This is a genomic window from Paracidovorax anthurii (genome assembly GCF_003269065.1).
Taxonomy (GTDB): domain Bacteria; phylum Pseudomonadota; class Gammaproteobacteria; order Burkholderiales; family Burkholderiaceae_C; genus Paracidovorax; species Paracidovorax anthurii.
The window spans coordinates 1-52,203 of the sequence record NZ_QLTA01000039.1; the positions used below are offsets into that span (position 1 = coordinate 1).

Below are 52,203 nucleotides of genomic sequence, written 5' to 3' on the forward strand. Positions count from 1 at the left end.
CCACACCGGGCACGCTGCCCCAACGGCTGGATCAGTTGCTGCAACAGGCCCACTACTTCGTCCTACCGCCACGGCGACCTGAGCGAACCTACCCGCGCGAGGTCAAAAACAGAGCGCACAAGTTCCCAACGAAAAAATGCCAGTCAGCTGTTAACTGACTGGCATTGCCCCGAGGGGCCCGTGCGGGAGGTGGCCGCGGGCGCGGCTCAGGTGGAGGCGACCGAGCGCACCATGCCCATCTCGGCGCTGCTCAGCAGCGACTCGATGTCCATCACGATCAGCATGCGCTCACCCACGGTGGCGATGCCGGTGACGAAGGCCGAGTCCACCTGGCCCTGGAACTGCGGCGCGGGGCGGATCGCGTCGGCCGAGAGCTCCACCACGTCGGCCACCGCATCCACGACCGCGCCGAGTACCGTGCCGCCCACGTTCAGGATGATGACGACGGTGAAGTCGGTGTATTCCGCCTTGGCGCAATGGAGCTTCAGGCGCAGGTCCACGATGGGGACGATCACGCCGCGCAGGTCGATCACGCCCTTGATGAACTCCGGCGCGTGGGCCATGCGCGTGGGCTGCTCGTAGGAGCGGATCTCCTGCACGCGCAGGATGTCGATGCCGTATTCCTCCTGGCCCAGCCGGAACGTGAGGTACTCGGCGGGCGGGAGGGCGGCGGCGCCACCGGAGCGGTGTTGGGCAGAGCTGGGAGTTGACAGCATGGCGGAGTCCTTCATGAAGCGGTACGGATGCGGCGTCACCCAAGGTGCTGCGGCGCGACCCACGGATTGTCGGGCCAGCATAGCAGTCCACCTGTTACTCGTGGTGACATTTACGTGTTTCCCCCAGGGGGAATTCCGCGAACCGGAGCGGCCGGGCCGGTCGATGTTTCACAAAACCGACATGCCCGGGCCGCGTCCATGTCACTGCGGCAGCAGGGTCACGCCGGTCTTGGCCTGCAGGGCCTCGAAGCTCACGCCCGGCGCCAGCTCGACCACCTGGAGCCCGCGCGGCGTCACGTCCAGCACGGCCAGGTCGGTGATGATGCGGTCCACCACGGCCACGCCGGTCAGCGGCAGCGTGCATTCGGGCAGGATCTTCAGGTCCTCGGTGCCGTCCTTCTTGCGGGCCACGTGCTCCATGAGCACGATCACGCGCTTGACGCCGGCCACGAGGTCCATGGCGCCGCCCATGCCCTTGACCATCTTGCCGGGGATCATCCAGTTGGCGAGGTCGCCCCGCTCGCTGACCTGCATGGCGCCCAGGATGGAGAGGTTGATCTTGCCGCCGCGGATCATCGCGAACGACTGGTCGCTGCCGAAGATGGACGAGCCCGGGATCGTCGTCACGGTCTGCTTGCCGGCGTTGATGAGGTCGGCATCCACCGCGTCCTCGGTCGGGAACGCGCCGATGCCCAGCATGCCGTTCTCGGACTGCAGCCACACTTCCTTGGCGCCCGTGTGGTTGGCCACCAGCGTGGGGATGCCGATGCCGAGGTTCACGTAGAAGCCGTCTTCCAGCTCCTGCGCCGCGCGCGCGGCCATCTGGTCTTGGGTCCAGGGCATGTCAGGCTCCTTCTTTCTTGTTGGCGGGCACGGTGGGCACCGGCACTTCGCTGCTGGCGGCGGCCTGCGCGATGACGGCCTGGGCCACCACCTTGGCGGCCACGGGGTCCACCGGCGCGGCGGCGCTCACGGTGCGCTTCTCGATGCGCTTTTCGGGGTTCGGGTTGTGCACGATGCGGTGCACGTAGATGCCGGGCAGGTGCACGTCGTCGGGGGCGATCTCGCCGGTCTCGACGACCTCCTCGACCTCCACGATGCAGATCTTGCCGGCCGTGGCCGCGGCGGGGTTGAAGTTGCGCGCCGTGAGGCGGAACTGCAGGTTGCCGGACTTGTCGGCGCGGTGCGCCTTGACGAGCGACACGTCGGGCACCAGCGAGCGCTCCATCACGTAGGTCTCGCCGTCGAACTCGCGCAGCTCCTTGCCCTCGGCCACGATGGTGCCCACGCCGGTCTTGGTGAAGAAGGCCGGGATGCCGGCGCCGCCCGCGCGCAGCTTCTCGGCCAGCGTGCCCTGCGGCGTGAACTCCAGCTCCAGCTCGCCCGCGAGGTACTGGCGCTCGAACTCCTTGTTCTCGCCCACGTAGGAGGAGATCATTTTCCGGATCTGCCGCGTCTCCAGCAGCTTGCCGAGGCCGAAGCCGTCCACCCCGGCGTTGTTGGAGATGACGGTGAGCTGCTTCGCGCCCGAATCGCGCAGCGCATCGATGAGCGCCTCGGGGATGCCGCACAGCCCGAAGCCGCCCACGGCCAGCAGTTGGCCATCGGCCACCACCCCTTGCAGGGCGGCGTCCGCGGAAGGAAATAACTTGTTCACACCGGTCTCCTCAGTTGGAAAAGTGCATGGGTCCATGAAGGGCGCGCGGCGCGCCGGCGGCCGCGGAGCCCGCCCCGCGCCGGCGATGCGCCGGTGCGCGGGACTCGGGCTACGATACTACGTAGTTTCATAGGTAGTTTTTCGTAAAGAGTAGCACCGAGCATGGAGATCGATTACCGCCTCGCCTTCGACATGGCCCCGGTGGGGCTCGTGCTGTCGCGCAACCGCGCCATGGTGGACTGCAACCGCCACGTCTGCGAGATGTTCCGCGCCTCGCGCGAGGTGCTGATCGGGCAGTCGTTCCAGATCCTCTACCCCAGCGCCAACGAGTACGAGCGCCAGGGCGCGCGCATGGCGCCGATCCTGAACGCGCGCGGCTTCTATGCCGACGACCGCATCATGAAGCGCACCGATGGCGAGGTGTTCTGGTGCCACGTCTCGGGCCGCACGCTCGACCGCGCGGCGCCGCACGCGTCGGGCATCTGGAGCTTCGAGGACCTGAGCGCGCGGCGCCCCGTGAAGGCCGAGCTGACGGGCCGCGAGCGCGAGGTGGCGGCGCGGCTGCTGGAGGGCATGACCTCCAAGGAGATCGGCCGCACGCTCGGCATCAGCCACCGCACGGTGGAGATCTACCGCGCGCGGCTGATGCGCAAGTACGGCGCCAGGGCGGCGGCGGACCTGGTGCACAAGCTCGTCGCGGGCTGACGCCGCGCGGCCCGGCACCGTCAGTGCAGCTTGAGGCGGCCCGACACGCGCTGCTGCAGCAGCCGCGCCAGCGCCAGCACCGCCGTCTTGCCCATGCCCAGGATCGCGCGGTGGTGGTTGAGGTGCAGCGAGATGTACATCCACTTGGCGATGAGCCCCTCCACGAAGAAGTTGCGGCCCATCAGCCCGCCCATGAGGTTGCCCACGCCCTTGTTGTCGCCCAGCGAGACCAGCGAGCCGAAGTCGCGGTACGCGAAGGGCTCGGTGATCTCGTGTTCGCGCAGCATGGCCGCGAGCACGCGGGCCAGGTAGTCGGCCTGCTGGTGCGCCGCCTGGGCACGCGCGGGCACGGTCTTGCCGTCCACCCACGGGCAGGCCGCGCAGTCGCCGAACGCATAGATGCCCGGCTCGGACGTGCGCAGGCGATCGTCCACCACGAACTGGTTGAGGCCGTTCACCGCGAGCCCCATGCGCGCATTGGAATCCGCCGCCTTGATGCCCGCAGCCCACACGATCATCTCGGCGGGGATGGCGCCCGCCGGCGTGACCAGCTCGCCCCGCCGGATCTCGGTCACGCGGGTGCCCGTGCGGATCTGGACCTGCTTGCGCTGCAGCGCCAGGCTCGCCTGCGCGGAGATCTTCTCGGGCAGCCCGCCGAGGATGCGCGGCCCGCCCTCGACCAGCGTGATGTCGAGCCGGAACCGCTGGCCCGTGCCCAGGCTCTCCTGGATCTCGGCATGGGCCTCCAGCAGCTCGGCCGACAGCTCCACGCCGGTGGCCCCTCCGCCCACGATGGCCACGCCCAGCGAGCGGTTCTCGGAGAACGCCGCGCGCGCGCAGGCGGCGAGCCAGTCGGCATGGAAGTGCTGCGCATCGCGCACGTTCTCCAGCAGGTAGGCGTGCCCGATGCCGGGGGTGCCGAACGCGTTGGAGCCGCTGCCGATCGCCAGCACCAGCCGCGTGAAGCTCACCACGCGCTGCGGCACGATGACCTCGCCCTCGGTATCGAGGATCTCCGACAGGGTGAGGGCCTTGCGCGCGGCGTCCAGCGCCGAGAGCTCGCCCATCGCGAAGCTGAAATGGTTGCGGCGCGCCAGCACCGTGTAGGAGAGGCCCTCCTGGTGGGCATCGAGCGTGCCCGCCGCGACCTCGTGCAGCGTGGGCTTCCAGATGTGGAAGGGACTGCGGTCCACCAGCAGGACCCGCTCGCGGCCCAGGCGCTGCCCGAGGCTGCGGCCCAGGCGCGCGGCCAGTTCCAGCCCGCCCGCGCCCCCCCCGACGATCACGATATCGAAGTGCATGCGTCAGTCACCTTTTTGTTGCGTTGCATCAAGTGTATGCACGCACAGGGCCGGCGAACGCTCAGAGACCCCTGGCTTCACTGGGACGGTGCAGCGGCAGGCCCGCAGTGTCCACCACGGCGCGCAGGATCTGCCCGTGCGTGGAATCGGTCACGTACAGCGTGCGCCGCTCCGGCCCGCCGAACGCCAGGTTGGTGATGGAGCTGCCGGGCGCGCCGCGCAGCACCTCCACCGGCTCGGCCCGGCCGTTGAGCACCCAGACCCAGCCCAGGCCCGGGTTGGCGACGCACAGCCGGCCCCCGGCGTCCACGGCCAGGCCGTCCGGGCCGCTGGGGCCGTAGGAGGTGAAGAAACGGCCCACCTTGGCCACGCTGCCGTCGGGCAGCAGCGGCACCCGCCACACGCCGTTGTCCCGGGTGACGGCCAGGTAGAGCACCCGCTCGTCGGGCGACAGCGCCACGCCGTTGGGGCTGGGCACGTTGGCCAGCAGCAGGTCGAGCCGCCCGTCCGGGCGCAGGCGGTACAGGCGCCCGCTCGGGTCGTGCAGGCCGCTCTGGCCCTGGTCGGTGAAATAGAGGTTGCCGGCGCTGTCGAACACCAGATCGTTCACGCCCTTGAAGCGCTCACTGTTGCGGCGCTCCAGGAAGGGCGTGACGCGGCCGCTCGCCACGTCCAGCCGCATGAGGCCGTTCTTGTAGTCGGCGATCAGCAGCGTGCCCGCATCGAGGAACTTCATGCCGTTGGGCTCGCCGTCGTATTCGGCCACCAGCGCCCAGGCGCCCTCGGGGTCGATGCGGAAGATGCGCCCCCAGGGGATGTCGGCCACATAGAGGTTGCCGTCGCCGTCGAACACCGGCCCTTCGAGGAACGAGTCGGTGACGGCGCCGCCGCGGTTGGCGTCGGCCCAGGCGCTGCGCTCGCGGCGGCGCCAGTGCTCGGGCAGGGACGTGAAGGGCTCCAGTGCGCGGACGCACGGCGGTTGCAGCAGAAACATGGGGGGTGTCTTTCCTGGCTTGGTTGCGTTCAGGCGGAATTCAGGGGCCGAAGCCATAGAGCCGCGCCGGGTTGTCCACGAGGATGCCGTCCATCGCGGCGTCCGAGCCGGCCCAGGCGCGCAGCAGGTCAACCAGGGCGGCATCGTCCACGGTGCCCGGCGCCTCGGTGGTGTGGGGCCAGTCGCTGCCCCACACCAGCCGCTCGGGCGCGGCCCGCACCAGCGCGCGGCCCAGGGGCAGCGTGTCGGCATACGTGGGGCCCTGCACGGCGGAGCGCATGTAAGCGCCCGAGAGCTTGACCCAGGTGTTGCCGCCATCCAGCAGCCGGCGCAGCACGCCGAAGGCCTCGGCGGAGGGCCCCTCGGCCGGATCGATGCGGCCCAGGTGGTCGATCACGAGCGGCACCGGCAGGGCCTGCAGCACGGGCGCCAGCGCGACGATCTGTTCCGGGTGCGCGAACACCTGGATATGCCACCCCAGCCGCGCCACCTTGCGCGCCAGCGTGGCCAGCATTCGCGGCGTGGTCTCGCCCCAGGACTGCGGCGAGACGAAGTTCACGCGCAGCCCGCACACGCGGCGCGCGGCCAGGCGGTCCAGCTCCGCATCGTCCACGTCCTCGCCCACCACGGCCACGCCGCGCGCGGCGTCGCCCAGCTGGTCCAGCGCATCGAGCGTGCAGGCGTTGCCGGTGCCGTAGGTGGACGGCGTGACCACCACCGCGCGCGACGTGCCCAGGCGCTGCTGCAGTTGCCGGTAGGCGGCCACGGGGGCCTCGGGCGGCGTGCGCGTCCAGTGCGGCGAGGGCGCGAAGCGCGCATCGAAGATGTGCATGTGGCTGTCGCAGGCCAGCGGCGGCAGCGCCCGCGACGGCAGCGCCACGCCCGCCGAATGCGGCACGGGCGCGGACAGGGGAGGCCGGTTCATGCGCGCTCAGTCCAGCTGGATGTGGCACTGGCGCACCACGGCGCCCCACTTGGCCTCTTCCTTCTTGAGGAAGGTGGCGAACTCCGCCGGCGTGGAGCCGATGGGTTTGGCGCCCAGGTCGCCCAGGCGCTGCTTTACCTCGTCTTCATTCAGCACCTCCACCAGCGCCTTGTGCAGTTGCGCCGCCACGGGGGCGGGCGTGCCGGCCGGCAGCAGCACGCCGTTCCACTCGTAGGCCTCGTAGCCGGGGATGGCCGCTTCCGCCACGGTGGGCACGTCGGGCAGGCGCGGCGAGCGCTCAGGGGCCGAGATCGCCAGCGCCCGCAGCTTGCCGCCCGCCACCAGCGGGTACGACGCCGCGATGGTGCCGAACATGAAGTCCACCTGCCCGCCCATCACGTCGGCGATCGCCGGGCCGCCGCTCTTGTAGGGCACGTGCACCATGTCCAGCTGGAGCTTCTGGCGGAACAGCTCCGAGGCCAGCCGCTGCACCGTGCCGCTGCCGCCCGAGGCGAAGTTGATCTTGCCGGGCTGGGCCCTGGACTTGGCGACGAGATCACCCACGCTCTTGAACGGCGAGTCGGCCTTGACGATCAGCACGTTGGGCGCCAGCAGCACCAGCGACAGCGGCTGCAGCGCGTTGGCGGCATAGGGCATTTTGGCGAACAGGTGCGGGTTGATGGAATACGGCGTGGCGTCGTAGAGCATGGTGTAGCCGTCCGCCGGTGCCTTGGCCACGAAAGCCGCGCCGATGGTGCCGCTCGCGCCGGGCTTGTTGTCCACGATCACCGACGTGCCCAGCTTCGCGCCCATGCGGCTGGCGAGCACGCGCGCCACGGCGTCGGCCGCGCCGCCCGGCGCATAGGGCACGACCATGGTGATGGTGCGTTCGGGAAAGGCGGCGTGCGCCGTGGCGCCGGCCAGGGCGCAGGCGGCCAGCAGGCCGCGGGCGAAGGTCTTGAGGATCTTGTGCATGGGAATGTCTCCAGGGATTGAAATGGGTTCAGGGGGCGCCCGCGGGCATCAATCGGCCTGCAGGCCGAGCTCGCTGGCGACGCGCGTGTAGGCATCGGCCTCCTGCCGCACCTGCCGGGCGAAGGGCTCGCCGCAGCGCAGCGACGCCTCCATCCCCAGGCCGCGCAGCTTTTCGGCCGTCGCATCGCTGCGCGCGAAGGCCGTGGCCACGCGCTCCAGCACCTGCACCACGGCCGGCGGCGTGCCCGCGGGGGCCAGCACGCCGTACCAGGCGTCCGCGGAAAACGCCTTGCCGCCCGCCTGCTCGAACGTGGGCACCTGGGGCAGCAGCGAGGAGCGCTGCGGCGACGCCACGGCCAGCGCCGCCAGCTTGCCGCCCTGCACCTGCGCGAGCACCGAGCCCAGCGTGGCGAAGGAGCTGTCCAGCTGCCCGCCCAGCAGGTCGGTCACCAGCGGCGCAGCCCCCTTGTAGGGCACATGGTTGAACCGCAGCCCGTTGGCGCGCGCGAACATCTCGGTGGCGAAATGGCCCGAACTGCCCACACCGGGCGAGCCGGCCGTGACGCGCCCCGGGGCCTCGCGCACCTTCTGCAGGAAGTCGGCCAGCGAGCGCACGGGCAGCGAGGGGCCCGCCACCAGGACCGTCGGGCTGGTGGCCACCGTGCACACGGGCAGGAAGGACTTCACCGCGTCGAACTTCACCCGCGTGCTGTAGAGCGCGGGGATCATCGTGTGGTTGGTGGCGCCGAAAAGCAGCGTGTAGCCGTCGGCGGGCGCGCCGGCCACGGCCTGGGCGGCCAGGATGGTGTTGGCGCCCGGCTTGTTGTCCACGACGAAGGGCTGGCCCAGCGCCCGGCCGGCCTGCTCCGCGAAGGCGCGGGCCACCACGTCGGTGGGGCCGCCGGCGGCAAAGCCCACCACGAGCCGCACGGGCTTGGCGGGATAGCCCTCCGCCTGCGCGAAGCCCGTGCCAAACGCTACCAAAAACATAGCAAACAATGCAGATTTCACGGCGACATGGCTGCGATCTGGCTTGAACATTCCGTCTTTCTCCCTTCAGTTCTTCATGGTGCATGCATCACCCGCGGTGCATGAAACCGGCGCTGCGCCACCCGCCAGAAGGCCGCGGAGCAGGCCAGGCCCGCGGACGCCGCGCCAGGGCCGCCCCGCCGCGCTGGCGGCGTCCCCCTCCCGCATCGCATCGCGGGGCGAGAGAGGGGAAGGCGCGAAGCGCCACAGGGGGCTGTGGTTGCCCTTCAGTCGATACGGATGCCGCTCGCGCGGACCACGCGGGTCCACTGGGCCGTTTCGGCTTTCACGAAGGCGCCGAAATCGCGGGCGCTGGAGCCCACGCCCTGCACGCCCATCTCGGCGAAGCGCCGCTGCAGCGCCGGGCTGGCGACGATGGCGCGCGCCTCGGCCTCCAGCCGGTCCACGACGGGCCGGGGCGTGCCGGCCGGCGCGAACAGGCCGTTCCATTCGCTCACCTGGAAACCCGGCAGGCCCGAGGCCGCCAGGGTGGGCACCTGCTGCCAGCCGTCCGCGCGCTGCGCCGACGTGATGGCCAGCGCGCGCAGCTTGCCGCTGCGCACGAAGGGGCCGCTGGCCGAGGTGGCGCTGAACATCAGGTCCACCTGGCCGCCCACCAGATCGGTGAGCGCGGGGGCGCCGCCGCGGTACGGGATGTGCGTCATCGAGACCTGGGCGCCCTGCTTGAACAGCTCGCCCGCCAGATGCTGCGCGCCACCGTTGCCCGCCGACGCGAAGGTGAGCTGGCCGGGCCGGGCGCGCGCGGCCTGCACCACGTCGGCCACTGTGTGGAACGGCGACGTGGCCGGCACCACCATCAGCAAGGGGGCCTGGGTGATCAGCGAGACCGGCACGAAGTCCTGGGCCGCGTCGTACGGCAGCTTGGGGAAGAGGCTCGGGTTCACGGTGAAGGCCGTGGCGTCCAGCAGCAGCGTGTAGCCGTCCGGCGCCGCCTTGGCCACGGCCGCCGCGCCGATGGTGCCGCTGCCGCCGGGGCGGTTGTCCACCACCACCGGCTGGCCCAGCCGCTCGGAGAGCTGCGTGGACAGCAGCCGCGCGGTGGTGTCGGCGTTGCCGCCGGCCGGATACGGCACGACGAGCCGGATGGGCTTGTCCGGCCAGGCCCCGGGGGCCTGGGCCTGGGCGGTCGGGGCGGCCAGTGCGGCCGCCGCCAGGCCCAGGGCGGCGAGCGCCGCGCGCAGGCAGGCCGCGGGCCGCGAAGATTGCAGCGTCTGATGCATGTTCGATGTCTCCTGTCATGGGGGCGGCATGCGTTGCCGCCGGTGGGCTCCACGGCCGGGGCGCAGGGGCCGCCCGGCCGTCCGGGGCGGACACGCTGCGCTGGCGTGCCCTGCCCTCTGTCTTTTCTCGTGCGGGATCAGGCCGTGGCGGCGACCGCGTGGCCGCGCGCCAGCACGGCCAGCAGGTTCTTCGCCGCGCCCACGCCCATGTTCACGTAGGCATCGCTCGTCACGCCGCCGATGTGCGGGCTCAGCACGAAGCGCGGCTCGCCCTGGAACGGGTGGCCGGCCACCATCGGCTCCACGGCGAAGCTGTCGAGCCCCGCCGCCATCACCTGGCCCGAGCGCACGGCGGCCAGCAGCGCGGGCTCGTCGATGAGCCCGCCGCGCGCGGTGTTCACCACGATCACGCCGCGCTTGCATTGCGCCAGCGTGGCGGCGCCCAGCATGCCGCGGTTGTCGTCGGTCAGCGGGCAGTGCAGCGAAATCGCGTCGGACTCGCGCCAGATCGTCTCCAGGTCCACGCCCTGCACATGGGCCGGCAGGTCCTTCGCGAACGGGTCGAAGCCCAGCACGCGCATGCCCAGGGCATCGGCCATCCGGGCGAAGCGCAGGCCGATGGCGCCCAGGCCCACCACGCCCACGGTGCGCCCGCCCAGCTCCAGGCTCTTGTGCGTGGCCTTGTCCCAGTGGCCGGCATGCATGCGCGCATCGAGCGGCACCACCGACTTGGCGCAGGCCAGCAGCAGCGCCAGCGCCTGCTCGGCCACGGCCGCCGCGTTGGCGCCCACGGCCGCCACCACCTCGATGCCGCGCGCCCTGGCGGCCGCCTTGTCGATGGTGTCGGTGCCGCTGCCGTGCTTGGAGATCACCTTGAGGGACGGCGCCGCGTCCATCACGGCCGCGCCCACCTTGCCGTAGCGCACGATGATGGCCACCGGGTCGTGCTGGCGGCACAGGGCCACCAGGTCGTCCTCGGTGGGCGTCTTGCCGGCATAGACGACCTGATAGCCGGCCAGCAGGTCCAGCGCCTGCGGCGCCAGGTCGGCGCCCGTGACGATGATGGCGGCGCTCACAGCGACTCTCCTTCCTTGAGCACGCCGGCGGCGCGCAGCGCGGCGGGCAGCCATTTGGAGGCCGTGTCGCCGCGGGCGATCGCCTCGATGCGCGCGGCCTCGTCGGCCACCTTCTTGTCGGCCAGGGCCAGCAGGGCGGGCGCCTTGAGGCGCTCGATGACGACCACGCCATCGGCATCGCCCACCACCAGGTCGCCCGGGTTCACCACGGCGCCGCCGGCGGAGATGGGGTGGTTGATGCGGCCGGGCACGTACTTGGTCGGGCCGGCGGGGTTGAAGCCGGCGCTGAACACGGGAAAGCCCAGCTCCAGCAGCTCCAGCTTGTCGCGGATCGCGCCGTCCACGATCACGCCGGCCAGGCCGATCTTCCGGCAGGCGCTGAGCATCAGCGTGCCCATCAGCGCGGCGGTCTGGTCGCCCTTGCCGTCGATCACCAGCACGTCGCCGGGCTTCGCCAGCGCGATGGCGGCGTGGATCATGAGGTTGTCGCCCGGGCGCACCTCGACGGTGAAGGCCGGGCCGGCAACCTTCATGCCCTGGTGCACGGGCGCCACGCGGCTGTGCATGGTGCCTCGGCGGCCGGCCACGTCGGCCAGGATGGCGGCCTGGAAGGTGGCGGCCCTGGCGACGACGTCGGCACTCACGCGCTCGATGTCGCGGATCACTTCGGGAAGTTGGCTCATGGTGGTTCAGTCCGGTTGAAAAGCGGAAAAAGAAGAGAGAACGGAAAGCGGTGCGACGGAAGCCGGCCTCACTCGGCCTGGATGTTTCCGTCCTTGATGACCTTGGCCCACTTGGCGGAATCGGCCTTCTGCAGATCGCCCAGCTGCCGGGGCGTGCCGCCCACCAGCGTCACGCCCAGCCTGTCGGCCAGGGCGGTCACGCCCGGGTCTCTCAGCGCGTTGGCGATCTCCTGGTTCAGGCGCTTCACGGTGGCCGCGGGCGTCCGGGCGGGCGCGAACACGGCCTGCCACTGCTCGACCACGAAATCGTCCACGCCGGATTCGCCCATGGTGGGCACGGCGGGCAAGGCCTTCAGGCGCTGCGCGGACGTGACGGCCAGCGCGCGCAGCTTGCCCGCCTGCACGTGCGGCAGCGCCGCGGCGGCGGGAGCGAACATGAACTGCACCTGCTCGGCCAGCGTGTCCTGCAGCGCGGGGGTGTCGCCCTTGTAGGGCACGTGGATGAAGCGCACGCCGCTCTTTTGCTGCAGCAGCTCGCCCTGCATCTGCAGGATCGTGCCGTTGCCACCGGAGGCGAAGGCCAGCTGGCCCGGCCGGGCCCTGGCCGCGGCCAGCAGCTCGGCCACGGTCTTGAAAGGCTGGTTCGCGCCCACGACCAGGATGTGCGGGATGGTGCCGATGGTGATCACCGGCTCGAAGCCCGCGATGGGGTCGTAGGGCAGCTTGCCCATGAGGTGCGGCGCGATGGCCTGCGGGCCGATCGACGTGCCCAGCAGCGTGGTCCCGTCCGGCGCGGCCTTGGCCACGAAGGCCGCGCCGATGGTGCCCGTGGCGCCGGGCCGGTTGTCCACGATGATCGTCGCGCCCAGCGCGGAGGCGACGCGCTGCGCCACGTTGCGGCCCAGCACGTCCGTGCTGCCGCCGGGCGGATACGGCACCACCCAGGTGATCGTGCGGCCCCCGGGCCAGCCGTCCTGCGCCAGCGCGGGCCCCGCGGCCAGCGCTGCGCCCAGGGCCGCCAGCACGCGCCGGCGGGCCGCGCCCTGCGGGGAAAGGGAAGAGGAACCGATGCTCATGGAAGAACGCTCTCTGGATGAATAGGAAAGGAATGGCCGGAACGGAGGCCCTCAGGCCCGACCCTGGAGCGGTGCCGGTGGCGCGCCGGCCCCGGTCTCGAAGCCGTAGAGCGCCGCCGGGTTGTCCACCAGCACGCGCCGCAGCGTCGCCCCCGGCCCTGCGCCCGCCACCCAGTCGGCCAGGCGATCGAGCTGGCGGGCGTCGTCGGGCAGGGGCTGCAGGCCCGCGCTGGCCGTGGCGTGCGGCCAGTCGCTGCCCCACACCACGCGCTGCGGCGCGGCGCGCAGGTAGCTTTCGGCCAGCGGGTCGAGTGCCGGGTCCTCCACGGTGTGGCGCGGGCTCACGATGTAGCCGCCGGAGAGCTTGATCCACGCCCTGCCCGCCCCCAGCAGATCGAGCAGCAGCGCGTGGGCCGGGTGGCTGCCGGCCTGCGCCGGCGCGATGCGCCCGAAGTGGTCGAACACCAGCGGCACGGGCAGGCGCCGGAGCACGGGCGCGAGCGTGGCGAGCCGATCGGGCGCCATCAGCAGTTGCAGGTGCCAGCCCAGCGGCGCGATGCGCGCCGCCAGCGGCTCCAGCCGGTCCGCCGAACCCACGACGCCCAGGGACCAATTGAGCCGCACGCCGCGCACGCCGCGTGCATGCATCGCCTGCAGCGCGGCATCGCTCTCGCTCCCGTCGATCACGGCCACGCCGCGCGCGGCCTGCGGGCCCAGGGCCTCCAGGCCGGCCAGCATGCAGCGGTTGTCCGTGCCGTAGGTGGACGGCGTGACCAGCACCGCGCGCTGCGTGCCCAGCCGCTGCTGGAGCCGGCGGTAATCGTCCGCGCTGGCATCGGGCGGCAGCAGCCGCGCGCCGGGCGCCGCCGGAAAGCGCGCGTCGTACACGTGCAGGTGGCAATCGCATGCGCCCGCGGGCACGTCGGTGCGCGGGGCGCCGAGCCCGGCCGAGAACGGCACGGGCGCTGCAAGGCGGTCGGAGGACATGGGTCGGATCGGCCGAAAAGCGCGGGACGCAGCGGTGTCAGTCCAGGCTGGCGCCCGAATCCTTCACGATCTTTCCCCAGCGCGGCACTTCGGCCCGCAGGAACTGCGCGAACTTCTGCGGCGTGCCGCCCATCACCTCGCCCCCCTCGGAGCGCAGTTTTTCGGCCACGTCGGGCTGGGCCAGCGCCTGGTTGATGGCCTGGTTGAGCTGCTGCACGACGGGCGCGGGCGTGCCGGCCGGCGCGAGCACGCCGTACCACGACACGGCCTCGAAATCCTTGTAGCCCGATTCGGCGAGCGTGGGCGTGTCCGGCAATTGCGCCGAGCGCTTGGGCGAGGTGATGGCGATGGCGCGCAGCTTGCCGTTGCGCACCTGGCCCAGCAGCGTGGGCACCGCCGACATGTACAGGTCGATCTGCCCGCCCACGAGGTCCGTCATGGCCTGGGAGGCGCCCTTGTAGGGCACGTGGCGCAGCTTCACGCCCGCGGCTTTCTGGGCCAGCTCGCCCGCCAGATGCGCCACGGTGCCGTTGCCCGAATAGCCCAGCGTCACCGCGTCGGGGCGGCCCCGGGAGGCCGCCACCACGTCCGCGAAGGTCTTGTAGGGCGATTGGACGGGCGCGGCCATCACGATGGGCGCGGACGACACGAGCGCCACCGGCACCAGGTCCTTGAGCGGGTCGTAGGGCAGCTTGGCGTACAGCCAGGGGTTGATGGCGAGGTTGCTGGTCTGGCCCATCACCAGCGTGTAGCCGTCGGGCGCCGACTTGGCCGCCGCGTCCACGCCGAGATTGCCGCCCGCGCCGGGGCGGTTGTCCACCACCACGTTCCAGCGGTTCTGGTCGGCCAGCTTCTGGGCCACGGTGCGCGCGATCATGTCGGTGCCGCCTCCGGGCGGGAACGGCACGATCAGGCGGATGGGCTTGGCGGGCCAGGCGGTCTGGGCGCCCGCGGGGGCGGCGGCCGCCAGGGCCGCGGCGGCCGCGAGGCCGAGCAGCGCGGCGCCCAGGCGCGAAAAGGCACGGCACGGGTGCGTGGTGGATGGCATGTCGGCTTGTCTCCGTTGTAGTGGTGTGGCGGCCGTGGCTTCGAGGCCCGGCATGGCACCGACTTTAGAAAAACGTTTCGCCCCATACAATGATGTTTCATACAACGCAACGCATACCACCATGAGCAACCGCCGCACCCCGCCCGCCGGCCGCACGCCCGCCGCCGCCCCGGCCGCACCTGCGCCGCCCGGCAGCGCCGCCGTCCCCCCCCCAGCGCCCGCGAGCCCGGACGGCGGCGTCATCGCCGTGACCCGCGCGCTGCAGGTGCTGGCCGCCTTCGCGCTGGGCGAGTCGCGGCTGTCGCTGGCCGAGCTGAGCCGCCGGTGCGCGCTGCACAAGACGACGGTGCTGCGGCTCGCCCGCACGCTGGCGCAGTCCGGCTACCTCGTGCAGCGCGAGGACGGCGACTGGCGCCTGGGGCCCGCTGCGGGCTGGCTGGGCGCGCGCTACCAGGCAGGCTTCGACGTGCAGAACGTGCTGGAGCCCGCGCTGCGCGCGCTCACGCAGGCCAGCGGCGAAAGCGCGGCCTTCTACGTGCGCGAGGGCGACGTGCGCACCTGCCTCGTGCGCGTGGAGGGCCCGCAGGCGCTGCGCCACCACGCGCGCATGGGCGAGGGGCTGCCGCTGGACAAGGGCTCGCCGGGCCGCGTGATCCTGGCCTTCTCGGGCGCGCCCGGCGAGGCCTACGAAGAGATCCGCCGACGCGGCTACCACTGGTCCATCGGCGAGCGCGAACAGGGCGTGGCCACCGTGTCGGCCCCGGTGTTCGGCCTGCACTGGCGGCTGCTGGGGTCGGTGTGCATCTCGGGGCCCGCCTCGCGGCTGCCGCCGCCCCGGCTCGAAGCGCTGGCCGGCACGGTGGTGGCGAGCGCGAACCAGCTCTCGTATGCACTCGCGGGCAGCGCCGCCACCCCGGCGGCCACGCGCGCCAGCCAGTGGCATCCGTGATACCGTTTTCCGACGCCGCCCCTGGACGGCGGCGACAGGAGACGAACCCGTGAGCCGCTACCCCTTTCCCGACATCGGCACCCTGCCGGACGACATCCGCGACCGCATCCTCCAGGTGCAGGAAAAAGCCGGCTTCGTGCCCAACGTGTTCCTCGCCTTCGCGCGGCGGCCGGCCGAATGGCGGGCCTTCTTCGCCTACCACGACGCGCTCATGCTCAAGGAGGAAGGCTCGCTCACCAAGGGCGAGCGCGAGATGATCGTGACCGCCACCAGCGCGGCCAACCAGTGCCTCTACTGCGTGGTGGCCCATGGCGCGATCCTGCGCATCCACGAGAAGAACCCCCTGGTGGCCGACCAGGTGGCGGTGAACCACCGCAAGGCCGGCATCGCACCGCGCCAGCGCGCCATGCTCGACTTCGCGATGAAGGTCTGCCAGCGCTCGCACGAGATCGAGGACGCCGACTTCGCCGCCCTGCACGCCCACGGCTTCGACGACGAGGACATCCGGGACATCGCGGCCATCACCGCCTTCTTCGGGCTGTCCAACCGCATGGCAAGCTTCGCGGGCATGCAGCCCAACCCCGAGTTCTACCTGATGGGGCGCGTGCCCCGGCAGCGCTGAGAACGCGTGCATCATCTGAAGCCGTGAACACGCGCCGGGGCGGCGCGGGCGCGCCGCCCCGCTTTGCCGCGCGCCACCATTGACCGGCCGGAACCATCTCGACGATACTGCGCCGCGCGCGGCAGGGTTGCCCAGACGGCCCGCCGCGCAGCAATAACCAAAGCACCCTGTCGAGGGAGGGAATCCATGAAAATCGCACTCCGCCGCGCGCGGACGGCTTTGCCGTCGCTCGCCATCGCCGCCACCGCCATCACCACCGCCGCGCTGCCCGCGCGGGCCCAGGTGGATGCACCCCGGCAAGTCACCAATCCGCCGCTGCTCGAACTCCGGCGCAAGGAGCCCGAGCCGCTGCTCCTGCAGGAGTCCGCGACCGAGCAGGCCGGCAAGGGGCCGCAGACCCTGCGCCTGAAGCAGTTCTCGAACGTCCTCGGTGCGGCCACGCTCTCGCCGTCGCACGAGGCATCGCTGGACCTCAACGTCGTCTACACCAACGGCACCCTCTGGAACCCGTCCACGCAGCGCTACGACAAGGTGCGGCTGCGCAGCTACCAGGGCAGCCGCGTGGACCCCAGGGCGCCCTTCGTGTCGCCCATGCTCGAAGTGCGGCCCGGCGACACCATCCGGATGCGGCTGAACAACCAGCTGCCGCCCGACCCGGGCTGCCTCGACGCCCCCGCCGGCGTGAACACGCCGCACTGCTTCAACGGCACCAACCTGCACACCCACGGCCTGTGGGTCAACCCGGCCGGCAACGGCGACAACGTGCTCATCTCCATCAACCCGGGCGTGAGCTTCGAGTACGAGTACAACATCCCCTCCGACCACCCCGCCGGCACCTTCTGGTACCACACGCACCGGCACGGATCGACGGCGCTGCAGGTGGCCAGCGGCATGGCCGGCGCGCTCGTCATCCGCGGCAACCGCCCTCCGTCGAAGGGCAGGAACGGCGACGTGGACACCCTGCTGCGCCCCACGCAGCGCCAGTCCTTCAAGGAGCGGGTGCTGGTGTTCCAGCAGATCCAGTACGCCTGCCGCGACGCGAGCAACCGCATCAAGCTCAACCCCGACGGCACCTACCGCTGCGACGAGGGCGACGTGGGCGGCATCGAGCACTACGCCGCCGTGGACTCGAAGGACCAGCCCCAGTTCGGCCCGGGCACCTGGGAGAAATCCGGCCGCTACACCAGCATCAACGGCGAGGTGCTGCCCACCTTCGAGGGCGCCCGCGCCGGGCAGATCGAGCGCTGGCGCGCCATCCACGGCGGGGTGCGCGACACCATCAACCTGCAGTTCCGCAAGATGCGCGAGGGCGCGCGCAGCGCCCAGGGCCTGAAGCCCAGCGAGCAGGATGCCTACATCGCCGAGAACTGCACCGGCGCCCCCCTGCCCCAGCACCTGATCGCCGCCGACGGCCTGACCACCGCCGCCGCCATGCCGTCGAACCAGACCGTCTACCAGCCCGGCTACCGCTGGGACGCGCTGATGGTCTTCCCCGAGGCCGGCAACTACTGCGTCATCAACGCCGCCGCGCCGCCCTCGGCCAACGTGGGACAGCGCACGCCCTCGCGCCAGTTGCTGGCGATCGTGAACAAGGTGGCTCCCGGCGGCCCGGTGCCCAAGGACATTTCCGCCTACATCGCCCAGGAGCTCACGGCCGCCGCCGCGACCAACATGCCGGCCGACGTGCGCGCCAAGGTCGCCGCCGACCTCAAGGACGGCCTGAAGCTCACGAGCTTCGTGCCCCATCCCACCATCGAGGACGGCGAGGTCACCGGCACCCAGGTGCTGGCCTTCAACATCGACCTGAGCCAGCAGCCGATCCAGTTCCAGGTGAACGGCCGGCCCTTCGACCCGAGCCGCGTGGACCGCGTGCTGACCCTGGGCGGCGTGGACGAATGGACCCTGCAGTCGGACTTCGTGAGCCACCCCTTCCACATCCACGTGAATCCGTTCCAGGTCGTGCGCATCCTCGACCCCGATGGCAAGGACGTGTCGCTGCCCGATGCCGTCGATCTCGACCCCTCGACCAACACCGTCGATCCGCAGTACCGCGGCCTCAAGGGCGTCTGGAAGGACACGCTCTGGGTCAAGAACAGCAAGAACGACAAGAACCTGGACGGCAAGTACACGCTCATCGTGCGCACGCGCTACCAGCGCTACATCGGCGACTACGTACTGCACTGCCACATCCTGGACCATGAGGACCAGGGAATGATGCAGATCGTGCGCGTGGCCCTGCCCGACGGCGCGGGCGGCGTGAGCAAGGGCCACCACCACTAAAAGCAGCCAAAAGAGAAAAAGAGAGAGGGATTCACCATGATCAACAAAAGAAACATGCTGAAGGCGGCCGTGGCCGCCGGCGCCGTCACCACGTTCTCGGGCCTGGTGCCCGGCCTGCAGCAGGTCCTGGCCGCGCCCAAGCTGCGCGTGCGCCGCTGCGTGAACACCATGGCGCTGGACGATCCGGACCTGGCCACCTACCGCGACTTCGTGGGCATCCTGCAGTCGCGGCCGCAGACCCAGCGCGTGAGCTGGATCGGCTTCGCCAACCAGCATGGCGACGCGCACAGCTTCAAGTACTGCCCGCACGGCGACTGGTACTTCCTGCCATGGCACCGGGGCTTCGTCGACATGTACGAACGCGCGGCGGCCGCACTGACCGGCAACCCGCAATTCGCCATGCCGTACTGGGACTGGACCCTGCTGCGCCAGCTGCCCGCGGCCTTCACCGACCCGACCTACCAGGGCAAGCCCAATCCGCTGTATGTATCCACCCGCCGCGCGCTGACGGGCCGCTACGCCCTCACGGATGAACTCGTGGGGCCGGAGGTGATCAAGAAGATCTATGCGGAAACCAGCTACGAGGCCTTCGGCACGACCCGCAACCCGAAGCAGAACGACCTCAATCCCCAGTGGGTGCCCAAGGGCGGCGGCGCGCAAGGCATCCTGGAGAGCACGCCGCACAACAACGTGCACAACAACATCGGCGGCTTCATGCCCCAGTCGAACTCGCCGCGCGACCCCATCTTCATGATGCACCACGGCAACATCGACCGCATCTGGGCCGCCTGGAACGCCCTGGGGCGCAAGAACTCGGCCGACCCGCTGTGGCTCAACATGCCATTCACCAACAACTACATCGCGTCGAACGGCAGCTTCTACTCCAGGAAGGTGAGCGACCTGCTGAGCACGGCCGCGCTGGGCTACACCTACGACAACCTGCCCGCATCCGACAGCCGCCCCATCGATCCACGGCGCCTCGCCAACCTCTCGGCGCTCTTCAACCCGAAGGCGGCGCAGAACCAGTTGCTGCGGCTCAAGAAGACGGACATGGCGGCGGCCCTGGCGGCCACCTCGGTCGGCGTGCCGTTCCAGCTGAAAGCCCAGGACCTGGCCCCGCTGCGGGCCCCGGCCCAGGGCCTGGAGACGGCGGCCACGCCCCGCGAGGTCGTGGCGCTCATCAGGGACATCCGCATCGCCAACAACGTCCGCGCGATCCGGGTCTTCGTCAACCGCCCGATCGTGGGGCCCGACGTCCCCGTGACCGACCCGCATTTCGTGACCACGCTGAGCTTCCTGCGGCACGATCACGGGCATGGCGACGGCGGCGGGCCGCTGCCCTCGTCCATCGTCAACCTCACCGAGACCCTGCAAAAGCTCTCGCAGCTGCCCCAGGGCCTGCAGGACAACACGGTGACCGTGCAGCTCGTGGCCCTGCCGGAGGAGGGCATCGCCCCGTCGGAGGTGGGCACCGTGGTGCCGGCCTCGGTCGAGATCGCGTTCATCTGACGCGCCCCCGACCGGCGACACCCCCATGGCCGCGCCCCGAGGAACCACCGCCCTGCTGGCCCTGGCGGGCATGCTGGCCGCCTGCGCGGCCGCCACGGGCGCGCCACCGGCACCGGCGCCGGCGGCGACCTCGGCGCGGCAGTGCATCACCCCGGCGCCCGCCGATCTGCAAGCCCTGCGGGAAGATCGGCAGCGCCTGGTGGTGGTGGTCAAGGCCTTCGACCCCGGCGAGCCGGCACATGGCGGGCTCGTGGTGTCGCTGATCGCGGGCGATCCGCCGGCACCGCACGAACTCACCCGCGTCGCCATCCACCCCCTGCAGCCGTTCAAGGCCTCGCAGCCGCAGCGCAGCCAGCGCTTCCTCGTCTCCGTCGCGGGCTTCGCGCACCTGCTCCCGGAAGGCCGGCCCGTGTGCCTGGAGGTCCGCTCCGATGCCGGCCCATCGGCCGGGCAGACAAGAGCCAGCCGGACCGACATCGCCATCGAGCGGGCTCCGATCACCCGCCCGTGACGCGCACGGGCTTCCGATCGCTCCGCGCAGCGATCGCAGCCCCCCCCGCCACCGCTCTCCACCCACCGCGCGCAGCGCGCCCCATCTCACAGGCAGCACCGACATGACCACCGACACGCTCTTCCCGCGCACCCAGCGCATCGGCATCCTGGTATTTCCGGACTTCGAGCCGCTCGACGTCTGGGGCTTCATCGAGGCGTTCTCCATCGCCCGCTTCATCGGCACGTCCTACGCCCAGCCGCCGGCCTGCCCCTTCGAGATCGTGCTGATCTCCAATGAATGCCGGCCGCCGGCCTGGGGCCCGTCCTCCGGGCCGGCACCGGCGCCCGTGCGCAGCTTCAACGGCCCGCGCGTGGCGCCCGACCTGTTCCGCGACGAGGCCCTGGAGCAGCCGTTCTACCTGCTGATGGTGCCCGGCGGCCAGGGCGTGGCGAGCCTGCTGCTGGGCGAGGGCCAGGACGCGCTCGGCGCCCTGCTGGACTGGCTGCGCGCCATGGACGGCCGCGTGGGGCTGCTCACCTCGGTGTGCACCGGCGCGGCCCTGCTGGCGAAGACCGGCCTGCTGGACGGCCGGCCCGCCGCCACCAACCACCAGGCCTTCGGCTGGGTGGCGGGCTTCGGCCCGAAGGTGCTGTGGGACAACACGTCGCGCTGGGTCGATGCGGGCCGCTACGTCACCTCGGCCGGCGTCTCCGCGGGCACCGACATGGCGTGGCACCTGGTCTCCCGCCTGGCCGGCCGCGCGGTGGCCGAGGCGGCCGCCCTGGCCGCCGAATACGACTGGCACCGCGACCCCGGCCAGCCGATCTTCTATCCGCAGCAAGCCGCCGTACCGTCAGGCCCAGGCTGATACGGCTTCGTGTTCCGCGCCAATAAAAGCGTGGATACCCTCCCCCCGGAAAATCGAAGAACTTCCGAGTGGCGATGCGCTGCAAAGTCGTAGACAAATCGCCTTTGCTCACCTCATGCCCCGTGATGGAGCAACAAAGTCGTGGACAACCCAAGATGCTTACGAAAGGGCTACAGCGTGCCTACTCTGACCAAACTTCGGCTGTTTTGCGCCCGTTGCTGTCGCTCAGCGCCCGCGTGCAGCAGTCGGCTTTGCAGCGGTTGCCGTCATCTGCGACTAGAAGTTGACTTCACGGTTCGGACTGGAAAGCCGTCATCGGTTCACCCGGCGATTTGCGAGCGGCGATGACCGCTGTTAAGGGTGAAGAAACCATCCAAGCGGTTAGGCTGCCGTTCACGGCATCGACCCACGATGAATGTCTGCTGCTCGCAGGGGCAGACTAGCGCTTTCGACCCTCAAGAGACGTTCACCGGCAGGCAGTCTGGGCGGCAGGTTTCTGATTACTGCCGACGTTTAGAGCGTTGGTCGCATGCGAACTACCCCGACCAAAGCTGCCGTCGGCGTGCCACCCTAGCAATGTCGGCCATGTATCTGATTGCATACTGAGGCGGCATAGACACTTGGAATTCATAAGCGCCCGCAATTGACTTGGCATTCTTGTACTCACATCATGTGTTCAAAACATTTTGCACACATGATATGAGTACGACTAACGATGCTAGGGCGACCGACTTTGGCCATCGCCTCCAACAATTCCGAATCCAAGCGGGAATTGAGACGCAAAGAGAATTGGCCATAGCGATGGGCGTCCGGCAGCAAACAGTTAGCCGATGGGAGGCCGGCACATCTCGCCCCAGGGCGAAGGACATGCTTCGGCTCGCGCACGTGCTATCCGTAAGCCCCGAGGATCTAGAGAACGTGAGCGAGCGTGGGCTAGATCCGCAAACGACGACGGTCAGTTTCGACCAACCGTTTCCAATCGACTCCCTGAGCGCGGAAGGTTTCGAACGGTTTTGCGACTTCTTCATCTCCGCACTCAACCCGACCGCCGACGTGCACCGGTTCGGCGGGACCGGCCACAAGCAGGACGGCCTGGATATCGAGGCCGTTTTGCAAGATGGGACGATACGCACCTATCAATGCAAGAGGCATAAGGAGTTCGGCGCAGCGAAGGTCGAAGCGGCCGTCAAAGCACACGTCCGTCACGCCGACAAGAAAGTCCTGCTGCTCACGAGAATCGCCAGCCCGCAGGCGAGGGACGCGATTGCCGTCCATCCCGATTGGGAACTGTGGGACAAAGAGGACGTCGCAAAACGGATTCGCCAGATCTCGAAGTCGGAGCAAATTCGCTTGGTGGACATCTTTTTCCCCGGGCAGCGACTCGCGTTGCTCGGCGAAGTCGAGGCCGGCCCTTGGATGTCCGTCGAGGACTTCTTCTCCGCGTTCCTGCGCAAGGAGCGCGCATTCAACCACCTGTGGCAACTGGTGGGACGGAGCGAGGAACTCGCAAACCTATTCGACAGCATCCGCGACAAGGATCGACTCGTCACCCTGCTGACCGGCTCCGGTGGGTCAGGGAAATCCCGTTTACTGTACCAAGCCCTCGCCGATTACCAAGACGCGAAGCCGGGAATACTAGTTAAAGTCCTTTCCGCTACGGAGGAGCTTTCTACGAAGCATCTAGAGAGTCTCGGGCAAGCCGAAAAACTCTTGGTCGTCGACGACGCTCACGACCGAGACGATCTCCCCATGCTTTTCGCCTACGTCGCTAATCCTAAGAATTCGGCGCGAGCGGTCCTTTCCCTCCGGACGTACGGCCTCGAGCGGATCAGGTTGCAGGCGGCCGCCGTCCTTCTCCAGCCTCCCTACACTTTCCAAATCAGCCTCGAACCGCTGTCTCAGAAGCAGTCGGTCGAACTCGCGGCCCAAGTTCTGAAGGAGTACGGCGGCCCAGAATCGGCGGCCGAAGCGGTGAGCCGCTACACCCTCGACTGCCCGTTGGCCACGGTCGTCGCGGCCCAGATCGTGGCGAAGGAGAAGTTGCATCCGGAACTCCTGAGCACCGAAGGCGCGTTCCGAACGACCCTTCTGGCCCGCTTCCAGCAGGTGATCGCGGGAGACCTAGCCCAAGGCAAGGACAGGGAGGCCATCCTCTCCATCCTGAGAGTCCTGGCATTGGTCCAACCGTTCAGCCCGGACGACGCCGGGCTCCTGAAACTGCTGGAGGATGCCGAAGGAATCTCCGTCGCGGACAGCAATCGCCTCGTCAAGACCCTGGTAACGGGCGGCGTAGCGTTCAAGCGGGGCCTGACGTACAGGCTCGCTCCGGATCTCCTCGCCGACTACATCATTGAGCAGAACTGTGTAACCGAGAACGGCGCGTCGTCCGGCTATGCAGAAAAGATCTTCGCCGCGTCGCCGCAATCACTCGTGGAGCACGTTCTGCTAAACCTCGGGAAGCTAGATTGGCGGCTGTCGAGTGGAAACACCGCCAGCAGCCGATTGCTCGATGGGCTGTGGCAGCAATTGCGGCCCACGGGGGAATACGGCGACAAGCATTTCAAGGCAATGACGTCCGTCGCGTACTACCAGCCCACGAGGGCGCTTCAGTTTGCCGAACAAAGCATCGCCGAAGGCAGGATTCCCAAGGACCTGCCGGAACTCGTCAAGTACGCCGCCTACAATTTCGAGCACTTGCAACGAGCCTGCGGTTGCCTGTGGGAATTGGGGAAATCGGACGAAAGGCAGTTGCACCAACACCCCAGCCACGCCATCCGCATACTGAAGGAACTCTGCGCGGTGGAGCCCAATAAGTCGGTCGAGTACAACGCCGAGGTCGTCGGATTCGGACTGTCGCTCTTGGATTACCCCGACTCGTGGAACGGTGCGTACACGCCATATGACTTCCTGAGCGGAATCCTCCAAACCGAAGGCCACACCACGTCTTCGAATGGCCGTGCGTTTTCGTTCAGCCCGTACTTCGTGAGGCAGGAAGCCGTTGCTTCGCTGCGAAAAGATGTGATTTCCGCTGCAATCGCCCGACTCGAATCCGAGCGGTTGGACGTCGCGATCCTATCCGCGAGGGCGCTTTCCGATGCGCTCAGGTATCCGATGGGTCTATTCGGGGCTGCCGTTCCGGAGACGGACCGCGAGCGTTGGACCGACGAATTCGTTGGCACTTTGGAATCAATTAAGGGTAAGGTGCTGTCGTCGATACTGGATCCGTTCGTCTGGTTCGAACTGCTTACTTCGATCTCTTGGCACGCGAAATTCGCCAGCGGCAGGACAAGCTACGTAGCAAACGAGATATTCGCCCTTACCCCGGACAGCCTCGAATTCCGGACGATACGCGCGTTCGTCGACGGGTATGGGCACCTGGTCGAAGATTCGAATTTCGAAACCAGGCAAGAGGAATGGGAGGCGACCATCCGGCACACCGCAGCAGAGATAGCCGACACCTTCCAGAACCCGGAGGCGATTGTGCACTTCGTAGCGTCGACCCTGGCGAGGGTCGAAGAAATAAAACTGAATAGGAATGCTTCGCCCCACGTCCTGCTCCACGAACTGCTCGCCGGCACAAACTCCTTGGCGCAATACGTCATGGAGTACGCGCTTGGAAAGCCGAAATCCGCCATCGCCCGATACGTCCCCATGGCCTTGCCGAGGATCTATTCGGAAGACGTCGCAAGTGGAAGGGCGTTTACGTCCAGAATCTTAGCTTCCGGGAGTCCGGAACTGAGAGCATCGCTGGCCCGCTGTCTCGGCAAAGTCCTTGGGAACTCATCCCTGGGCGAATACGAATTCGACACCCTGAAGGGATTTCTCTCTTCAGACGACGAATACGAAGTTGCGACTGCGGCGGGCGAGTTACGCCATGTCGGGGCGTTGGACGCCGCGAAAGCGTTGGAGCTCATAGGAGCCACGAATTTCTGTGGTTCCGAGCATGTTGCCGACGAGGTCCTCTCCCTCTTTGAATCCCCTGGACCGATTCCGCCCGACCTGCTCGATTCCCGCTCGGTAAGCGTCCTACTGGACAAACTGTTCCCCATACCGGTTCTGGAAAAGTATTGGATCCAGAAATTTCTCGCGTCCACTTCGGTGAGGTACCCGGTGGAAACGCTGGATTTCTTCAAGAAGCGCGTCGCGCACGCGGCTTCGATGGAGGATTACGCGTTCCGTCCCTGCAACTTCGGCCCGTACGGGCACGAGCCTTTGCGGTTCGCCGAGTCGGCGGCATTGGAAGACTTGTGCAAGGACGTATGGTCTTGGATGAGAGGTGGCGATGGCAGCGACCACAAGTTCCAATACTTCGCCTCGCACCTTTTCGGCGCTGTATTTTCCGCAACGGACGACAGGACGCTGTCTTTCATGCGGAATAAGTGCTCCGGCGACAGCCTCGATATCTCACTCATTGGGAAAATCCTCCGCGAGGCCGACCACGCATTCTCTTTGGACAATCCGACCTTCGTCGTCGGCTATCTCACGGCGGCCAAGTCGCACGGCAGTAAGTGCCTCGAATCCGCCACCAGTGCACTGTATTCTGCGGCCGTGAGCGGAGGAAAACAGGGGACGCCGGGCGAACCGTTTCCCCGTGACGTGGAGGCCTTGGAAAAAGCGAAGTCCATTCTCGATTCGCTCCCTCGTTTCTCCCCCGCTTATAGGCTCTACGACCTCATCAAGCAGGACGCGGAGAAGAACATCGCCGAATCGCTAAAGGAGCGGGATTTGTTCGAGGAGTAATAAGGCCATGCTTGTGTGCGCTGTGCTGGTTTCGGTCACATAGCAGACCCATCACACCGAGCATCTCACTGGCAGCACTGGCCGAACAGCACGTATAGGCCGTCCGTCAGGTTTCGGATTCGAGCAGTCCCCTGTGTGGCCGCTTTCTAGAAACCTGCAACGGCAGCAGATGGCCGATAGTACGCACTGGACAGCAAAACGCTAACGACTTCAATGCGCTGCAAAGCGACCGCCGATGAGTCGGGACAAAAAGAAACCAAAAAGCTGAGCAGCCTATTTGCATCAATAGTGCCAACTTGCTGCGTGGGGCTATGCGCGGGCCCTCTCAGGTGAGAGTCGGCTGTATCCGTGAGCACACCCATCGCAAAGTTTGAAGTGTCCACAACTATATTGGCGTGTTCACGACTTTATTGGCGAGGAACACTTCGCCATCAAAAAGATAACGGCGTTGCTTCGCCTGGCCGTGCTGCAGCACTGTCTGCGGCTTCGCGCCTTGTTCTCTCTTGGATTGCAAACCCGTATAAGGCCTTCACGCCGGCGGCGCGGTGGAGCCGCGCTCGATCAGCCGGAAGCCCAGGTCCAGGATGGTGCGCTCGGGCTGCAGGCCCTGGCGGCGGTCGAGGATCATGCGGGCGGCCATCCGGCCGATCTCCGGGCCATCGACGTGCACCGTGGTGATCGAGGGCTCCATGTAGGCGCTGAACTCGGCGTTGCCGAAGCCGAACACGGCCAGGTCGCCCGGCACGCGCAGGCCCCGCGCCCGCGCCTCCACCAGCACGCCGTGCGCCAGCGTGTCCGAGCTGCAGGCCACGGCCTGCAGGCCCGGCTGCTTGTCCAGCAGCTCCGCCAGCGCCTTGCGGCCCAGCTCCAGGCTGCTGGGCGCCGGCACCACCGCCGTGGGGATCTCGCGCCCCATCGCCGCCACGAAGCCCTCGCGCCGCTGCAGGGCCCGGTGGTCGCTGCCGGTGGCGATGCCGATGCGCTGCCAGCCCCGGGCGAGGAAATAGCCCGCCACGGCACTGCCCACCTTCAGGTGCGAGAAGCCGATCACCGTGTCCACCGGGCGGTCGCTCAGGTCCCAGGTCTCGATGACGGGAATGCCCGAGCGGCGCAGGCGCTCGCGGGCCTTCTCGGACTGCACCAGGCCCATCATCACGATGCCGTCGGGCTGGCGGCTGATCATGGTGTTCAGCACGGCCTCCTCGCGCGCGGCGTCGTAGGCGGTCTGGCCCAGGATCAGCTGGTAGCCGCTCGCGGCCAGCTCCGTGGTCAGCGACTGCACCGTCGGCAGGAATTGCGACACCGACAGCGCCGGCACGATGCCCGCCACCATCAGGCTGCGCTTGGACTTGAGGCCGCCCGCCAGCAGGTTGGGGATGTAGCCCGTCGCCTCCACCGCCGCCTGCACGCGCGCCTTGGTCTTCTCCGACACGATGCCGGGATTGCTCAATGCGCGCGACGCGGTGATCGGCGACACGCCGGCAGCCCTCGCGACGTCGTGCAGGGTGGCAGGCTTGAAGGAGGATGGGGAAGGAACAGTCATGGAGTCCAGTGATCGCGGTCCGCGGCGCCGGGCGCGGCAGCGGCCCCGCCCTGCCACGGCGTCCGGCGCCGCCACCGGGCGACGGTAGCAGAACCGGCCACGGCCTCCACCCCTGCCCGGGAGCCCCCTGGGGTAATCCCTGACGTTTGACCCGTTGCCTTCAAGAATGACAACGATATCATTCCACAGGCGAGACATGCAGGAACGTTAGTGCCCGGATTTCCGTGAAATCCCGCCCCTGATGCTTTCATCGGCATGTGCATCGCCCAAAAATGACAACGTTATCAATCACAACGACAACGCAATGGAGACAAGCATGAAGAAGATCCTGACCGCGCTTTCCTTCGGCATGGCGGCGCTCGCGGCCTGCGCCCAGGCCTGGCCGGAGAAACCCGTCACCCTGGTGGTGCCCTTCCCGCCGGGCGGCTCCACCGACCAGGTGGCCCGCGCCGTCGGCCCCCGCCTCACGGAAAAGTTCAAGCAGTCCTTCCTCGTGGACAACCGCCCCGGGGCCACCGGAACCATCGGCGCCACCTTCGCGCAGCGCGCCGCCCCGGATGGCGCCACCTTCCTCGTGACCTCGCTCGGCCCGCTGGTGATCGTGCCGCACCTGCTCAAGAGCCTGCCCTACGACCCGCTGAAGGATTTCGACCTCATCACGGTCGCGGTGCAGTCGCCCAACGTGCTGGTGGTGCCGGCCAACTCGCCCCACAAGAGCGTGGCCGACGTCATCGCCCACCAGAAGGCCCACCCCGGCACGATGAGCTTCGCCTCGGCCGGCAACGGCTCCAGCGACCACCTGACGGCCGAGCTGTTCTGGCAGCAGACGGGCACCCGGGGCGTGCACATCCCCTACAAGGGCGGCGCCCCCGCGCACACCGACCTGATCGGCGGGCAGGTGGATGCCTCGTTCCAGAACATCAACGCGGTGATGCAGTACATCAAGGGCGGCAAGATGCGCGCGCTGGCCGTCACCAGCCCCCGCCGATCGCCGGTGCTGCCCGACGTGCCCACGCTGGCCGAGGCCGGGGTGAAGAACGTCGAGGTTGCCTCCTGGCAGGCCATCGTCGCGCCGAAGGGGCTGCCCGCCGCCGTGCGCGAGAAGGCCCATGCCGCATTCATCGAAGCGCTCAACGACCCGAAGGTCCGGGAGCCGTTCGTCTCGATCGGCTTCGAGATCGTGGCCAACACGCCCGAGCAGTTCGCCGCCTTCCAGCGGCAGGAGTACGCCCGCTGGAAGAAGGTGATCGAGACCGGAAAGATCACGATCGACTGACCCCTCCCCCGCGGCAGGCGCCCTGCGCGCGCCGCCGCTTTTCTCCTCCTGCAATAGCCCCCTCCATGACGCCCTCCGCTCCCGCCGCATCCACCGCCCCCGCCACCTCCAGCGACAGCATCGCCTGGGTCCGCCTCTCGTCCTGCTATCTGCCGCTGGCCAATCCCATCAGCGACGCCAAGGTGCTCACCGGCCGCCAGAAGCCCATGACGGAGATCGCCATGCTGTTCGCGGAGATCGAGTCGAAGGACGGGCACCGCGGGCTGGGCTTCAGCTACTCGAAACGGGCGGGCGGCCCCGGCCAGTACGCGCACGTCAAGGAGGTCGCGCCCGCGCTGCTCGGCGAAGACCCGAGCGACATCTCGCGCCTGTGGACCAAGCTCTGCTGGGCCGGCGCCTCCGTGGGGCGCAGCGGCATGGCGGTGCAGGCGATCGGCGCCTTCGACGTCGCGCTCTACGACCTCAAGGCACGCCGCGCGGGCCTGTCGCTGTCCAAGCTGCTGGGCGCGCAGCGCGATTCGGTGCGCTGCTACAACACCTCGGGCGGCTTCCTGCACACGCCGCTGGACCAGTTGCTGCGCAACGCCAGCGCCTCGATCGGGCGCGGCATCGGCGGCATCAAGCTCAAGGTGGGCCAGCCCGACGGCACGATCGACGTGCAGCGCGTGGAGGCCGTGCGCAAACACCTGGGCGATGCCGCGCCCCTCATGGTCGATGCCAACCAGCAGTGGGACCGCCCCACCGCGCAGCGCATGTGCCGCATCTTCGAGCAATACAACCTCGTCTGGATCGAGGAGCCGCTCGACGCCTACGACTTCGAGGGCCACGCGGCGCTGGCCGCGCAGTTCGACACCCCCATCGCCACCGGCGAGATGCTCACCAGCGCGGCCGAGCACGGCGAGCTGATCCGCCACCGCGCCGCCGACTACCTCATGCCCGACGCGCCGCGCGTGGGCGGCATCACGCCCTTCCTGAAGATCGCCGCGCAGGCCGAGCAGGCGGGCCTCAGCCTGGGCCCGCACTTCGCGATGGAGCTGCACGTGCACCTGGGTGCCGTGTACGCCACCGAGCCCTGGGTGGAGCACTTCGACTGGCTGGAGCCGCTGTTCAACGAGCGCCTCGAAATCCGCGATGGCCGCATGCTGGTGCCCACCCGGCCGGGCCTCGGCCTGAGCCTGAGCGAGCAGGCCCGGGGCTGGACCCGCGAGTCGGTCGAATTCGGGCAGCGCGCCTGACGCCGCGCTGGCGCCCTCCTCCAGAACACACCACGCCCCCCAATACGCCATGTCCTCCGCATTCACCGCCACGGCCTCCGCCATCCCCGATGCCTCGCGCACCCGCGTGCGCTACTGGGTGCTGCTGATGGTCTTCATCGTCACCACCTTCAACTACGCGGACCGCGCCACGCTCTCGATCACCGGCCCCACGATGGGCCGGGAGTTCGGGTTCGACGCCATCCAGATGGGCTACATCTTCTCGGCCTTCAGCTGGGCGTACGTGCTCTCGCAGGTGCCGGGCGGCTGGCTGCTGGACCGCTTCGGCGCGCGCAAGGTCTATGCGGCCAGCATCTTCTTCTGGTCGGCCTTCACGCTGCTGCAGGCCACGGTGGGCATCATGACCTCGGCCGCCACGGCCATGGTGGTCCTGTTCGCGATGCGCTTTTGCGTGGGCATCGCGGAGGCGCCCGCGTTCCCGGCCAACGCGAAGGTGGTGGCGAGCTGGTTCCCCACGCAGGAGCGCGGCACCGCGTCGGCCATCTTCAACTCGGCCCAGTATTTCGCGGCCGTGGTCTTCACGCCGCTGATGGCGGCCATGACGCACTGGTTCGGCTGGCACTGGGTGTACGTGTCGATGGGCGCGGTGGGCATGGCCCTGGCGGCGGCATGGTGGGGCATGGTGCGCAGCCCCGCGCGGCACCCGGCCGTCAACCGCGCCGAGCTGGACCACATCGCGGCCGGCGGCGGCCTGATCCACGAGGGCGAGCAGCCCGCCCGCGCGGCCGGCGCCGCGCCCCGGGGCCGGACGGCCTCGCACATCCGGCAGCTGCTCACCCACCGCATGCTCATGGGCATCTACCTGGGCCAGTTCTCGATCAACGTGCTCACGTATTTCTTCCTCACCTGGTTCCCGGTCTATCTGGTGCAGGAGCGGCACATGTCCATCCTGAAGGCGGGCTTCATGGTGTCGCTGCCGGCCATCTGCGGGTTCGCCGGCGGCGTGCTGGGCGGCCTGTTCTCCGACTGGATGCTGCGGCGCGGCTACTCGCTCACGGCGGCCCGCAAGACGCCCATCGTGATCGGCATGCTGATGTCGGTGAGCATGATCCTGTGCAACTACGTGGACGCGGACTGGATGATCGTCGGCATCATGGCGCTCGCCTTCTTCGGCAAGGGCTTCGGGGCGTTCGGCTGGGCCGTGATGGCCGACGTGGCGCCCAAGGAGGTCATGGGGCTGGCCGGCAGCATCTTCAACACCTTCGGGGCCATTGCCGGTATCGTCACGCCCATCGTCATCGGATACATCCTGGCGGCGACGCATTCCTTCGGCGGCGCCCTGGTCTTCGTGGGCCTGAACGCACTCGTGACCGTGTTCGCGTACCTCGTCATCGTCCAGGACATCCAGCGCATCGAACTGAAGCCATGATGCAACGACAACCCCCTGTGGCGCTTCGCGCCTTCCGCCGTCTCGCGGGTGCCGAACACCATGGACATGAATCACCGACGTGAGATCGTGAACGCGTTCTGAGAATCTGCCCACCGAAAACCGCCCACCATGAACCCGCCCCTCTCCCGCCCCCCGCTCTACATCAAGATCCACGAGGCCGACAACGTAGCCATCGTCGCCAACGACGGCGGCCTGCCGGCCGGCACCGCGTTCGCGGACGGCCTGCGGCTGGTGGACACCGTGCCCCAGGGCCACAAGGTGGCGCTGACCGACCTGGCCGAGGGCGACGCCATCCGCCGCTACGACGTGGTGATCGGCTACGCCCTCAAGGCCCTGCCGCGCGGCAGCTGGGTGCACGAGAAGGTCATGCGCATGCCCACCGCCCCCGAGCTGGACGGCCTGCCCATCGCCACCGTGCGCCCGCCCGCGCCAGCCCCGCTGGAGGGCTATACCTTCGAGGGCTACCGCAACGCCGACGGCTCCGTGGGCACGCGCAACATCCTGGCCATCACCGAGACCGTGCAGTGCGTGGCCGGCGTGACCGAATTCGCCGTGCGGCGCATCAAGGCCGAGCTGCTGCCCAAGTATCCCCACGTCGATGACGTGGTGGCGCTGGCGCACACCTACGGCTGCGGCGTGGCCATCGACGCGCCCGACGCGGTGATCCCCATCCGCACGCTGCGCAATATCAGCCTCAACCCCAACTTCGGCGGCGAGGTGATGGTGGTCAGCCTGGGCTGCGAGAAGCTGCAGCCCGAGCGCCTGCTGCCCCCGGGCTCCATCCCCCTGGTGGACGAGCGCACGCTGCAGGAGGCTCCGCTCGACGTGGTCTGCCTGCAGGACGAGGCGCACGTGGGCTTCATGTCCATGGTGGACTCCGTCATGCGGCAGGCCGAGCAGCACCTGGAGCGGCTGAACCGCCGCCGCCGCGAGACCGTGCCCGCCAGCGAACTGGTGGTGGGCGTGCAGTGCGGCGGCAGCGACGCCTTCAGCGGCGTGACCGCCAACCCGGCCGTGGGCTGGTGCACCGACCTGCTGGTGCGCGCGGGCGCCACGGTGATGTTCTCCGAGGTCACCGAGGTGCGCGACGGCATCGACCAGCTCACCTCGCGCGCCAGCAGCCCCGAAGTGGCCGAGGCCATGATCCGCGAAATGGCCTGGTACGACGCCTACCTGAACCAGGGCCGCGTGGACCGCAGCGCCAACACCACGCCGGGCAACAAGAAGGGCGGCCTGTCCAACATCGTCGAGAAGGCCATGGGCTCGATCGTCAAGAGCGGCAGCGCGCCCATCACCGGCGTGCTCTCGCCGGGCGACAAGCTCACGCGCAAGGGCCTGACCTACGCGGCCACGCCCGCGAGCGACTTCATCTGCGGCACTCTGCAGGTGGCCGCGGGCATGAACCTGCACGTGTTCACCACGGGCCGCGGCACGCCCTACGGGCTGGCGGAAGTGCCGGTGATCAAGGTGGCCACGCGCAGCGACCTCGCCCGCCGCTGGCACGACCTGATGGACGTGAACGCGGGGCGCATCGCCGATGGCGAGGCGAGCATCGAGGACGTGGGCTGGGAGCTGTTCCACCTCATGCTCGACGTGGCCAGCGGCCGCAGGAAGACCTGGGCCGAGCACTGGAAGCTCGCCAACGCCCTCGTGCTGTTCAACCCGGCGCCCGTGACCTGAAGCGCGGGCCCTGCCCCGCGCTTCGCAACGGCGGGCATCAATCGTCGGAGCGCAGCACGCCCCAGAGCATGCGCACCAGTTCGTCCTCGAAGGCCGGCTGGCCCAGCAGGGGCGAGTTCTCCAGCGAGGCGCTGCGGATCGCGCCCATCACCGCGCGCGTGGCGACGAACATCATCGCCGGCGTGGGCGGGCGGATCGACCCGTCGCCCGCCTCCACCAGCCGCGCGAGCGCCATCGCATTGCGCTCCGCGCCCTCGCGCAGCGCGGCGGTGAAGCGGTCGTGCTGGTCGATGCGCCAGCCCAGCCGCACCATGGCCCGGCGCGCGCTCGAATGCCCGCCCGTGCCGAAGGCCGACACCAGCAGCCGCACCACCTCCGCGAGCACCTCGCGCACGGGCCGCTGCCGCGCCACGCCGTCGTCGATCAGCGCATGCAGCGCCTGCTGCACCCGGCCGCGCTCGCGCTCCACCATGGCCAGCAGCACGGCCTCCTTGGACGGGAAGTACTGGTAGAGCGTGCCGATGGAAACCCCCGCCACCTCGGCCATCCGGTTGGTCGTCAGGGCGGGCTCGCCTTCGTTGTCCACAATCCGAGCCGTGGCGCCGAAAATCGCCTCGATGGTCTGGCGCGCGCGCTCCTGCATGGGCTGGCGGCGCATGCCGGCGGGGTTTGCGGGGGGTTTGGTCTTCTTCATGGCGGTGGGCGTGAAACCTGAGCCCAAGGCGAGTAGCGCCCCGGGGCCAAAACTGAATAATGCTCAGAAACACGCCGCCGCGCAAATGCTGCGGCCCACCACCGCCCTGGAAACCCCGCCCATGCCCCGCCCAGACGCCCCCGCCCTCCTGCCCGTGCGCAAGCTCTCCGTCGATCTGGCCTCCGGCTTTCCGCGCCACTGGCACGGCGGCGATGCGTTCCGCACGCAGTTATTCAATGCCCTCTCGATGAGCTTTCCCGTGGGCGAGCAGTTCTTCATCGACTCCGTGCGCAACGCGCTGGAGCGGCTGGACGCGGGCCATCCCCGCCATGCCGAGATGCGCGCCCTGGCGCGCGGCTTCACCGGCCAGGAGGCCACGCACCGCCACATCCACGGGCTCTACAACGCCGAGCTGGAGCGCCAGGGGCTGGACAACCGCTGGCAGCACTGGTCGCGCGCCCGCATCACCTTCCTGCACCGGCGCACCGCCCATCCGCTGCACGCGCTCGCCATCACCTGCGCCTACGAGCACTTCACCGCCCTGCTGGCGGACGGCACGCTGCGCTACCCGCGCTGGCTCGACGGCGCCCACGCGCCCATGCAGACCGTGTGGCGCTGGCACGCCGCCGAGGAAACCGAGCACCGCGCCGTGGCCTTCGACCTCTACCGCGCCCTGGGCGGCAGCAACGCATGGCGGGTGCGCTGGTACCTCTACGTGGGCCTCGTCTTCCTGGTGGACGCGATGCGGCAGACCGCGATCAACCTCCGGCGCGACGGCCACCTGTGGCGCCCCGGCACGTGGCTGAGCGCCCTGCGGTTCTTCTGGGGCCGCGATGGCGTCGCCTGGCGCAGCCTGCCCGCGCTGCTGCGCTACCTGCGCCGCGATTTCCACCCCGACCAGGAACACGCGGTGCCCCCGGCATCCACGCTGGCCAATGAATGGCTGGCCGCGAATGCCGACCGGCTGCGCGTGGTGGGAAGTGGCGGAGCCTGATCCACCGCTCCAGCCACCCATTCACTATATTTTTTATAGCAAACAACCCAGCAAAATCGGCGACATGGCGCCTGAAACGCTCCCAAAGCGTCTTCCCCATGGCCTCAGCACCCCGCCTTTCAGCGCGCCGGCGCGGGGGCGAATTCCCCGCGCTGCAACTGCGTGACGTCGTTGCCGCGCGCGTCCTTGGCGTTCAGGTCGGCGCCCTTGGCGGCCAGCGCCTGCAGCAGCTCGGTGCGCTGGAACAGCGCGGCATACATGGCGGCCGTCTGGCCGGCGTTGTTGCGCTGGTCGGGCGCGCAATCGGCCTGCACGAGGCGCTTGGCGATGACCAACTCGCCCTTGAAGATCGCGCCCATCAGCGCCGTGTTGCCGCGCCGGTCCTGAGCGCACGGGTCGGCGCCGGCCTGCAGCAGTTGCTCCACCACGTCGCGGTGGCCGTGGTAGGCGGCCAGGATGAGCGCGGTATAGCCCTGCGCGTCGCGCGCATTGAGGTCGTAGCGGGCCTGGATGAACTCGGCCAGCATGTCGCGCCGGCCCTGGCGCGCGGCATCGAAGAAATACTGGCGCAATTGCGCCTGGACGCGGGCCGCGTCCGCCGGGGCGGATGCGGCCGCCACTGGCGCGGGCGCGGGGGAAGGGGTCTGTGTCGCGGCGCCCGAGGCGCTGGCCATCAGGCCGGCGGCAATGCACACGAGAAGCAGGTGGGGGCTGCGCATGTGAAGGGTCTCCGGTGATTGCATGGATGCACGCAGGCGTGCATGAAAAAAAGCGCGGCGCACCGGATGGAACCGTCGCGCCGCGCCGCTGCGATCCGCCGTGGGATCAGTCCTTCAGGGCGGCGGCGAGCTGCTTCACCCGGGCGATGTCGCCCTTGGCCACGCGGGTCACGCCCGTGCCGTACTCGGGATCGGCCTTGTAGAGGAACGACAGGATGATGTTCTTGCTCTCGGCATCGGCGCCCGCGAGCGACTCACCGAAGCTCTGGATCAGGTCCTGCTGCTCCTTCTTGCTGTAACCGCGGTACAGGTCGCCGGCCTGCTTGAAGTTCTGCTCCCTGGCGATCTTGGCCTGCTGGGTGGTGCCCGTGAGCGGCAGCTGGCTGTAGCGCGCCGTCGGGTCCTGCGGACGCGGCTCCAGGCGGCTGGGCTCGTAGTTCACGCCGCTGGTCGTGTGGCCGAAGTTCAGCGTGCCGTCCTGGTTGCCGTTGTTCACGGCCACGCGGGGGCGGTTCACGGGCAGGGAGAGGCCGTTGGTGCCCACGCGGTAGAGCTGCGTGTCGGCGTACGAGAACACGCGGCCCTGCAGCAGGCGATCCTCGGAGGGCTCGATGCCGGGCACGATGTTGGCCGGGGCCATCGCCACCTGCTCGGTCTCCTGGAAGAAGTTGTCCACGTTCTTGTTCAGCACCATCTGGCCGATCTTGCGCTCGGGCACGTTGGGCCAGATCTTGGTCGCATCCAGCGGATCGAACTCGAACTTGGCGAGGTCTTCAGGCTTGAGCACCTGGATGTACAGGTCCCACTTGGGGAAATCGCCCTGCTTGATCGCGTTGACCAGGTCGTTGGTCATGTGGCTGTAGTCCTTGCCCTGCACCTGCTCGACCTGCTTGGGGTCGAGGTTCTTGATGCCCTGCAGGCTCTTCCAGCGGAACTTGACGTAGTGGATCTGGCCCTGCGCGTTCACGAACTTGTAGGCGTGCACGCCGTTGCCGTCCATGAAGCGGTAGCCCGCGGGCGTGCCCTCGTTCGAGTAGAGCAGCGTGAGCGTGCGCGTGGCTTCCGGCACGTGCGAGAAGAAGTCGAAGCGGCGCGAGTCGTCGTCGAGGTTGGTGCGCGGATCGGGCTTGAACGCGTGGACCATGTCGGGGAACTTGATCGCGTCGCGGATGAAGAAGGTGGGGAAGTTGTTGCCCACCAGGTCGAAATTGCCCTCGCTCGTGTAGAACTTGGTGGCGAAGCCGCGCGGGTCGCGCAGCGTCTCGGGCGAATGGTTGCCGTGCACCACCGACGAGAAGCGCACGAACACCGGCGTGCGCTCGCCGGGCTGGAACAGCTTGGCCTTGGTCAGCGCCGAGATGTCCTCCTGGGCCGTGAACTCGCCCTTCACGCCCGTGCCGCGCGCGTGCACCACGCGCTCGGGGATGCGCTCGCGGTCGAAGCGCTGCAGCTTCTGGATCAGCTGCACATCCTGCAGCAGGCTCGGGCCGTTGGGGCCGGCCGTCTGCGAGTTCTGGTTGTCGCCGACCGGGGCGCCGTTGTCGCGCGTCAGCACCGACTGCGCGAAGGCCGCCGGCGCCAGGGCGCCGTGCAGCACCACCGCTGCGGCCAATAGGGTTTTCATCTGCATGGGACGACTCCACTCCTGTTGTTGATGGGGAGCGAATCATCCCGGCGGAACGAACCCCGCAGCAAGGGGGCGCAGACTATGGCCGCAATCAACTTTTCCGATGGGCGGAATATGCAACCTTTCCAGAAAACCGATGAGGGTCGCCGTCCCTCATCGGTTTATTGCTTCTATTTCAATAGCAAAAAAATGGAAATGGCAACAATTGCTTTCGATCACCCGCACGTGCTTACGTACACCGCCGGCCTCCCCCGGGAACCTGTTCACGGTCTACCGGTGGGCGTTGATCGAGGCCAGGATGCCCAGCGTGAACAGCGCGCACGCCCCCCACTGCAGCGGGGCCGGCCAGTGGCCGTCCAGCGCGAACGAATACACGATCGCGAACAGCGTCTCGCTCACGATGAGCTGCCCGCACAGGCTCGCGGGCAGCCGCTGGCTGGCCACGTTCCAGAGGATGGTGGCCAGCCAGCTCGATCCGAACCCGATCGCCACGCACACCCCCAGGAAAGCCCCCAGGCCCGGCCGCGCGGCCACGTCCGCCGGCGCGCTGCCGGCCACCAGCCACAGCAGCACGCCGCCCAGGCCCGTGGCCACGCCCAGCCAGTTGGCCCAGTCGGTGGCGCGCACCTCGGGGTGGCGCCGCAGCCAGCGCGCGTTGAGGAGGGCGAAGGCCGTCCAGAACACCAGCGCCACCACCGCGATGCCGATGCCGCGCCAGGAACGCGGCGATGCCGCGCCGCCGCCGCCGTCCGGCGCGCCATGCGGCGCCCAGGCCATCAGCACGATGCCCGCGATGGTCAGCAGCAGCCCCGGCGCCAGCGCCCCCCAGCGCAGGCCGCGCGGCTTGCCCAGCACCATCACCCACACGGGGATCGTGCCGATGATGAGCGCGGGCAGCGGCGCGCCCGCGTCGCGGATCGCCAGCACCAGCAGCAGGTAGTAGCCCGTGAAGCCGAGCACGCTCAGCCACAGCGCCGCGCCCGCCTGCCGCGCCGTGGGCCGGCGCCGCGGCACGCCCGCGCGGCCGCGCAGCGCGCCCCACAGCATCATGCCCACCGCCACCGCGCCATAGGCGATGAAGCGGCCGGAGGTGAGGTCCACCGGCGCGAAGCCGCGCGCCAGTTGCGGCGCCACGAACACCAGCCCCCAGAGCGCGCCCGCGGCGAGCCCGGCGAGGATGCCCGTGGGCATCAGATGGCGAAACCGTCGTCCGCCGCGATCACCGCGCCGTTCACGAAATGGCTCTGGTCGCTCGCCAGCATCACGATGAGCGCATCGAGGTCGCGCGGCTCGCCCACGCGCTTGCGCGGCAGCATGTCCACCAGCTTGCGGCCTTGCTCGGTCTGCCAGTGGTGGTGGTTGATCTCGGTGTCGATGTAGCCCGGGCAGATGGCGTTCACGTTGATGCCGAACCGCCCCCACTCCAGCGCCATGGCGCGCGTCATGTGCACCACCGCCGCCTTGCTCATCGAATAGGCGCCGATCTGCGGCAGCACCTTGAGCCCCGCCATCGACGCGATGTTGACGATGCGCCCGCCCGTGAAGCTGCCCGGCGCGGCCCCGCGCGAGCGCGCCAGCATGCGCTTGCCCACCTCCTGCGCCACGAAGAAGGCGCCGCGCACGTTGGTGTCGAAGACGAAGTCGAAGTCATCGGGCGTCACGTCCTGGATGCGCTGCGTGGTCGACACGCCCGAGTTGTTCACCAGGATGTCGATGGAGCCCATCTCCGTCTCGGCGTGCGCCACGGCGGCCTTGATGGAATCGTGGTCGGTCACGTCCAGCTCCACCACGTGCGCGTCGCCGCCCTCGCCCTCGATGCGCGCGCGCAGCTCCTTGAGCTTCTCCAGGCGCCGGCTGGCCAGCACCACGCCCGCCCCCGCGCGCGCCAGCGTGCGGGCGAACTGCTCGCCCAGGCCGCTGGAGGCTCCGGTCACCAGGGCCACGCGGCCGGACAAGTCGATGGTGTATGCCATGGGGTAATGCCTCCAGAAGGAAAAATAGAACGATCGTTCGATTATCGCGCTGCCGATGCATACAATGGGCCGCGCACCGCGCGCGCAGGCCCCACGCTCCGGCCGCGTGCTTTCGCTCCAATTATCAAATGCCGAGACGAGTCCACCCATGACGAAAGAAGAGATCCTTGCCCAATACGGCCCCCGGGAGGCCATGGAATACGACGTGGTCGTGGTGGGCGGCGGCCCCGCCGGCCTCTCGGCCGCCATCCGCCTCAAGCAACTGGCCGCACAGAACGGGCAGGACGTCTCGGTGGTGGTGCTGGAGAAAGGCTCCGAGCCCGGCGCGCACATCCTCTCGGGCGCCATCATGGACCCGCGCGCGCTCACCGAGCTGATTCCCGACTGGAAGGAGCGCGGCGCCCCGCTGAACCAGCCCGTCACCGAGGACGCCATGGTCTTCCTCGGCGAGAAATCCTCCTGGCGCACGCCCAACTTCGTGCTGCCCGAGTGCTTCCAGAACCACGGCAACTACATCGTCAGCCTCGGCAACGTCGTGCGCTGGCTGGGCGCGCAGGCCGAGGAACTGGGCGTGGAGATCTTCCCGGGCTTCTCCGCCGCCGAGGTGCTCTACAACGAGGACGGCTCCGTCAAGGGCGTGGCCACCGGCAACATGGGCGTGGGCAAGGACGGCGAGCCCACGGGCGACTTCCAGCTCGGCATGGAGCTGCACGCCAAGTACACCTTCTTCGCCGAAGGCGCGCGCGGCCACCTGGGCAAGCAGCTCATCGCGCGCTTCAAGCTCGATGAGGGGCGCGATCCGCAGAGCTACGGCATCGGCGTCAAGGAAGTCTGGGAGATCGACCCGAAGCGCCACCAGCCCGGCTTCGTGCTGCACACCGCCGGCTGGCCCATGCAGTGCGACACCTACGGCGGCGCCTTCCTCTACCACGCCGAGGACAACAAGGTCACGCTCGGCTTCATCACCGGCCTGGACTACGCCAACCCCTACCTGAGCCCCTTCGAGGAATTCCAGCGCTGGAAGACCCACCCCAACATCCGCTACTACCTGGAGGGCGACGAGTCCAAGGGCATCAAGCCCGGCAAGCGCATCGGCTATGGCGCGCGCGCCATCACCGCCGGCGGGCTGCTGTCGCTGCCCAAATTCGTCTTCCCGGGCGGCGCACTGGTGGGCTGCGACGCGGGCTTTTTGAACGTGAGCCGCATCAAGGGCAGCCACGCCGCCATCAAGACCGGCATGCTCGCCGCCGAGGCCGCCTACGAGGCCCTGCGCGCCGGCCGCCAGCACGACGAACTCGCGGCCTATCCCCAGGCCTTCGAGAACAGCTGGCTGCACACCGAGCTGAACAAGGCCCGCAACTTCAAGGCCTGGTTCAAGAAGGGCCTGGCCACCGCCACGCTGATGAACGGCATCGAGCAGCTCGTGCTCCGGGGCAACATCCCCTGGACCCTGCACCGCGACAAGCCCGACCACGCCTACCTGAAACCCGCCGCCGAGTGCGAGCCCATCGTCTACCCCAAGCCCGACGGCAAGCTCACCTTCGACCGGCTCTCCAGCGTGTTCATCAGCAACACCAACCACGCCGAGAACCAGCCCGTGCACCTGACGCTCAAGGACGCGAGCGTGCCGGTGAACGTCAACCTGGCGAAATACGCCGGGCCCGAAGCCCGCTACTGCCCCGCGGGCGTGTATGAATTCGTTCCCGACGAAGCCCGGGGCGCCAACGCGCAGCGGCTGCAGATCAACGCGCAGAACTGCGTGCACTGCAAGACCTGCGACATCAAGGACCCGACCCAGAACATCGTGTGGGTGACACCCGAAGGCGGGGGCGGGCCGAACTATTCGGGAATGTGAGGGGCGCTCGCGCACTGCGCGAGCACCGCATCAGACCGAAATCACCAACGCGCCATTGAACGCCTCGTTCTCGCTTTCGCCCGAGCCGCGCACATAGCCTCGTGGATTCGAGATCACCCGGCATGGCCCGACACGGTAGTCGAAGGAGCGGTGCGTGTGCCCGTGGATCCAGAGCGCGGCCCCTTGGAAACAGGCGTCCGGAAGTTCGTTGACGAACGCCGGGGACACCCAATCCGAGGCGAAGTCTTCGCTCAACGAGCCCCGATGGGGCGCATGGTGGGTGACGACCACCGTGGGCCCTTGAAACGGCATGCGCAGCCTCGACAGTAACCACTGCCGGTCGCGGCGATGGCGGTCGGCTGTGTCTGCGGGCCTCAGCGCCCGGATGAGCGGTGCTTCAGGGCCAGGCGGCTCGCAACGGATGCTCCGGTACTCATTGAGGGTGCGCGCCGCCGCGCCCATGGCGCGTGCGGGGTCTGCCGCCTGCAAGCCAGGCGGTGCATCCGGTTCATCGGATCGGAGGCGGAGACAAAAATCCGTCCAGAGCGTGCATCCCAGAAAACGCACGCCCGCCATTTGCAGCTCGTCGCCGTCGAGCAGATGGACAGGGCCATGCGCTGCCCGCGCACGCATGGCCTCGAGTTCATGTTCGAGAACGGTGCCGTAGTACTCGTGGTTTCCCGGCACGAACACCACGGGGCGACCGCTGGCCGCCGCGCATTGGAGCAGCCAATCGACCGACGCCCTCCCCGGCGAGAGGATGTCACCCGCCACGATGGCCACGTCGAAATCGACGTTGTCTGGCCACCGGAACGCGCTCCGATCGGCGTGCAGATCAGAGAGCACCAGCAGCTTCATCGAACTCGCTTCGCGCCCGTGTCCTGTCCCGCCGATCGTTTCATGGAATGAAGCCGGCGCATTCGTGCACAGCGGCGGGACCGCGCATCAGCCCCGCCTTCCGACGCCGTACTGGAAGAGCGACGGTGTCTCATGGACCTCGACGGTCAGGCCCGCTTTAGCGCACGCGGCGGCGATTTCTTCGCTCGTGTAGTAGTTCTTCACGATCGTGCTGGTCTGGCCATTCACCAGCTTGCGCGTCATGAGTTCACCGCTGAGCCCCAGCACATGGGGCGCCACGGCCTCGGGACGCTGACAGTTGTCCACGAAGAAGAACTTGCCGCCCTGGCGAAGGTGGACAGCCACCGATGACAGGAACTCGTCGAACAGATTTCGCGGCACGTGCGATATCCAGAAGCCGAACGCGACAGCGTCGAAAACCCTGTCCGCCCGCCACTGGAAGATATCCGCCTGAACCAGTGCCACCCGGGGATCGCCGGCAGCGGCATTGAGGGCGAGCATCTGCGGCGAGCCATCCACAATGGTCAGGGTCTTGGCCGTCCGCAAGAGCTTGCGGCTCCATATCCCGGTACCGCCAGCGAATTCGAGCACGTCTCCGCCCAGATCCGCCGCCTGCAGCGCCTCATCGACGATGGCCGCCTCGGAGTGCCAGCGCGCATTGGCCTCCACGCCTTCGTCGAAGGCATTCCGGCGATACCACCAGTCGTCGTACTCCGGTGCGCGATCGTCGTAGTACTTCTGCTGCTCCTCCAGAATGGCACTCAATTGCGTCATGAAGCTCTCCAAAGAATGAACAAATCCATTGCGCCATGCTAGGGCCGCCGTCCCGTCCCTTGCAGTTGGCGAAACCTCTGCTGCCCGCGACGCACCGCCTCGACCACCTGCGCCACCGAGCACATGTCGAGAACCTTCGGGTACTCCAGCACCGCGGGCTCCATCCCGAGATCCCACAGGAACTTGTTCAGGCACAGGTAACCGATGGTCCGGATATTGGCATCCACGAACAGATGGTTGCGATCCAGGCTCTGGCAGCAACGCACCGTTGCGGCGACTCGCATCTCCTCAGCGTCCGGTGCGCCCGCATCGATTCTGTCGAGTTGGCGATAGTAATGGGCCAGGATGTCCGCCGCTTTACACCCACAGTCGAGCGAATGCTTGGCGTTCGCCGTCAGCTGCAGCCCACCACCCTCCTCGCGCTCCCCGATGGTGATCCAGCCCGTGCCGGCATCCGGCGATGCCAGAAACTCTTCCAGGCCCGCCGCAGTGTGGTTGCGGCCCTCGATCAGGGGGAATGACACGGCCCTGGAACGGTATCCTTTCTGGAAGCGCTCCTGCATGGGAGTCGGAACCCTCCTGAATGCGTTGCCGATCGCGACATCGTGAATCTCGAGGAGCGTGTCTGCCGTCAGCGGAGCCCGGCCCAACGACATGAGACGCCGCAGTGCCTGAAAACATCCGGCCATGTACCCCAACTCGTTCTCGAAGTGATACCGCCCCAGTTCGGATGACCATTCGCTTGCATCCATGAACATGTAGCAGGCACGTTCGTCGTGATTCACGAGGCGGCAAGACTCCGGCAAGCAGTCCCGCGTGCGGACAGTTTCCAGGAGGATCGCCAGGGTGTTCCGAATCACCAGCCCGGCGGGCGTGCGTGGAAGCACGACATCCACGTCATCCCGCAGACGCGCCAGCACCGCCTCTTCCGGATGGCCCGGCATTCGCAAAGCCAGGACCTCGAAGAGCAGACAGCACACGCCATTGAGCAGGCGTGTGGCTTGCGATCCGGCCTCGACTCCCCGCACGCTCAACTGCGCAGGCGCGCAATGCGCGAACAGATCGTGCAACGCAACCAGACCATGCACGGGGTCCTGGTGGCGATCGCTTTCCATGGCGCTCAAACCGCAAAGGCGATGCACCGACGCCAACTGCCCGCGGAAATGCGCGACGGCCGGCCCGATCCCGGTCGTCTCCCGCGAATGCAGGTCCTCACGGTACACCAGGACATCGGTGAGCGGGTCAACCGCAAGCCGCCCCGGCAGGCCTTCGCGCGCCGCGACGTCGCAGCAGCGCAGAGCAGAGGAGCGCCAACCGACCACCCCGGCGATGGCCGCGACCAGTTCGGTCGTTCCGTCCGGCCCCTCGACCAGAAGGATGCCCTCGCTCGCCTCGCCGACCCACTGCGCGCGGCGCTGCATCGTGCGCGCAGAAATGGATGAAGCGGATGGAACGGAGGGTGCCGCCGCCATCAACCGAAGACCTTCCACACCGTGATCACCGCGCCCAGGAGCATCACGAGTCCGAACGCCCGCTTCAAACGCTGGGTGGGCAAGCGATGCGAGACGGAAACACCCCAGGGCGCGAGGAACGCTGCCGGTACGGCCACCGCGATGGCGGCGGTCCAGCACACCAGGCCAAGCAGCCCCGGCATCGCTGTGATCTCCGGGGTGGGGCCCAATGCAAAAGCAAATGCGCCCACGAGTGCAATGGAGAGACCCACGGCACTCCCCGCCGCGACGGCATTGCGCATTTCGATGCGGTCACGCTGCGCCAGCAGATAGGGGATCGTCAAGCTTGCCCCGCCCACGCCCGCTGTCGCACTGAACATGCCGATCATCCCGCCGATGGCACGCGGCGAAATGCGCTGTATCAGCTGCGGGGACGCGGACGCATCCACGGCAGCACGAGAGGCGCCAGCGCCCCGCAGCATGCGCAGACCGAAGTACGCGGCGTAGAGGCTGAATACCAGGGCCACCCACACACCGTGTACCAGGCCGGCAGCCACGGCACCCACGGCAGCGCCCATCGCCGCGGACGGCGCAAGGCGCTTCACCCAGGCGATGGGCAATGCGCCGCGCTTGTATTGGGCATAGACGGCGCTGGCCGTCGCCGGCACGGTGGCGGCCAGCGCCGTGGCAACCGCCACTTGCGGAAGCGTTGCCATCTCCAGGGGAAACTGCAAGGGAAGCAGAACGATGAACACGGGCACCATCAGAAACCCACCGCCAACGCCGAGCAGGCCGGACAGAAAGCCAGTCACCATCCCGGTGATGATCAACAGGGTATAGACCACTCAAAATCTCCTCTCATGCACCCGGCATCACCCTTCCCAGGGGAGCGAGTATGTTTTGACGTTCGAGAAAGAATGCATCGCCTCGATCACGCCTTCCTTGAATCCCAGGCCGGAGTCCTTGATGCCGCCGAATGGCGTGGACTCCAGGCGGTAACCGGGCACTTCCCGGATGTTGACGGACCCGACCTGCAGTTCGGCGATGAACCGTTGGATGTAATCCCAGCGATTCGTGCATACCGAGGACGACAGGCCGAACTCCGTTGCGTTGGATATCCGGATGGCTTCATCAATGCTGCCGAACTTGATCACCGGGGCCACGGGACCAAACGTCTCCATTCGAACCAGCTCCATCTCCGGTCGCACCCCATCAAGGACCGTAGGTAGATACAGCGCCCCCTCGCGCCGATGGCCATGGCGCAATCGGGCACCATCCAGTATCGCGGACTGGACACGTCGCTCAATGCACTGCGCCGCTGCCGCGTCGATCACGGTGCCCAGATCAGAGGCCTCGTCGAAGGGGTCGCCCGCACGGAGCGCGGATGTGGCGCTGACCAGCGCCTCCACGAACGCATCGGACACCTTCTCATGCACGAGGATTCGCTTGATTGCCGTGCACCGCTGTCCGCTGTTGCGGTAGGCCCCAGCGACCGTCAACTCCACGGCCTCCTCCAGATCGGCGTCCTCCATCACGATGATGGGATCGTTGCCGCCCAGCTCCAGGATCTGCCGCTTGTACACCGCCGACTTCGCCACGATCTTGCCCGCGGCCACGCCACCCGTGAAGCTGACCACGTCCACCTCCGGCGCCCTCAGAAGATCCGGACCGATGACATCGGGCTTGCCGGTGATGACGGTCAGCATCGGGCCCGGCAGGCCTGCTTCGTACAGAAGATCGGCGAACATCAATGCGGTAAGGGGGGTCTTCTCGCTCGGCTTCAACACCATCCTGTTGTTGGTCGCCACGGAGGGGGCCACCTTATGGACAATTTGGTTGAGCGGATGGTTGAACGGGGTGATGGCGACGATGACCCCCAGCAAGGGGTCGCGTTGCGTATAGACCCGGCGCTTGCGCCCATGGGGCCCCACATCGCAAGAGAAGACCTTGCCATCATCGACGAGCGCCTGGGCCGCCGCACTGGAAAGCACGTCGGCTGCCCGCATGACTTCGTGCCTCGCATCGCGGATGCACAAGCCGCTCTCGGCAACGATCGAGTGAGCGAACAGTGCCGACCGCTCGACCAGCAGCTCACGAGTCCTGCTCAGAATCAGATGCCGCTCGTAGCGGGACAGCTCCGAGCGAAAGGCATGCGCACGCTCCAGCGCCCGCCTCACGTGATGCGGCTCGGCCAAGGGAACCGATCCGACGAGTTCGCCGGTGTACGGGAAGCGAACCTCCAGGCGTGCCTCCCCGCCCAGGCGTTCGCCGCATATCCTCCAGTCCTCGTGCCGAACCTTCGCTGGAGATGCCGCCGCAGATGCCTCGCCCGATGATTTGTGCTCGTTCAGCATGGTCTACGCCACCATTGCCGGGGCTTCCAGCCGGGAAGCCGTGACACTGGGCTCCTGCACCTGGCTGTCCACCACCCGCCGGAACCACAACTCCAGGTTCATGAGCATCCACACCTTCTTTCCGTAGAAGTCGTAATCCAGCGACTGCGGGTTGCCCAGGAAATGCTCCAGCCGCTTCGGGTCGAAGATACCGCGTTCGCGCGAACGCTGATCCAGCAGCAGGGCCCGAGCGTCGTCCAGCATCCCGGTCTTCATCCAGTCATCCAGGGGCGTCGGAAACCCCATCTTCTTGCGGTGCGCGAGGTGCCCCGGGAGCAGCGACTGACCGTGCTTGCGCAGCAGATACTTGTTCTGATCCAGCACTTCGGAAGCCTTGAATGCCGACGTGCCGAGCGCGCGAAGCAGTGACGTGGGAGAGCGCCACTTCATCTTCAACGCATGCGGCATGTGTATGAAGGTCTCGACCAGTTCGTGGTCGACGAACGGTACGCGCCCCTCCAGCGATGCGAGCATGCCGATGGTATCCACCTTGTCGAGCACGCAGCCGAGGTGGATCTTCTGAAAGGCGTGCAGCACCCTGTCGTGGGGATCGCACTCCTCGGTGTCCGAAAACGCCTCGTCGAAAGCCGCCAGCGTCGCGCGGTCCCCCTTCAGTTGCGCCCGTGCATCGCCAGTGAGCAAGCCCATCTTTTCCGGGATCGGCATCCAGTGATAGACATTGAGAAAGTGCTCAAGGTGGCTCTTGCACCCCAGATTGGCCACGGGGCCGTAAGGATCGCGGCCGAAGCGCTGCAAAGAACCGGCGGCAGGCCCCAGCAGCCGGCGCATGGCGTGGATCTTTTTCCAGTCGAACGGCGACCGCATCACCCGCCCATAGCCGCCGAACAGCTCATCTGCGCCATCGCCGCACAAAGCGACCTTCACATGGCGCCGGATTTCCTTCGACAGCTTGAGAACCGCAACCATCTGCGGAATCATCAGTGGCGCATCGCACTGTTCGATCAAGGGCGCCATGCCTTGGACATACTCCCGCTGGTCGATCGTCAGATGGGTGTGCTCGGCGCCAACGGCCTCTGCCACCTCCGCCGCGAACTCGCCCTCGTCGTAGCCATGAACCCCGTAGCCGATCGAGAACGTCTGCGGCTTGGTCGTCATGTTCCTGGCCATCAAGGCGACGAGGATGCTCGAGTCCAGGCCACCACTGAGGTAAGCGCCCAGCGGCACATCCGCCACGAGGCAGCGCCGAACGGCAGCGTTGAGCTTGTCATGAAGCTCTTCCATCCAGGCGGCTTCGCTTTTCCGATGGTCCGGACGGGGTACCGGCAACGCCCAGTAGCGGCGGCGCTGCATCTGCCGCGGCGTCACCACCATCATCTCCCCGGGGAGCAGCTTGTGGACGCCCTCGAAGTAGGTCTGCTCCCAGACCGGCTGCCGAAACGACAGATAGCTCGAAATGCCGTCCAGGCTGGCACGCTTGTGGAATCTGGGATGCTGGAAGAACGCCTTGACCTCCGATGCGAACAGGAAATCCTTACCGATCTCCGTCCAGTAGAAAGGCTTGACGCCGAGCCGGTCCCGCGCCACCGTCAGGGACCCGGAGCGCGGGTCCCATGCCGCGAACGCGAACATGCCGGAGAGATGATCCACGCATTGCGCGCCCCAGCGAATGAAACTGCGCAGCAGCACCTCCGTGTCCGAGCGGGTGCGGAACACCGCCCCAGCCCCTTCGAGTTCCCGCCGCAGTTCCTTGTAGTTGTAGATTTCTCCGTTGAAAACCAGTGCCACGCCGGTGGCCGGATCAATCATGGGTTGATGCCCACCCGGTACGTCGATGACGCTCAGGCGGCGAAAGGCCAGACCGACAGGCCCGGAGACATGCATCCCGGCATCGTCGGGCCCCCGGTGGACGATGGTCTGGTTCATTCGGTTCAGCACCTCACGTTCTTCGAACGACTGACCGTCTCGATGAAAAATACCCACAAAGCCGCACATCTCTGCCTCCTAGCGAAATAGCTGTCACGCTGATGCGATCACGCATCGAATGGAATTGCCTGGGCCCGTTCCAGATCGGAAACGTCATCGACCTCAGCCCACGACTTGCCGCCAAGCCAGACGACGTGCGCCCGGTGCTCGGAGCACAATTCGGGCAGCACCGCGGTGTAGTAGTCCTGGCGCCGCTGGCCGAGTTGGACGCATCGATTGATCAGCGCTCCCAGCCTGGGTGAAGCGGCTGCCCCGAAGCGTGCCAGGCCGATGAAGTTCCCGTGCCCCTCGGACACCGGAATGTGGCTGCCGACCTCCAGCAGCTGCTCGCCACGCGCCCGAATTCGCATCGTGCCCTCGAGACACTGGCGCCCGTCGCCAAGAAGCGCCACATCGGACAAGCTGCACAGCAGATCCCGCAGTGCGTCTCTCGAGACCCTCACGTCCGCGAACTGCACCAGGCAGTCCCCCTGCAGCAGCTCGCTGAAGGCTGCGAGGGTCCAGAGGTTGTTCGTCTCCGCATACTGCGAATAAACGTGATGGCGCACATGCCCGGGGAGCGCTCCGATGATTTCCTCGCTGCGGTAGCCGACGATGACATGGACATCGGAAACCCCCAGTTCCTGCAACGCATCGAGCTGGTGTTGCAGCAAGGTCTTTCCATCGATCCTGAGCAAGCACTTCGGACTGGCCGTGTGCCCACGGATGCGGCTGCCAACGCCTGCCGCCAAGATGATCGCCCTCATGCCGCAACCCCCTCGGGAATATCCATGGAAAGGCCATACCGGTGCATCTCATCGCGCAGGTACGCGCTGTCGGCCACGCCCGCCTTGCGCAGCGCACTGATGGAGGACCTCGCACCGTTGCGACGGGACTCCGCGAGGCTCGCTTCGGAGTAGCAGTCGAAGATGACCTGGTCGGCATCGTCTTCGCCGAGACCGATTTCCCGCAGCTGGCTGCGGATGAACACGATGTCCGGGTCGATGAAGATGGATATGAACTTCGGCAGCAGCGGGCCGATCTTGGCTTTCAGGGTTTCGGGCAACTGCGGCCAGGCCTGCGAAATGAAGCTCGCGAAGAAGCGGTGATGCTTGCTCTCGTCCTCCGCGTGATCTTTCATCACCTGCCGGATCGGCGCAATGACCCGTGGGTCCCGGGGGACCTCGACCAGGTTCTTCGTGATGAGCGTCTCGGAGATCGAGCAGAAGAAGATCGGCAGCAGCGGCCGCAGCGCGGGATCGGCCCGCGCGACTTCACGCTGAAGCCGAAGAAAGAACGCCGGCACCCTTGGCGCATGGTTTCGAATACCCGTGCGCGCTTCCGCCAGACGCGACAAGTCGGCGGTGATCTTGCCGTGGTAGGACTCGTCCACCAGGATGTTCCATGCGTCGGCAACCATGGCGCCCGGCAGATCGAAGCCCGATCTGCCACGCGCAATGCTGTAGACGGCATGGTTCACCACCTCATGTTCGAGAACCTGGGTGAACTCCAGATTCGAGAACAATGCCTGGGCGAGCAGCCACCTGGCAGCCTCCGGTCCGCGCCTGGCCACCAAGGGATGGGACACGCTCGGCACGAGCTCCGGGGTGAACAGAAGCCCCCGGGTCCAGTCCATCTCGGTCGCCTGGTGCGACGGAATCTCTCCGCGCACCTTCGCAGTGGAGGCCCACCTCTCGAACGGCAGGTCGTATGCAATGGTCATGACTGGTTTCCCGATCGATCAGGCACCCACTTGGTCAGCGCGCTCGGGAACCGCCTGGGCCTTGGCATCGGCGTCCGACAACAGGTGGCGAGAGAAACGGCGCCCCACCTCCTCCGGCGAAACCGTTGGCCTGGGAAGGTTGTGCATGGAGCCCGGCCGGACCCGTACATGGATGAAATGCGGCCCGACCGAGTCCAGGGCGCTGCGCAGCGCCTCCGCCACCGCGTCGATGCCATTGCATGAGTAGATGACCTGGTAGCCGCACGCGGAGGCGATCTGCGAGAAATCGATGTTGCCCGAGTTCGTCGGCTGCCCCCCAGTGCTGTCGTGAACCCCGTTGTCGATCACGAGGTGCACCATCGACGAGGGACGGTAGCGACCGATGGTCGAAAGATTGCCCAGCTTCATGAGGGCAGCGCCGTCGCCGTCGAGCACGATGATCGGCCGGTCCGTGGCCAGCGCGGCCCCCAGACCGACAGCGCTCGCGCAGCCCATGGAGCCGACCAGGTAGAGGTGGCGATGGCTGTCTTCAATGCAGAACAATTCCCGGCCCGTCTTGCCCGTTGTCGCGATGAGCCCCGCCTGCGGCGGTGCCGTAGCGACGACGGTTCGCAGAACGTCCTCCCGGCTGGGAAGGGCCATCGCGGGGTCTCCCAGCCTGCGCAGCGTGGCCGACGGGGGACGCACCAGACCGACGGCCTTGAGCTCCTCGGTCTCCAGGACATTGGGGTCCACCACGAGCGCATACGGCAGTTGGGTACGGTCAATGACCTCGCGCGCCGTCTGCAGGGCCGGGCCGATGAGTTCCGGCTTCCAGGGGAAGGGGCCGTGCGGTATCTGGAGCGTGTCCAGCAGCCGGTGCGTGATCTCCCCCATGAGCCGGTGCTGCGGCTCATCCGGTACGCCCGGTGATCCGCGCCAGCTGCAGATCAGCAATGACGGAATCTTGAAGATGTGGTTCAGCGATGTGAGAGGGTTCACGGCATTGCCGAGCCCCGAGTTCTGCATCATCACGACCGGCAGGCGCCCGCCCAGGTAGGCGCCGGCGGCGATCCCCACGGCCTCGCCCTCGCTGGAGGCCATGACATGGTCCACCTTCGCATCGCTCAGCACGCCGTTGAGCAAGGGCGTGAGGTACGAGCAGGGGACGCTCACGTAGAAGTTGAAACCCAGCCGTGTCGCCGAATCGACGAAGTCCATGCCGCTGATCATTGAAGTGCTCCTGTGGAGACCGGGTCCAGGGCATTCCCGCGGGGCAGGTAGCGATGCTCGGCCTGCGTGAGTTCATCCTGCTCGACGAGATCGAAGATCTCCTTGACCCGCGGCAGATCGTTCTCGATGTCCTTGAGCGATCGCTCGCGGTAGATGGTCTCGCAAACGCGCCTCATGCTCGCCACCGAGGCGCGCAGGTTGTGGTTGGCCCAGATGATCGCGGCGATCTTTGCGTCGATGAAGCGCTCCGTCGGCACCGCGTAGTACATGGTCGGAACGATGACCAGGGGGCCCCGGTCCTGCCAATGCTCTGCGAACTGCAGGATCTCGGCGGCATCGCTCTTTTTCGAATGGATGAGGATCGCATCCGCCCCGGCCGCGTGGTACTTCTCTGCCCGCTTGAGGGCCTCCGTCAGGCCTCGTCCGGCAATCAACGCCTCGACACGCGCAACGATGCAGAACGCATCGTTGAGCTGGCTGTCCTTGGCGGCCTTGATCTTTCCTGCGAACTCGTCCGGATCCGCAAGCTCCTGGCTTTCACCGATGAAGGAGTTCGTTTTCGGAAAGATCTTGTCTTCCAGGCACACTCCCGCCACATTGCGCTGGCACAGCTTGCGCACGAGGCGGCGCACGCTGTTGAAGTGGCTTTGTTGCACAAATCAGTTCGAAGACGGCATAGCCCCAACCCCAGACGGATTTATGCCATGGCGGCCACCAGAACGGTTTGAGGACGACCGATCTGGCTGAAGCGGTTGAGTACGGCCACGCGGACATGCAACTCCACCACCTGATGCTCGAACGTGCGCGCCGTCACCCGTTCGCCCAGTCGCTTGAAGCAGTGCATCTTCGTCTCGACAAGGCTGCGCCGGTGGTAGCCGCTCCACTTCTTCCAGACGCTGCGGCCCAAACGCTGGCACGCCCGGATGGCTTCGTTGCGCTGCTCCGATCCCGGACTCGGCTTCTTCCAGTG

44 protein-coding genes and 1 pseudogene are annotated in these 52,203 nt (G+C 67.8%); 14 read left to right on the top strand and 31 right to left on the bottom strand.

Going from position 1 to position 52,203, the window contains the following annotated elements; genetic code table 11:
- Positions 1–206: 206 nt before the first annotated feature.
- The 3 genes from AX018_RS17140 to AX018_RS17150 form a co-directional block, all read right to left on the bottom strand.
- On the bottom strand, positions 207–716 hold the full coding sequence (locus tag AX018_RS17140) for a chemotaxis protein CheW (RefSeq protein WP_111879753.1): 510 nt from the start codon (positions 714–716) through the stop codon (positions 207–209).
- A 201-nt stretch (positions 717–917) separates the two neighbouring features.
- The gene (locus AX018_RS17145) at positions 918–1,559 is read right to left on the bottom strand and encodes a 3-oxoacid CoA-transferase subunit B (RefSeq protein ID WP_111879662.1); all 642 of its coding nucleotides are present in this window, start codon (positions 1,557–1,559) and stop codon (positions 918–920) included.
- 1 nt (position 1,560) lies between these two features.
- The gene (locus tag AX018_RS17150) at positions 1,561–2,373 is read right to left on the bottom strand and encodes a CoA transferase subunit A (protein WP_111879665.1); all 813 of its coding nucleotides are present in this window, start codon (positions 2,371–2,373) and stop codon (positions 1,561–1,563) included.
- A 162-nt stretch (positions 2,374–2,535) separates the two neighbouring features.
- Between AX018_RS17150 and AX018_RS17155 the strand changes: the two genes are divergently transcribed.
- On the top strand, positions 2,536–3,078 hold the full coding sequence (locus AX018_RS17155; protein ID WP_111879667.1) for a PAS and helix-turn-helix domain-containing protein: 543 nt from the start codon (positions 2,536–2,538) through the stop codon (positions 3,076–3,078).
- A 20-nt stretch (positions 3,079–3,098) separates the two neighbouring features.
- Here AX018_RS17155 and AX018_RS17160 read toward each other — a convergent pair whose 3' ends face one another.
- From AX018_RS17160 to AX018_RS17215, 11 genes are all read right to left on the bottom strand, one after another.
- Positions 3,099–4,379: an NAD(P)/FAD-dependent oxidoreductase gene (locus AX018_RS17160; RefSeq protein WP_111879670.1), complete on the bottom strand. Its 1,281-nt coding sequence runs from the start codon at positions 4,377–4,379 to the stop codon at positions 3,099–3,101.
- A 61-nt stretch (positions 4,380–4,440) separates the two neighbouring features.
- Complete coding sequence (locus AX018_RS17165) at positions 4,441–5,373, bottom strand: SMP-30/gluconolactonase/LRE family protein (RefSeq protein ID WP_111879756.1); 933 nt, start codon at positions 5,371–5,373, stop codon at positions 4,441–4,443.
- Between the two features lie 40 nt (positions 5,374–5,413).
- The gene (locus tag AX018_RS17170; RefSeq protein ID WP_111879673.1) at positions 5,414–6,298 is read right to left on the bottom strand and encodes an amidohydrolase family protein; all 885 of its coding nucleotides are present in this window, start codon (positions 6,296–6,298) and stop codon (positions 5,414–5,416) included.
- A 6-nt stretch (positions 6,299–6,304) separates the two neighbouring features.
- On the bottom strand, positions 6,305–7,273 hold the full coding sequence (locus tag AX018_RS17175) for a tripartite tricarboxylate transporter substrate binding protein (RefSeq protein ID WP_111879675.1): 969 nt from the start codon (positions 7,271–7,273) through the stop codon (positions 6,305–6,307).
- Between the two features lie 48 nt (positions 7,274–7,321).
- The gene (locus AX018_RS17180) at positions 7,322–8,263 is read right to left on the bottom strand and encodes a Bug family tripartite tricarboxylate transporter substrate binding protein (protein WP_245951630.1); all 942 of its coding nucleotides are present in this window, start codon (positions 8,261–8,263) and stop codon (positions 7,322–7,324) included.
- 266 nt (positions 8,264–8,529) lie between these two features.
- Positions 8,530–9,543, bottom strand: a complete 1,014-nt coding sequence (locus AX018_RS17190) for a tripartite tricarboxylate transporter substrate binding protein (protein WP_111879680.1) — start codon at positions 9,541–9,543, stop codon at positions 8,530–8,532.
- Between the two features lie 137 nt (positions 9,544–9,680).
- Positions 9,681–10,619 (bottom strand): NAD(P)-dependent oxidoreductase, encoded by a 939-nt coding sequence (locus tag AX018_RS17195; protein ID WP_111879683.1) that lies wholly within the window; start codon positions 10,617–10,619, stop codon positions 9,681–9,683.
- Positions 10,616–11,302, bottom strand: coding sequence for an RraA family protein (locus AX018_RS17200; RefSeq protein WP_111879686.1), 687 nt, complete (start codon positions 11,300–11,302; stop codon positions 10,616–10,618). Before AX018_RS17200 ends, AX018_RS17195 begins: the two co-directional genes overlap by 4 nt.
- 68 nt (positions 11,303–11,370) lie before the next feature.
- Entirely contained in the window at positions 11,371–12,378 is a 1,008-nt protein-coding gene (locus tag AX018_RS17205; protein ID WP_111879688.1) for a Bug family tripartite tricarboxylate transporter substrate binding protein, read from the bottom strand.
- A 51-nt stretch (positions 12,379–12,429) separates the two neighbouring features.
- The gene (locus tag AX018_RS17210; RefSeq protein WP_111879690.1) at positions 12,430–13,365 is read right to left on the bottom strand and encodes an amidohydrolase family protein; all 936 of its coding nucleotides are present in this window, start codon (positions 13,363–13,365) and stop codon (positions 12,430–12,432) included.
- A 37-nt stretch (positions 13,366–13,402) separates the two neighbouring features.
- Entirely contained in the window at positions 13,403–14,413 is a 1,011-nt protein-coding gene (locus tag AX018_RS17215; protein ID WP_111879693.1) for a Bug family tripartite tricarboxylate transporter substrate binding protein, read from the bottom strand.
- 121 nt (positions 14,414–14,534) lie between these two features.
- Between AX018_RS17215 and AX018_RS17220 the strand changes: the two genes are divergently transcribed.
- From AX018_RS17220 to AX018_RS17250, 7 genes are all read left to right on the top strand, one after another.
- Complete coding sequence (locus tag AX018_RS17220; RefSeq protein ID WP_245951632.1) at positions 14,535–15,362, top strand: IclR family transcriptional regulator; 828 nt, start codon at positions 14,535–14,537, stop codon at positions 15,360–15,362.
- Positions 15,363–15,411: 49 nt separating this feature from the next.
- Complete coding sequence (locus AX018_RS17225) at positions 15,412–15,984, top strand: peroxidase-related enzyme (RefSeq protein WP_111879695.1); 573 nt, start codon at positions 15,412–15,414, stop codon at positions 15,982–15,984.
- Between the two features lie 186 nt (positions 15,985–16,170).
- Positions 16,171–18,264 (top strand): multicopper oxidase family protein, encoded by a 2,094-nt coding sequence (locus AX018_RS17230; protein WP_111879697.1) that lies wholly within the window; start codon positions 16,171–16,173, stop codon positions 18,262–18,264.
- Positions 18,265–18,300: 36 nt separating this feature from the next.
- Positions 18,301–19,773, top strand: a complete 1,473-nt coding sequence (locus tag AX018_RS17235) for a tyrosinase family protein (protein ID WP_111879700.1) — start codon at positions 18,301–18,303, stop codon at positions 19,771–19,773.
- A 25-nt stretch (positions 19,774–19,798) separates the two neighbouring features.
- Positions 19,799–20,284 (top strand): hypothetical protein, encoded by a 486-nt coding sequence (locus tag AX018_RS17240; RefSeq protein ID WP_111879702.1) that lies wholly within the window; start codon positions 19,799–19,801, stop codon positions 20,282–20,284.
- Between the two features lie 103 nt (positions 20,285–20,387).
- Entirely contained in the window at positions 20,388–21,134 is a 747-nt protein-coding gene (locus AX018_RS17245) for a DJ-1/PfpI family protein (RefSeq protein ID WP_170146288.1), read from the top strand.
- 699 nt (positions 21,135–21,833) lie between these two features.
- Positions 21,834–25,874, top strand: coding sequence for a helix-turn-helix domain-containing protein (locus AX018_RS17250; protein ID WP_111879708.1), 4,041 nt, complete (start codon positions 21,834–21,836; stop codon positions 25,872–25,874).
- A gap of 529 nt (positions 25,875–26,403) precedes the next feature.
- Here the strand turns inward: AX018_RS17250 and AX018_RS17255 are convergent.
- Positions 26,404–27,417 carry a LacI family DNA-binding transcriptional regulator gene (locus AX018_RS17255; RefSeq protein WP_111879710.1) on the bottom strand — a complete coding sequence of 338 codons (1,014 nt, stop codon included), beginning with the start codon at positions 27,415–27,417 and terminating at the stop codon, positions 26,404–26,406.
- A gap of 316 nt (positions 27,418–27,733) precedes the next feature.
- Here AX018_RS17255 and AX018_RS17260 point away from each other — a divergent pair, with 316 nt between their 5' ends.
- The 4 genes from AX018_RS17260 to garD all read left to right on the top strand — a co-directional run bounded on the left by AX018_RS17260 (position 27,734) and on the right by garD (position 33,037).
- Positions 27,734–28,693 carry a Bug family tripartite tricarboxylate transporter substrate binding protein gene (locus AX018_RS17260; RefSeq protein ID WP_111879713.1) on the top strand — a complete coding sequence of 320 codons (960 nt, stop codon included), beginning with the start codon at positions 27,734–27,736 and terminating at the stop codon, positions 28,691–28,693.
- A gap of 65 nt (positions 28,694–28,758) precedes the next feature.
- On the top strand, positions 28,759–29,928 hold the full coding sequence (locus tag AX018_RS17265) for an L-talarate/galactarate dehydratase (protein WP_111879716.1): 1,170 nt from the start codon (positions 28,759–28,761) through the stop codon (positions 29,926–29,928).
- Positions 29,929–29,977: 49 nt separating this feature from the next.
- A complete protein-coding gene (locus AX018_RS17270) occupies positions 29,978–31,336 on the top strand; it encodes an MFS transporter (protein WP_111879718.1) in 1,359 nt (452 codons plus the stop codon).
- Positions 31,337–31,465: 129 nt separating this feature from the next.
- Positions 31,466–33,037, top strand: a complete 1,572-nt coding sequence (gene garD / locus AX018_RS17275; RefSeq protein WP_111879721.1) for a galactarate dehydratase — start codon at positions 31,466–31,468, stop codon at positions 33,035–33,037.
- A 37-nt stretch (positions 33,038–33,074) separates the two neighbouring features.
- Here the strand turns inward: garD and AX018_RS17280 are convergent, their stop codons facing one another.
- On the bottom strand, positions 33,075–33,731 hold the full coding sequence (locus AX018_RS17280; RefSeq protein WP_245951635.1) for a TetR/AcrR family transcriptional regulator: 657 nt from the start codon (positions 33,729–33,731) through the stop codon (positions 33,075–33,077).
- Between the two features lie 121 nt (positions 33,732–33,852).
- On the opposite strand from AX018_RS17280, the gene AX018_RS17285 reads away from it, so the two are divergent.
- Entirely contained in the window at positions 33,853–34,725 is an 873-nt protein-coding gene (locus AX018_RS17285; RefSeq protein ID WP_111879764.1) for a metal-dependent hydrolase, read from the top strand.
- Between the two features lie 119 nt (positions 34,726–34,844).
- Here the strand turns inward: AX018_RS17285 and AX018_RS17290 are convergent, their stop codons facing one another.
- From AX018_RS17290 to AX018_RS17305, 4 genes are all read right to left on the bottom strand, one after another.
- Complete coding sequence (locus tag AX018_RS17290) at positions 34,845–35,444, bottom strand: ankyrin repeat domain-containing protein (protein ID WP_111879724.1); 600 nt, start codon at positions 35,442–35,444, stop codon at positions 34,845–34,847.
- Positions 35,445–35,550: 106 nt separating this feature from the next.
- On the bottom strand, positions 35,551–37,068 hold the full coding sequence (gene katB / locus AX018_RS17295) for a catalase KatB (protein WP_211322466.1): 1,518 nt from the start codon (positions 37,066–37,068) through the stop codon (positions 35,551–35,553).
- A 273-nt stretch (positions 37,069–37,341) separates the two neighbouring features.
- Complete coding sequence (locus tag AX018_RS17300; RefSeq protein WP_111879729.1) at positions 37,342–38,262, bottom strand: DMT family transporter; 921 nt, start codon at positions 38,260–38,262, stop codon at positions 37,342–37,344.
- Entirely contained in the window at positions 38,262–39,044 is a 783-nt protein-coding gene (locus AX018_RS17305; RefSeq protein WP_111879731.1) for an SDR family oxidoreductase, read from the bottom strand. Before AX018_RS17305 ends, AX018_RS17300 begins: the two co-directional genes overlap by 1 nt.
- A gap of 148 nt (positions 39,045–39,192) precedes the next feature.
- Here AX018_RS17305 and AX018_RS17310 point away from each other — a divergent pair, with 148 nt between their 5' ends.
- Positions 39,193–40,899: an electron transfer flavoprotein-ubiquinone oxidoreductase gene (locus tag AX018_RS17310; RefSeq protein ID WP_111879734.1), complete on the top strand. Its 1,707-nt coding sequence runs from the start codon at positions 39,193–39,195 to the stop codon at positions 40,897–40,899.
- Positions 40,900–40,929: 30 nt separating this feature from the next.
- On the opposite strand, the gene AX018_RS17315 is transcribed toward AX018_RS17310, so the two are convergent.
- The 11 genes and pseudogenes from AX018_RS17315 to AX018_RS17365 form a co-directional block, all read right to left on the bottom strand.
- Positions 40,930–41,757: a metallophosphoesterase gene (locus AX018_RS17315; RefSeq protein ID WP_111879736.1), complete on the bottom strand. Its 828-nt coding sequence runs from the start codon at positions 41,755–41,757 to the stop codon at positions 40,930–40,932.
- Positions 41,758–41,844: 87 nt separating this feature from the next.
- A complete protein-coding gene (locus AX018_RS17320; protein WP_013594555.1) occupies positions 41,845–42,531 on the bottom strand; it encodes a class I SAM-dependent methyltransferase in 687 nt (228 codons plus the stop codon).
- 38 nt (positions 42,532–42,569) lie between these two features.
- Complete coding sequence (locus AX018_RS17325) at positions 42,570–43,952, bottom strand: hypothetical protein (RefSeq protein ID WP_111879739.1); 1,383 nt, start codon at positions 43,950–43,952, stop codon at positions 42,570–42,572.
- A 50-nt stretch (positions 43,953–44,002) separates the two neighbouring features.
- Positions 44,003–44,827 (bottom strand): sulfite exporter TauE/SafE family protein, encoded by an 825-nt coding sequence (locus AX018_RS17330; RefSeq protein WP_211322464.1) that lies wholly within the window; start codon positions 44,825–44,827, stop codon positions 44,003–44,005.
- 27 nt (positions 44,828–44,854) lie between these two features.
- Positions 44,855–46,336 carry a phosphonoacetaldehyde dehydrogenase gene (gene phnY, locus AX018_RS17335; RefSeq protein WP_111879742.1) on the bottom strand — a complete coding sequence of 494 codons (1,482 nt, stop codon included), beginning with the start codon at positions 46,334–46,336 and terminating at the stop codon, positions 44,855–44,857.
- Positions 46,337–46,339: 3 nt separating this feature from the next.
- Positions 46,340–48,328, bottom strand: a complete 1,989-nt coding sequence (gene asnB / locus AX018_RS17340) for an asparagine synthase (glutamine-hydrolyzing) (protein ID WP_111879745.1) — start codon at positions 48,326–48,328, stop codon at positions 46,340–46,342.
- Positions 48,329–48,366: 38 nt separating this feature from the next.
- Complete coding sequence (locus tag AX018_RS17345; protein ID WP_111879747.1) at positions 48,367–49,065, bottom strand: phosphocholine cytidylyltransferase family protein; 699 nt, start codon at positions 49,063–49,065, stop codon at positions 48,367–48,369.
- The gene (locus AX018_RS17350; RefSeq protein ID WP_211322465.1) at positions 49,062–50,021 is read right to left on the bottom strand and encodes a diiron oxygenase; all 960 of its coding nucleotides are present in this window, start codon (positions 50,019–50,021) and stop codon (positions 49,062–49,064) included. The genes AX018_RS17345 and AX018_RS17350 overlap by 4 nt, the downstream gene beginning before the upstream one ends.
- A gap of 18 nt (positions 50,022–50,039) precedes the next feature.
- Complete coding sequence (gene aepY / locus AX018_RS17355; RefSeq protein ID WP_111879750.1) at positions 50,040–51,233, bottom strand: phosphonopyruvate decarboxylase; 1,194 nt, start codon at positions 51,231–51,233, stop codon at positions 50,040–50,042.
- 187 nt (positions 51,234–51,420) lie between these two features.
- Positions 51,421–51,877, bottom strand: a pseudogene (locus AX018_RS17360) (isocitrate lyase/phosphoenolpyruvate mutase family protein); the annotation flags it as partial.
- 53 nt (positions 51,878–51,930) lie between these two features.
- A partial coding sequence (locus AX018_RS17365) for a transposase (RefSeq protein WP_146749351.1) occupies positions 51,931–52,203 on the bottom strand: 273 nt, incomplete at its 5' end.

What these genes read in the sequence shown, in the direction of transcription:
- AX018_RS17350 (WP_211322465.1), bottom strand. Translation starts at nt 50,021, where the DNA reads ATGACCATTGCATACGACCTGCCGTTCGAGAGGTGGGCCTCCACTGCG.
- AX018_RS17200 (WP_111879686.1), bottom strand. Translation starts at nt 11,302, where the DNA reads ATGAGCCAACTTCCCGAAGTGATCCGCGACATCGAGCGCGTGAGTGCC.
- AX018_RS17305 (WP_111879731.1), bottom strand. Translation starts at nt 39,044, where the DNA reads ATGGCATACACCATCGACTTGTCCGGCCGCGTGGCCCTGGTGACCGGA.
- AX018_RS17170 (WP_111879673.1), bottom strand. Translation starts at nt 6,298, where the DNA reads ATGAACCGGCCTCCCCTGTCCGCGCCCGTGCCGCATTCGGCGGGCGTG.
- AX018_RS17240 (WP_111879702.1), top strand. Translation starts at nt 19,799, where the DNA reads ATGGCCGCGCCCCGAGGAACCACCGCCCTGCTGGCCCTGGCGGGCATG.
- AX018_RS17205 (WP_111879688.1), bottom strand. Translation starts at nt 12,378, where the DNA reads ATGAGCATCGGTTCCTCTTCCCTTTCCCCGCAGGGCGCGGCCCGCCGG.
- AX018_RS17230 (WP_111879697.1), top strand. Translation starts at nt 16,171, where the DNA reads ATGAAAATCGCACTCCGCCGCGCGCGGACGGCTTTGCCGTCGCTCGCC.
- AX018_RS17235 (WP_111879700.1), top strand. Translation starts at nt 18,301, where the DNA reads ATGATCAACAAAAGAAACATGCTGAAGGCGGCCGTGGCCGCCGGCGCC.
- AX018_RS17165 (WP_111879756.1), bottom strand. Translation starts at nt 5,373, where the DNA reads ATGTTTCTGCTGCAACCGCCGTGCGTCCGCGCACTGGAGCCCTTCACG.
- AX018_RS17270 (WP_111879718.1), top strand. Translation starts at nt 29,978, where the DNA reads ATGTCCTCCGCATTCACCGCCACGGCCTCCGCCATCCCCGATGCCTCG.
- AX018_RS17310 (WP_111879734.1), top strand. Translation starts at nt 39,193, where the DNA reads ATGACGAAAGAAGAGATCCTTGCCCAATACGGCCCCCGGGAGGCCATG.
- AX018_RS17175 (WP_111879675.1), bottom strand. Translation starts at nt 7,273, where the DNA reads ATGCACAAGATCCTCAAGACCTTCGCCCGCGGCCTGCTGGCCGCCTGC.
- asnB (WP_111879745.1), bottom strand. Translation starts at nt 48,328, where the DNA reads ATGTGCGGCTTTGTGGGTATTTTTCATCGAGACGGTCAGTCGTTCGAA.
- AX018_RS17245 (WP_170146288.1), top strand. Translation starts at nt 20,388, where the DNA reads ATGACCACCGACACGCTCTTCCCGCGCACCCAGCGCATCGGCATCCTG.
- AX018_RS17140 (WP_111879753.1), bottom strand. Translation starts at nt 716, where the DNA reads ATGCTGTCAACTCCCAGCTCTGCCCAACACCGCTCCGGTGGCGCCGCC.
- AX018_RS17210 (WP_111879690.1), bottom strand. Translation starts at nt 13,365, where the DNA reads ATGTCCTCCGACCGCCTTGCAGCGCCCGTGCCGTTCTCGGCCGGGCTC.
- AX018_RS17260 (WP_111879713.1), top strand. Translation starts at nt 27,734, where the DNA reads ATGAAGAAGATCCTGACCGCGCTTTCCTTCGGCATGGCGGCGCTCGCG.
- AX018_RS17280 (WP_245951635.1), bottom strand. Translation starts at nt 33,731, where the DNA reads ATGAAGAAGACCAAACCCCCCGCAAACCCCGCCGGCATGCGCCGCCAG.
- katB (WP_211322466.1), bottom strand. Translation starts at nt 37,068, where the DNA reads ATGAAAACCCTATTGGCCGCAGCGGTGGTGCTGCACGGCGCCCTGGCG.
- AX018_RS17320 (WP_013594555.1), bottom strand. Translation starts at nt 42,531, where the DNA reads ATGACGCAATTGAGTGCCATTCTGGAGGAGCAGCAGAAGTACTACGAC.
- phnY (WP_111879742.1), bottom strand. Translation starts at nt 46,336, where the DNA reads ATGCTGAACGAGCACAAATCATCGGGCGAGGCATCTGCGGCGGCATCT.
- AX018_RS17315 (WP_111879736.1), bottom strand. Translation starts at nt 41,757, where the DNA reads ATGAAGCTGCTGGTGCTCTCTGATCTGCACGCCGATCGGAGCGCGTTC.
- AX018_RS17190 (WP_111879680.1), bottom strand. Translation starts at nt 9,543, where the DNA reads ATGCATCAGACGCTGCAATCTTCGCGGCCCGCGGCCTGCCTGCGCGCG.
- AX018_RS17215 (WP_111879693.1), bottom strand. Translation starts at nt 14,413, where the DNA reads ATGCCATCCACCACGCACCCGTGCCGTGCCTTTTCGCGCCTGGGCGCC.
- AX018_RS17285 (WP_111879764.1), top strand. Translation starts at nt 33,853, where the DNA reads ATGCCCCGCCCAGACGCCCCCGCCCTCCTGCCCGTGCGCAAGCTCTCC.
- AX018_RS17345 (WP_111879747.1), bottom strand. Translation starts at nt 49,065, where the DNA reads ATGAGGGCGATCATCTTGGCGGCAGGCGTTGGCAGCCGCATCCGTGGG.
- garD (WP_111879721.1), top strand. Translation starts at nt 31,466, where the DNA reads ATGAACCCGCCCCTCTCCCGCCCCCCGCTCTACATCAAGATCCACGAG.
- AX018_RS17325 (WP_111879739.1), bottom strand. Translation starts at nt 43,952, where the DNA reads ATGCAGCGCCGCGCGCAGTGGGTCGGCGAGGCGAGCGAGGGCATCCTT.
- aepY (WP_111879750.1), bottom strand. Translation starts at nt 51,233, where the DNA reads ATGATCAGCGGCATGGACTTCGTCGATTCGGCGACACGGCTGGGTTTC.
- AX018_RS17250 (WP_111879708.1), top strand. Translation starts at nt 21,834, where the DNA reads ATGAGTACGACTAACGATGCTAGGGCGACCGACTTTGGCCATCGCCTC.
- AX018_RS17300 (WP_111879729.1), bottom strand. Translation starts at nt 38,262, where the DNA reads ATGCCCACGGGCATCCTCGCCGGGCTCGCCGCGGGCGCGCTCTGGGGG.
- AX018_RS17265 (WP_111879716.1), top strand. Translation starts at nt 28,759, where the DNA reads ATGACGCCCTCCGCTCCCGCCGCATCCACCGCCCCCGCCACCTCCAGC.
- AX018_RS17220 (WP_245951632.1), top strand. Translation starts at nt 14,535, where the DNA reads ATGAGCAACCGCCGCACCCCGCCCGCCGGCCGCACGCCCGCCGCCGCC.
- AX018_RS17155 (WP_111879667.1), top strand. Translation starts at nt 2,536, where the DNA reads ATGGAGATCGATTACCGCCTCGCCTTCGACATGGCCCCGGTGGGGCTC.
- AX018_RS17255 (WP_111879710.1), bottom strand. Translation starts at nt 27,417, where the DNA reads ATGACTGTTCCTTCCCCATCCTCCTTCAAGCCTGCCACCCTGCACGAC.
- AX018_RS17145 (WP_111879662.1), bottom strand. Translation starts at nt 1,559, where the DNA reads ATGCCCTGGACCCAAGACCAGATGGCCGCGCGCGCGGCGCAGGAGCTG.
- AX018_RS17290 (WP_111879724.1), bottom strand. Translation starts at nt 35,444, where the DNA reads ATGCGCAGCCCCCACCTGCTTCTCGTGTGCATTGCCGCCGGCCTGATG.
- AX018_RS17160 (WP_111879670.1), bottom strand. Translation starts at nt 4,379, where the DNA reads ATGCACTTCGATATCGTGATCGTCGGGGGGGGCGCGGGCGGGCTGGAA.
- AX018_RS17180 (WP_245951630.1), bottom strand. Translation starts at nt 8,263, where the DNA reads ATGTTTTTGGTAGCGTTTGGCACGGGCTTCGCGCAGGCGGAGGGCTAT.